This window comes from Wolbachia endosymbiont (group A) of Myopa testacea (assembly GCF_964027115.1).
Lineage (GTDB): Bacteria > Pseudomonadota > Alphaproteobacteria > Rickettsiales > Anaplasmataceae > Wolbachia.
On record NZ_OZ034729.1, the window covers coordinates 403,203 to 460,873 of the forward strand.

The 57,671-nt window shown below is 34.7% G+C and carries 50 protein-coding genes, 1 tRNA gene, 1 rRNA gene and 5 pseudogenes (2 of these 57 cut by a window edge); 39 read left to right on the top strand and 18 right to left on the bottom strand.

Annotation, left to right across the window (positions count from 1 at the left end; all coding sequences use genetic code 11):
• The 3 genes in view from AAGD91_RS01980 to AAGD91_RS01990 are tightly spaced (at most 5 nt apart) and all read left to right on the top strand, a layout consistent with a single transcriptional unit that may run on beyond the window.
• On the top strand, positions 1–1,628 hold the 3' end of the coding sequence (locus AAGD91_RS01980; RefSeq protein ID WP_341821317.1) for an NAD-glutamate dehydrogenase. The gene continues 3,079 nt to the left of window position 1, outside the view; 1,628 of the gene's 4,707 nt are visible here — the last part of the coding sequence; its start codon lies beyond the left edge, outside the window; it ends in the stop codon at positions 1,626–1,628.
• Positions 1,629–1,633: 5 nt separating this feature from the next.
• Positions 1,634–1,930, top strand: coding sequence for a hypothetical protein (locus tag AAGD91_RS01985; RefSeq protein ID WP_182183153.1), 297 nt, complete (start codon positions 1,634–1,636; stop codon positions 1,928–1,930).
• On the top strand, positions 1,902–3,284 hold the full coding sequence (locus AAGD91_RS01990) for a PleD family two-component system response regulator (protein WP_341821318.1): 1,383 nt from the start codon (positions 1,902–1,904) through the stop codon (positions 3,282–3,284). Before AAGD91_RS01985 ends, AAGD91_RS01990 begins: the two co-directional genes overlap by 29 nt.
• A gap of 144 nt (positions 3,285–3,428) precedes the next feature.
• Here the strand turns inward: AAGD91_RS01990 and recO are convergent, their stop codons facing one another.
• Complete coding sequence (gene recO, locus AAGD91_RS01995) at positions 3,429–4,151, bottom strand: DNA repair protein RecO (protein ID WP_341821319.1); 723 nt, start codon at positions 4,149–4,151, stop codon at positions 3,429–3,431.
• Between the two features lie 214 nt (positions 4,152–4,365).
• Positions 4,366–5,395 (bottom strand): annotated as a pseudogene (locus AAGD91_RS02000) (PDDEXK nuclease domain-containing protein).
• A 172-nt stretch (positions 5,396–5,567) separates the two neighbouring features.
• Between AAGD91_RS02000 and AAGD91_RS02005 the strand changes: the two are divergent.
• The 3 genes from AAGD91_RS02005 (at position 5,568) to AAGD91_RS02015 (ending at position 7,332) form a co-directional block, all read left to right on the top strand.
• A complete protein-coding gene (locus AAGD91_RS02005) occupies positions 5,568–6,194 on the top strand; it encodes a hypothetical protein (protein WP_341821320.1) in 627 nt (208 codons plus the stop codon).
• 197 nt (positions 6,195–6,391) lie between these two features.
• Positions 6,392–6,685: a transposase gene (locus AAGD91_RS02010; RefSeq protein ID WP_253309376.1), complete on the top strand. Its 294-nt coding sequence runs from the start codon at positions 6,392–6,394 to the stop codon at positions 6,683–6,685.
• 158 nt (positions 6,686–6,843) lie between these two features.
• Complete coding sequence (locus AAGD91_RS02015; RefSeq protein WP_341820774.1) at positions 6,844–7,332, top strand: transposase; 489 nt, start codon at positions 6,844–6,846, stop codon at positions 7,330–7,332.
• Between the two features lie 673 nt (positions 7,333–8,005).
• Here AAGD91_RS02015 and AAGD91_RS02020 read toward each other — a convergent pair.
• Positions 8,006–8,620 carry a hypothetical protein gene (locus AAGD91_RS02020; RefSeq protein WP_253309859.1) on the bottom strand — a complete coding sequence of 205 codons (615 nt, stop codon included), beginning with the start codon at positions 8,618–8,620 and terminating at the stop codon, positions 8,006–8,008.
• 153 nt (positions 8,621–8,773) lie between these two features.
• On the opposite strand from AAGD91_RS02020, the gene AAGD91_RS02025 reads away from it, so the two are divergent.
• The 17 genes and pseudogenes from AAGD91_RS02025 to rnc all read left to right on the top strand — a co-directional run bounded on the left by AAGD91_RS02025 (position 8,774) and on the right by rnc (position 26,810).
• Positions 8,774–10,277 (top strand): 16S ribosomal RNA (locus AAGD91_RS02025).
• Positions 10,278–10,378: 101 nt separating this feature from the next.
• Positions 10,379–10,756, top strand: a complete 378-nt coding sequence (sdhC, locus tag AAGD91_RS02030; RefSeq protein ID WP_265033417.1) for a succinate dehydrogenase, cytochrome b556 subunit — start codon at positions 10,379–10,381, stop codon at positions 10,754–10,756.
• On the top strand, positions 10,753–11,109 hold the full coding sequence (gene sdhD, locus AAGD91_RS02035) for a succinate dehydrogenase, hydrophobic membrane anchor protein (protein WP_341821321.1): 357 nt from the start codon (positions 10,753–10,755) through the stop codon (positions 11,107–11,109). The genes sdhC and sdhD overlap by 4 nt, the downstream gene beginning before the upstream one ends.
• 76 nt (positions 11,110–11,185) lie before the next feature.
• Positions 11,186–12,448 carry a hypothetical protein gene (locus tag AAGD91_RS02040; protein ID WP_341821322.1) on the top strand — a complete coding sequence of 421 codons (1,263 nt, stop codon included), beginning with the start codon at positions 11,186–11,188 and terminating at the stop codon, positions 12,446–12,448.
• 117 nt (positions 12,449–12,565) lie between these two features.
• Positions 12,566–13,855: a sugar phosphate nucleotidyltransferase gene (locus AAGD91_RS02045; protein WP_341821323.1), complete on the top strand. Its 1,290-nt coding sequence runs from the start codon at positions 12,566–12,568 to the stop codon at positions 13,853–13,855.
• 133 nt (positions 13,856–13,988) lie between these two features.
• On the top strand, positions 13,989–15,218 hold the full coding sequence (locus tag AAGD91_RS02050) for a lipoprotein-releasing ABC transporter permease subunit (RefSeq protein ID WP_341821324.1): 1,230 nt from the start codon (positions 13,989–13,991) through the stop codon (positions 15,216–15,218).
• Positions 15,211–15,942: a hypothetical protein gene (locus tag AAGD91_RS02055; protein ID WP_341821325.1), complete on the top strand. Its 732-nt coding sequence runs from the start codon at positions 15,211–15,213 to the stop codon at positions 15,940–15,942. The genes AAGD91_RS02050 and AAGD91_RS02055 overlap by 8 nt, the downstream gene beginning before the upstream one ends.
• Complete coding sequence (locus AAGD91_RS02060) at positions 15,939–17,159, top strand: heme biosynthesis protein HemY (RefSeq protein ID WP_341821326.1); 1,221 nt, start codon at positions 15,939–15,941, stop codon at positions 17,157–17,159. Before AAGD91_RS02055 ends, AAGD91_RS02060 begins: the two co-directional genes overlap by 4 nt.
• 209 nt (positions 17,160–17,368) lie before the next feature.
• Complete coding sequence (gene atpG, locus AAGD91_RS02065) at positions 17,369–18,241, top strand: ATP synthase F1 subunit gamma (protein ID WP_341821327.1); 873 nt, start codon at positions 17,369–17,371, stop codon at positions 18,239–18,241.
• Between the two features lie 18 nt (positions 18,242–18,259).
• Entirely contained in the window at positions 18,260–19,594 is a 1,335-nt protein-coding gene (locus AAGD91_RS02070) for a TldD/PmbA family protein (RefSeq protein ID WP_341821328.1), read from the top strand.
• A 174-nt stretch (positions 19,595–19,768) separates the two neighbouring features.
• Positions 19,769–20,020: a cold-shock protein gene (locus tag AAGD91_RS02075; RefSeq protein WP_064124857.1), complete on the top strand. Its 252-nt coding sequence runs from the start codon at positions 19,769–19,771 to the stop codon at positions 20,018–20,020.
• 53 nt (positions 20,021–20,073) lie between these two features.
• A pseudogene (locus AAGD91_RS02080) lies at positions 20,074–21,266 on the top strand (DEAD/DEAH box helicase).
• A 204-nt stretch (positions 21,267–21,470) separates the two neighbouring features.
• The gene (locus AAGD91_RS02085; protein WP_341821329.1) at positions 21,471–23,777 is read left to right on the top strand and encodes an AAA family ATPase; all 2,307 of its coding nucleotides are present in this window, start codon (positions 21,471–21,473) and stop codon (positions 23,775–23,777) included.
• A 64-nt stretch (positions 23,778–23,841) separates the two neighbouring features.
• Positions 23,842–24,738 carry a class I fructose-bisphosphate aldolase gene (locus AAGD91_RS02090; protein WP_341821490.1) on the top strand — a complete coding sequence of 299 codons (897 nt, stop codon included), beginning with the start codon at positions 23,842–23,844 and terminating at the stop codon, positions 24,736–24,738.
• Positions 24,739–24,743: 5 nt separating this feature from the next.
• A tRNA-Cys gene (locus AAGD91_RS02095) sits at positions 24,744–24,815 on the top strand.
• 138 nt (positions 24,816–24,953) lie between these two features.
• Entirely contained in the window at positions 24,954–26,021 is a 1,068-nt protein-coding gene (locus tag AAGD91_RS02100; protein ID WP_341821330.1) for a quinone-dependent dihydroorotate dehydrogenase, read from the top strand.
• A 90-nt stretch (positions 26,022–26,111) separates the two neighbouring features.
• A complete protein-coding gene (gene rnc, locus AAGD91_RS02105) occupies positions 26,112–26,810 on the top strand; it encodes a ribonuclease III (protein ID WP_341821331.1) in 699 nt (232 codons plus the stop codon).
• Between the two features lie 33 nt (positions 26,811–26,843).
• Here rnc and AAGD91_RS02110 read toward each other — a convergent pair.
• The 6 genes and pseudogenes from AAGD91_RS02110 to AAGD91_RS02135 all read right to left on the bottom strand — a co-directional run.
• Positions 26,844–27,171, bottom strand: a pseudogene (locus AAGD91_RS02110) (transposase family protein); the annotation flags it as partial.
• Positions 27,172–27,313: 142 nt separating this feature from the next.
• Entirely contained in the window at positions 27,314–27,856 is a 543-nt protein-coding gene (locus tag AAGD91_RS02115; RefSeq protein ID WP_341821332.1) for a hypothetical protein, read from the bottom strand.
• Between the two features lie 109 nt (positions 27,857–27,965).
• On the bottom strand, positions 27,966–28,496 hold the full coding sequence (locus tag AAGD91_RS02120; protein WP_253309843.1) for a phospholipase D family protein: 531 nt from the start codon (positions 28,494–28,496) through the stop codon (positions 27,966–27,968).
• Between the two features lie 43 nt (positions 28,497–28,539).
• Entirely contained in the window at positions 28,540–30,027 is a 1,488-nt protein-coding gene (locus AAGD91_RS02125; RefSeq protein ID WP_341821333.1) for a UbiD family decarboxylase, read from the bottom strand.
• Between the two features lie 18 nt (positions 30,028–30,045).
• Positions 30,046–31,515 carry an AAA family ATPase gene (locus tag AAGD91_RS02130; protein WP_341821334.1) on the bottom strand — a complete coding sequence of 490 codons (1,470 nt, stop codon included), beginning with the start codon at positions 31,513–31,515 and terminating at the stop codon, positions 30,046–30,048.
• Positions 31,493–31,729, bottom strand: a complete 237-nt coding sequence (locus AAGD91_RS02135) for a hypothetical protein (protein ID WP_264732495.1) — start codon at positions 31,727–31,729, stop codon at positions 31,493–31,495. The genes AAGD91_RS02130 and AAGD91_RS02135 overlap by 23 nt, the downstream gene beginning before the upstream one ends.
• A gap of 127 nt (positions 31,730–31,856) precedes the next feature.
• On the opposite strand from AAGD91_RS02135, the gene AAGD91_RS02140 reads away from it, so the two are divergent.
• Complete coding sequence (locus tag AAGD91_RS02140; protein ID WP_341816324.1) at positions 31,857–32,639, top strand: DsbA family protein; 783 nt, start codon at positions 31,857–31,859, stop codon at positions 32,637–32,639.
• A 199-nt stretch (positions 32,640–32,838) separates the two neighbouring features.
• Positions 32,839–33,438, top strand: coding sequence for a TIGR02217 family protein (locus tag AAGD91_RS02145; protein ID WP_341821335.1), 600 nt, complete (start codon positions 32,839–32,841; stop codon positions 33,436–33,438).
• Here AAGD91_RS02145 and AAGD91_RS02150 read toward each other — a convergent pair.
• From AAGD91_RS02150 to purE, 6 genes are all read right to left on the bottom strand, one after another.
• Positions 33,431–36,085 carry a 2-oxoglutarate dehydrogenase E1 component gene (locus AAGD91_RS02150; protein WP_341821336.1) on the bottom strand — a complete coding sequence of 885 codons (2,655 nt, stop codon included), beginning with the start codon at positions 36,083–36,085 and terminating at the stop codon, positions 33,431–33,433. The two genes, AAGD91_RS02145 and AAGD91_RS02150, sit on opposite strands and share 8 nt — an antisense overlap.
• Positions 36,086–36,162: 77 nt before the next feature.
• Positions 36,163–36,759, bottom strand: a complete 597-nt coding sequence (locus AAGD91_RS02155; RefSeq protein ID WP_341821337.1) for an ankyrin repeat domain-containing protein — start codon at positions 36,757–36,759, stop codon at positions 36,163–36,165.
• An 8-nt stretch (positions 36,760–36,767) separates the two neighbouring features.
• Positions 36,768–37,418, bottom strand: a complete 651-nt coding sequence (locus AAGD91_RS02160) for an ankyrin repeat domain-containing protein (RefSeq protein ID WP_341821338.1) — start codon at positions 37,416–37,418, stop codon at positions 36,768–36,770.
• Between the two features lie 538 nt (positions 37,419–37,956).
• Positions 37,957–38,691: an ankyrin repeat domain-containing protein gene (locus AAGD91_RS02165; RefSeq protein ID WP_341821339.1), complete on the bottom strand. Its 735-nt coding sequence runs from the start codon at positions 38,689–38,691 to the stop codon at positions 37,957–37,959.
• A 1,203-nt stretch (positions 38,692–39,894) separates the two neighbouring features.
• Positions 39,895–41,754 carry a DNA mismatch repair endonuclease MutL gene (gene mutL, locus AAGD91_RS02175; protein ID WP_341821342.1) on the bottom strand — a complete coding sequence of 620 codons (1,860 nt, stop codon included), beginning with the start codon at positions 41,752–41,754 and terminating at the stop codon, positions 39,895–39,897.
• 7 nt (positions 41,755–41,761) lie between these two features.
• Entirely contained in the window at positions 41,762–42,253 is a 492-nt protein-coding gene (purE, locus tag AAGD91_RS02180) for a 5-(carboxyamino)imidazole ribonucleotide mutase (protein ID WP_341821343.1), read from the bottom strand.
• A 446-nt stretch (positions 42,254–42,699) separates the two neighbouring features.
• Here purE and AAGD91_RS02185 point away from each other — a divergent pair, with 446 nt between their 5' ends.
• The 10 genes from AAGD91_RS02185 (at position 42,700) to AAGD91_RS02230 (ending at position 48,544) form a co-directional block, all read left to right on the top strand.
• The gene (locus tag AAGD91_RS02185; RefSeq protein WP_341821492.1) at positions 42,700–42,996 is read left to right on the top strand and encodes a helix-turn-helix transcriptional regulator; all 297 of its coding nucleotides are present in this window, start codon (positions 42,700–42,702) and stop codon (positions 42,994–42,996) included.
• 60 nt (positions 42,997–43,056) lie between these two features.
• Positions 43,057–43,473 carry a DNA-directed RNA polymerase subunit omega gene (rpoZ, locus tag AAGD91_RS02190; RefSeq protein ID WP_253307286.1) on the top strand — a complete coding sequence of 139 codons (417 nt, stop codon included), beginning with the start codon at positions 43,057–43,059 and terminating at the stop codon, positions 43,471–43,473.
• A 28-nt stretch (positions 43,474–43,501) separates the two neighbouring features.
• Positions 43,502–43,747, top strand: coding sequence for a monovalent cation/H+ antiporter complex subunit F (locus tag AAGD91_RS02195; RefSeq protein ID WP_164224944.1), 246 nt, complete (start codon positions 43,502–43,504; stop codon positions 43,745–43,747).
• 6 nt (positions 43,748–43,753) lie between these two features.
• Positions 43,754–44,041: a monovalent cation/H(+) antiporter subunit G gene (gene mnhG / locus AAGD91_RS02200; protein ID WP_096617042.1), complete on the top strand. Its 288-nt coding sequence runs from the start codon at positions 43,754–43,756 to the stop codon at positions 44,039–44,041.
• 1 nt (position 44,042) lies between these two features.
• Positions 44,043–44,570 carry a DUF4040 domain-containing protein gene (locus tag AAGD91_RS02205; protein ID WP_341821344.1) on the top strand — a complete coding sequence of 176 codons (528 nt, stop codon included), beginning with the start codon at positions 44,043–44,045 and terminating at the stop codon, positions 44,568–44,570.
• Positions 44,563–44,982 carry a Na(+)/H(+) antiporter subunit B gene (locus AAGD91_RS02210; protein ID WP_164224942.1) on the top strand — a complete coding sequence of 140 codons (420 nt, stop codon included), beginning with the start codon at positions 44,563–44,565 and terminating at the stop codon, positions 44,980–44,982. The genes AAGD91_RS02205 and AAGD91_RS02210 overlap by 8 nt, the downstream gene beginning before the upstream one ends.
• Positions 44,979–45,305, top strand: coding sequence for a cation:proton antiporter subunit C (locus tag AAGD91_RS02215; RefSeq protein WP_253307288.1), 327 nt, complete (start codon positions 44,979–44,981; stop codon positions 45,303–45,305). The genes AAGD91_RS02210 and AAGD91_RS02215 overlap by 4 nt, the downstream gene beginning before the upstream one ends.
• 123 nt (positions 45,306–45,428) lie before the next feature.
• The gene (gene rpoD / locus AAGD91_RS02220; protein ID WP_341821494.1) at positions 45,429–47,372 is read left to right on the top strand and encodes an RNA polymerase sigma factor RpoD; all 1,944 of its coding nucleotides are present in this window, start codon (positions 45,429–45,431) and stop codon (positions 47,370–47,372) included.
• A 206-nt stretch (positions 47,373–47,578) separates the two neighbouring features.
• Positions 47,579–47,839, top strand: a complete 261-nt coding sequence (locus tag AAGD91_RS02225; protein ID WP_341821345.1) for a hypothetical protein — start codon at positions 47,579–47,581, stop codon at positions 47,837–47,839.
• A 54-nt stretch (positions 47,840–47,893) separates the two neighbouring features.
• A complete protein-coding gene (locus tag AAGD91_RS02230; RefSeq protein ID WP_341821495.1) occupies positions 47,894–48,544 on the top strand; it encodes an SGNH/GDSL hydrolase family protein in 651 nt (216 codons plus the stop codon).
• A gap of 295 nt (positions 48,545–48,839) precedes the next feature.
• On the opposite strand, the gene AAGD91_RS02235 is transcribed toward AAGD91_RS02230, so the two are convergent.
• On the bottom strand, positions 48,840–50,240 hold the full coding sequence (locus AAGD91_RS02235; RefSeq protein ID WP_341821346.1) for a hypothetical protein: 1,401 nt from the start codon (positions 50,238–50,240) through the stop codon (positions 48,840–48,842).
• Positions 50,241–51,034: 794 nt separating this feature from the next.
• Between AAGD91_RS02235 and AAGD91_RS02240 the strand changes: the two genes are divergently transcribed.
• The 3 genes and pseudogenes from AAGD91_RS02240 to AAGD91_RS02250 form a co-directional block, all read left to right on the top strand.
• Positions 51,035–52,060 carry an extracellular solute-binding protein gene (locus AAGD91_RS02240; RefSeq protein WP_341821347.1) on the top strand — a complete coding sequence of 342 codons (1,026 nt, stop codon included), beginning with the start codon at positions 51,035–51,037 and terminating at the stop codon, positions 52,058–52,060.
• Positions 52,061–52,263: 203 nt separating this feature from the next.
• Positions 52,264–53,160 (top strand): aspartate carbamoyltransferase catalytic subunit, encoded by an 897-nt coding sequence (locus AAGD91_RS02245; protein WP_341821348.1) that lies wholly within the window; start codon positions 52,264–52,266, stop codon positions 53,158–53,160.
• Between the two features lie 332 nt (positions 53,161–53,492).
• Positions 53,493–53,645, top strand: a pseudogene (locus AAGD91_RS02250) (IS4 family transposase); the annotation flags it as partial.
• 129 nt (positions 53,646–53,774) lie between these two features.
• On the opposite strand, the gene rho reads toward AAGD91_RS02250, so the two are convergent.
• Positions 53,775–55,178 (bottom strand): transcription termination factor Rho, encoded by a 1,404-nt coding sequence (rho, locus tag AAGD91_RS02255; RefSeq protein ID WP_341821350.1) that lies wholly within the window; start codon positions 55,176–55,178, stop codon positions 53,775–53,777.
• A 199-nt stretch (positions 55,179–55,377) separates the two neighbouring features.
• On the bottom strand, positions 55,378–55,980 hold the full coding sequence (locus AAGD91_RS02260; RefSeq protein WP_341821351.1) for a cell cycle transcriptional regulator TrcR: 603 nt from the start codon (positions 55,978–55,980) through the stop codon (positions 55,378–55,380).
• Between the two features lie 334 nt (positions 55,981–56,314).
• Here AAGD91_RS02260 and AAGD91_RS02265 point away from each other — a divergent pair.
• Positions 56,315–57,671: pseudogene (locus AAGD91_RS02265) on the top strand (SurA N-terminal domain-containing protein) (its annotated part continues 455 nt past the right edge of the window); the annotation flags it as partial.

The following is a 57,671-nucleotide window of genomic DNA, read 5'->3' on the forward strand; positions in this document are numbered from 1 at the left end:
AAAAATGCTTTGATATAACAGAAGATATGCTACCTCCAAGTGATTTGATTAGATATCTACTCAAAGCAGAAGTGGACTTCATATGGAATGGAGGAATTGGCACGTTTGTTAAGGCAAAGAGTGAAAATCATAGCATGGTCGGTGACAAAGCAAACGATGAGTTAAGAGTAAATGGTAAAGATATTAGAGCTTCTATGTTTATAGAAGGCGGAAATTTGGGATGCACACAGCTTGGAAGAATAGAATATGCTGAAAGAGGTGGATATATAAATGCAGATTTTGTTGATAATTCAGCCGGAGTGATATGTTCGGACCTTGAAGTTAACATCAAGATTGCATTTGTTTCAGCTATGAAAGCAGGGGGTGTTTCTTTAGAAAAAAGGAATGAAATACTGGCAAGTATGGTGGACGAAGTTGCATCCAAAGTGCTTGAGAACCACAACAGAATTGAAACAAAAGCATTACTTCTTGAGTGTTTGCAAGCTAAAGAGAGATTGGAGCAGCACCACAGGTTACTGCTCAGTTTAGAAAAATCTGGGCTGTTAAACCGAAGCGTAGAATTTCTTCCAACTGAAGAAGAGATAGCAAGGATGTTAACTGGTGCAGAAGGTTTCAGTTCTCCTCAGCTTTCTATTCTAATGTCTTATGCTAGAACGGCAATAAAAAATGAAATTATACATTCCGATCTGCCTGAAAAAGATCTTATATCTAATGACTACTTGCTAGGTTATTTTCCTAAAAAGATGATAACAAAGTTTAAGGATTTCATATTAAAACACCAACTTCGTAGAGAAATTATCTCTACTTGCATTGCAAATGATGTAGTGAATAGAATGGGCTGTATATTCATCAATAATTTGGCTGAGAACACTGGAATTAAGGTACAAGAAGCGGTTAACATATATATTGTTGTTAACCACCTGTATGATTTAAACAGCCTGTGGCAGAAAATTGATGAATTGGATGGAAAAATTGATGTTAACTCATACTTACAAATAGTGAGGAACGTGCAGAAATTTATTGGCAGAGTATCGTTTTGGTTAGTGAAAAATCTTGGCAAGCTTAGCTTTGTAGAGTTGGATGATGTTACAAAATTTAAAGATGCAATTGAAACTTTAGGCCAGAACTTAAGTGATGTTTTAGATGAACACCTATTAAAGGTCTATAGCCATGGATCAACTTCTTTAGTAGAACTTAATATAAATAAAGATCTAGCAAAAAAAGTTGCTGATCTATACGTTCTTGCTTATGCACTGGACATTATATCTGTTGCTGAACAGACATCTTTGTCCATTCTTGATGCTGGTAAAATATACTTTGAGTTAAAGTCGCTGTTAAGATTCGATCTGATTAGAACAATTGCCATCAAGATGAAAAGCTGCTCTTCTTATTGGGATCGCAGCTTAGTTAATGATTTATTGGACGATTTAAGCAATTACCATCACAAGCTAGCTGTTAAAGTCATAAAAGCTACTGATAACCCCGAAGATAAGGTTCAAACCTGGGCTTGTAATGATAAGGACTACATAGAACGTTATAATAGTTTTTTAGATGAGATAGTTGCTTCTAAACTTGATTTAAGCAAATTAATATTTATAATCAGGAGGATTAAAGTACTTGCTTCATAGGAAAAATGTTTAATATAGGTCTTTCAGAAATTTTGGTCGTTGCTTTAGTGAGCATAATTGTGCTTGATAGAAATAAGGTGCCTGTATTTATTGATCTTATTAGGAATACATATAAGTATCTTATGATTATAAAATCAAAAGCTAGGAGGTTATTGAAAGACGCAGGAATTGAAGACTTATATAAAGAGTGTAATACTGAGAAAGTAAATTACATAGTTGGTAAAAATGGTAAGCTTTATCCTACTTACGACATAGATAATACATCTAAAGATAATGACAGCAAAGATCCTAGTAGTAGATGATGTACTATGTAATGTTAAGCTTTTAGAAGCTCGACTAAAAGCAGAGTACTATACGGTTATCGTGGCCTATGATGGTGAGGAAGCCATGGAGTTAGTAGCAAAACAGCAGCCCGATATTATATTACTCGATATTATGATGCCAAAAATGAATGGCTTTGAAGTTTGTAAGGAGCTAAAGAATGATCCCTTGACAACCCATATTCCAATAATTATGGTAACTGCGCTGCATGACGCTCATGATAGAGTACAGGGCATTAATGCTGGTGCAGATGATTTTCTGACTAAACCAATAGACGAAACTGCTTTATCTGCAAGGATCAAGTCTCTCACGCGCTTAAAAATGATTATAGATGAATTGCGTTTAAGAGGAGAAACCAACGCTGAGATTGGCGGAGTAGCAGGAAACAGTATTATGGATTATTCTAATCAGATTTTTGATGCTAACATACTTGTTGTAGATGAAGATGTCTTTCAAACAGAGCAGATATATAATGTACTAAAGCACCGCTTTAGGTCAATTAAAATACTGAGTGATCCAGTGGAGGCATTAAAGGTTGGTATTAAGAATAATTATGACCTGATCATTTCTGATATGCAGTTTTCAAAAACTGACGGCCTGCGTTTGTGTTCTGAGTTTCGTAGTAAAGTAGAAACACGCTATACACCAATTCTGATTCTTTCTGAGGATTATGATAAAAACAATTTAGTAAAAGCACTTGATGTAGGTGCTAATGATTATTTAACAGTACCTTTGGATGAGGGTGAGTTAATAGCAAGGGTTAATTCGCAAGTAAAACGCAAAAGATATCAAGATGCCTTGAGAATGAATTTATTTAATAATGCGGAAATGTCTATAAAGGACCCATTAACTAACTGTTATAATAGAAGATATTTTGATGCACACTTAAGAAACATTGTTAAGGACTCTATGGAAAAGGATAGAAGGTTGTCTCTTATGATACTTGATATAGACTATTTTAAGATGGTGAATGACAGTTTTGGGCATAGTGCTGGAGATGAACTTTTAAAGCAAGTACAGAAAAGAATTTCTGAAAATATCAGAGTGACAGATTTACTAGCTAGGTTTGGTGGTGAGGAGTTTGTTGTTGTAATGCCAGATACCAATGTATCAGATGCGTACACTATTGCGGAGAGAATACGAAAAATTATTGCTAAAGAACCTTTTATACTTGCGGACAAAAATACAACCCATAACATAACTGTGAGCATTGGAATTGCAGAAATGCAAGGATCTGACCTTGACGATATTAAAAAATTTATAGTACGTGCTGACAAATATTTATATAAGGCAAAAAACAGCGGTAGAAATAGAGTGGTTACTGGCTATAGCTAAAGTGGCTTAAGTTTACTGACAACCGTCATTCCGCTACTCGTTAGCGGAATCTATGCTGAGATACCACGAATGAATCGCGGTATGACGTGTTGCTTGGGTTAGCTATAGATTTCTGAAATGATTTCAAAAAAATGATAACTAAGGTTAAAGCGACAACATGAGGTTTCTCAGCTCTGGAAATTTCATGTTTAACTGCAAAAATAGATACTTATTTAAAAAATATCCTGTGACTTTCAGTCCTAACTGAAATTCTTGGAATGAGTAGCTGTTTTGTAGGTTATTATTGTATACATCATGCAACATTTGTGGAAAAGGTAGGAGTTTATCTACATAATAATCTCCTGCTTTTTTTGACACTGCTCTACCAGTTTTTGGAGAAATAAATTGTAAGTTTTCCTTAACACCTGTTACAGCACATTTGGATAAGTCTAACTTGAATCCCAATTGCGTAAGAAGCAGAAGCTCTAAGTTAAGATAATGGCTTTGCCAAGACTGATTGTTGTGTTTAATTACATCGATGAAATATCGAAAATTGTCATACAGCACGGCACAGGGTTCACTTTCTGGAAGCACTTTTTCTAAAATAGAGGAGAAAGAGACAATAGTAATGCTTTTTAACCTATCTTGAAAGAAATGATGGAATGGAGATTCGATTAATTCGCACTTTAAAAAACCCAGATTTTCAGGTAACTTAGCACTCCATTCTGCATGTAAGAGATTACTTATCTGAAACTTATAATTGCTATTGTTTGTTAGCTTAGTTAATCCCCTGCGCTTTCCATGATTTTTTGTAAACAGAGAAAGAATTAAGTTTTTATCGCCGTATTTTTTAGCAGCTATAATGATGCCTTCATCTTTCCATCTCATTTAGAGTATATTGACCGTATGATATTATAGGATAGTACACCTAGAGCTTGTAATCCATAAAAATCACTTACTCTGTTACTGTTTGCTTCCAAAGTTTCAAGGCTATGAGAGAGTAAGTTATTGGCTGCCACTCTTCTTCCTGAGCCTGATGCATTTCATACTGAGCTTTTGGTTTTTGGTTTGCTAAATAATTGTTTGAATGATTTTAGTAACATTACTTTTCCTCATCTGAAATTTTGGATAATTCAGCTTCTAATTCTTCCATCGTCGGTAAAGCTGTTTTTATGTTCTCTGGTAGATTTTCAGTTATTCGGTATTCTGCAAGACCTATTGGCTTTGTCATGTCTCGCAGTGTATATTCCGCCAGTACATTATTTTTTGATTTATATAAAATTAATCCTATAGATGGCTGGTCTGTTGAGTGTTTTAGCAAATTATCCACTGCAGAAAGATAAAAATTCATTTTTCCAGCGTATTCTGGTTTGAATTTATTATCTTTCAACTCAATCACTATAAAGCAACGTAATTTTAAATGGTAGAATAATAAATCAATATAAAAGTCTTCATCTCTAACATCTAAATGAAATTATCTTCCAACAAAAGCAAATCCTTCACCGAGTTCTAACAGAAATTTTTCCATATGTCCTACGAGTCCTTTTTCTACTTCTCTTTCATGAGCATTCTTACCTATACTTAAAAAATCAAAAATATACGGATCTTTTAATGTATAATGTGCTAAATCTGATTGAGAGGATGGTAATTTTTCTTTAAAGTGAGTAATAGCTTTCCCTTGACGTTTATGTAGTCCAAGCTCTATCTGCATAACCATAATGTTACGTGACCAGCCATGTTCAATAGCTTTTTTTACATAAAATAATCTTATTTCATGACTTTCTATTTTTTCCAAAAGAGTGATATTGTGATACCAAGTTAATTGTGCAAGAGACTCCTGCACAAATTCAACATCAGGATATTCTTCGGCAAACTTACGCATATACTTCAGATTTCTCGTGCTAAAGCCTTTCATTTCTGGAAATGTACTTCTCAAATCCTTACTTAATTGATCAATTACCTTAGCTCCCCAGGCATGTTCTTTTTGGCGTTTTAGGATCTCTGTACCAATATGGTTAAAGCAAAATAAGCTTACTATTTACTGCAAGTGCTGCTTTATAACGACTAGTAGCGATATGTTCTTTCAACTGCTCTAAAAATTCTGTATATTCTTTTGCTATAATTTTTGTCATACGGTTCCTTTTAATCCATTATACAATTCCTTTGTCTGTCGAGAAGACAATCTTTCGCTTGCCTGCAACTTTGAAGGGATTCCTTATTTACTTCAAACTCGTCCATCAACTAAAATATATTGACTTTATGTGCAATATTAGCTTTAAACCAGTAAAACAAACTGCTTAACATATGCGTTTTTTCTATTCTAATTACATTCTTTTTTTATCTTTATGTTGTTTTCTGCTTTTTTCGTTACCTTCAACAAAAGCCCAAACGAATGATACGTCAGTTGTTCCTATACCACAAAGGAAAAAAGAAAAAGTTGAGCACACTGTTGTAGCACAACCGAGGCAAATTATCGAAATGCAAGAAGAAGTCATTATTAACGAGGGTAAAGAATTCATTCCAGTTCTAAAAAGAAAAAAAAGTGTAGGGAAGAAACTAAGAAGGGATGTTAGAGAGGCAAAAAATGAAATAGGAAACGAAAAAAGCGTTGAGAATAAAAAGGATGAATTAGTTGTAACAGAAATTATTAACTCTATAAGAGACAAACTTACAAAATGCTGGAGCATTCCTGAAAGCATAGCTTACAAAGAAAATTTTAATATAAAAATTAACTTATTATTATCCAGTCAAGGCGAGATAATTATGGCCGATGTAGCAGACAGTGATTCCTATCGAAATAATCCACTTTTCAGGTCGATAGCAGATAATGCAATGCGTGCAGTATATAAATGTAGCCCATTGACTGGCTTGCCTACTCAGCACCACCACATTTGGCGTGAAGTAACACTAGACTTTATTCTAAATGGGTAAAATCTTACAATAGAACTCTTATATTACCTTCTGTCATCCAATTAGTCAGGCTACTTGGATGACAGAAGTAGACACTTCACATTATCATTCCAGTGCCCAGACACTGGGATGGCTTTGTTGCATCGCTCAAGTAAAAAGAACTGGCAGTTACTGACAAAATTCATTATAAATAGCCATTTAGCTGTTGAAGAAAAAATATGCCACAAAAAATGAGAGTCAGTAACTGCCATGAATATAACAAATTTCTCCAAGAAAGAGGAAGCATTTTTTGTTATATCAATGATGCCATAGAAAATTGGTACGAGAATTGTCCAAAAATGCAGGGCGGCAACTATATTTATAGTGATAAAGTTGTGATTTTGGTGCATATAATCGTCAGTTTCTTTAGAATTGGTTTAAGACAAACAGTCGGGTTTATAAAAGGGTATTTGCAACAAATAGGAAGAGATTTGGCAGTTATCAGCTATTCACAAGCATCAAAAGAAACTTAATATTAAGATAAATGATTGCAGAATTGATAAAAATAATATGGAAGATATCGAAATTGCTATAGACAGTACAGGAATTAGTATATACAACAACACACAGCAAGGAAAATAGCACTGACAGAAAATATCGTGACTATGAGAAAACGAGAAAATTGCACGTAATGTTGAATATAAACAACAAAAAAGCCATAGCTGTAAAATACAGTAACGGTGTCTACTCTGATCACTATGGAGCTTGTGATTTGCTAAAAGAAGTTGATTTTCAGCATGCCATAAAAGCACTATATGCAGATAGAGCATGTGATAGGCACAAGTTTTATAAGTTGTGTAACGAATATGATATAAAGACAAAAATTCCACCAATAAACAATGCGGCAGAACATCCAGAAATAGATTATATGTCTGACAGGAATGCTGCTATTACGTTAATAAAATTATACGGTGAAGATGGCATGAAAGAATGGAAAAAAGAAGTAAATTATGGGAAAAGATCTTATATTGAAGGGTTTTTCTCAAGATTAAAGCAAATATTCGGATTTAGTTTTAGGAATAAATCTGAGATAAATCGAGAAAAAGAACTGCTAATCAAATGCTATTTGCTTAATAAATTCACTGATATTGGTATGGCTAAATTTGAGATAGTTACATGAATTTACCATAAATCACCATCTCATAAAGTGTGATGCAACAAAGCCCACTGGCATCCAGAAAACTTAATTTCAACCAAATAATAAAGGCTAGATCCCAGTTTTACGCACTGGGATGACACCCTACTAGCGGAAGTTACTCTCAAATGTTTGTTCATGTTAGCTATAAATATTAAGGAATTTACCAAACAAAAAAAAGGCAAAAGAAGCCCTGGGGTTATTATCCGCTTTAAAATATTGGCGTTTTTTATGTTTTAAACGCTTGACAAGCGAGATTAAGCTGCTTTTAATTGCAACTAACCTACGCTGCAAATGTTTAAGAAATTTACCAAGCAGAAAAAAAGATAAAGAATCCCCGAGTTAGCTAGTCTTTTACTATCTTTGTCGAGTATTGGCATTTTTTGATGTCTTGTAACGCTTTGTAAGCGCGTTCAGCTTATTTAGATAAAAATCTAGATATAGATGAAGTTTTGTAAAGACATACAGTATCTATATACTGCAAAAAATTGAACATAAGACGCCGATACATTAAGTAATCCTTACCTTTTAATCTACAGATTGGTGAAAGCAAATACAATAGCTTCACTGTCATGATAAGGGGGCTGGCGGAGTTTATCAAGTAGGTTTTTTCGTTTCTAACGGTTGTTGCCAAAAACTATACAAAAAGTCTAATGAGTTAACTTCCATATATCCTGAGTAGTTCTTGTGCATTAGCTTTGATTAGGATAGGGCATTTTCTGTCATTTAATAGGGAACGCAATATTTCAGTTGCACCTTTAATGTCGTTATTATGTATCTTTACTACAGCGATAGCTTCTTGGCTTGAATAAGGATACACTGCACTTGATTCTAAATTATCAATTTTATCTTTATTTATTTTTTCACCGTTGGAGTGAAGTAAGCTCATTACCTCTAAGTATTGTGCTAACTCACGCAAAACATTAGGAGCATCTTTATCATCTGCCAAATCATTATAAATAGATGCTGTGTTTGTTGGCATTGAATCTGAGATATGATTGAATGCGTGTTCAAAATTTGCTAAATACCCCCAATTTGAATCTATTTCTTCTAGCAGCGGCTTATTATCTTTTTTAAAGAATAATACTTCGTAAAACTTGTCACCCGCAGTTATAGATTGTTTTGTGTTATCAATGTTGCGCAATAAGTATAATGTGATGCCAACTAACATTGGTGCGAGTGCAAGCAGAAAGATGTATTTTTTCATGGTAATATTCCAAATAGTTATATATTTATACATTAATGCTTTTGATTTGCAAAAACATATTGACATAGTGATTATATCACATAATAATATTCTCAAAGTTGTTTGAATAGTTGGAGATTAAAATATTTCTAAAGTAGAAATAAAGACAGCAGTATTAAGCTAAATTATTTTTTGTCGGATTTATCCGATGTACCCTCAACCTTTTATAGGTTGAAGTCTAAATTTGAGAGTTTGATCCTGGCTCAGAATGAACGCTGGCGGCAGGCCTAACACATGCAAGTCGAACGGAGTTATATTGTAGCTTGCTATGGTATAACTTAGTGGCAGACGGGTGAGTAATATATAGGAATCTACCTAGTAGTACGGAATAATTGTTGGAAACGGCAACTAATACCGTATACGCCCTACGGGGGAAAAATTTATTGCTATTAGATGAGCCTATATTAGATTAGCTAGTTGGTGGGGTAATAGCCTACCAAGGCAATGATCTATAGCTGATCTGAGAGGATGATCAGCCACACTGGAACTGAGATACGGTCCAGACTCCTACGGGAGGCAGCAGTGGGGAATATTGGACAATGGGCGAAAGCCTGATCCAGCCATGCCGCATGAGTGAAGAAGGCCTTTGGGTTGTAAAGCTCTTTTAGTGAGGAAGATAATGACGGTACTCACAGAAGAAGTCCTGGCTAACTCCGTGCCAGCAGCCGCGGTAATACGGAGAGGGCTAGCGTTATTCGGAATTATTGGGCGTAAAGGGCGCGTAGGCTGGTTAGTAAGTTAAAAGTGAAATCCCGAGGCTTAACCTTGGAACTGCTTTTAAAACTGCTAACCTAGAGATTGAAAGAGGATAGAGGAATTCCTAGTGTAGAGGTGAAATTCGTAAATATTAGGAGGAACACCAGTGGCGAAGGCGTCTATCTGGTTCAAATCTGACGCTGAGGCGCGAAGGCGTGGGGAGCAAACAGGATTAGATACCCTGGTAGTCCACGCTGTAAACGATGAATGTTAAATATGGGAAGTTTACTTTCTGTATTACAGCTAACGCGTTAAACATTCCGCCTGGGGACTACGGTCGCAAGATTAAAACTCAAAGGAATTGACGGGGACCCGCACAAGCGGTGGAGCATGTGGTTTAATTCGATGCAACGCGAAAAACCTTACCACTCCTTGACATGGAAATTATACCTATTCGAAGGGATAGGGTCGGTTCGGCCGGATTTCACACAGGTGTTGCATGGCTGTCGTCAGCTCGTGTCGTGAGATGTTGGGTTAAGTCCCGCAACGAGCGCAACCCTCATCCTTAGTTACCATCAGGTAATGCTGGGGACTTTAAGGAAACTGCCAGTGATAAACTGGAGGAAGGTGGGGATGATGTCAAGTCATCATGGCCCTTATGGAGTGGGCTACACACGTGCTACAATGGTGGCTACAATGGGCTGCAAAGTCGCGAGGCTAAGCTAATCCCTTAAAAGCCATCTCAGTTCGGATTGTACTCTGCAACTCGAGTACATGAAGTTGGAATCGCTAGTAATCGTGGATCAGCATGCCACGGTGAATACGTTCTCGGGTCTTGTACACACTGCCCGTCACGCCATGGGAATTGGTTTCACTCGAAGCTAACGACCTAACCGCAAGGAGGGAGTTATTTAAAGTGGGATCGGTGACTGGGGTGAAGTCGTAACAAGGTAGCAGTAGGGGAATCTGCAGCTGGATTACCTCCTTGGGCTTTGCGCATAACTTACCATTTTTTAATGATGGTGTTGTTATGTGCTATACTGCTGTCTTTACTTCTACTTTATTTTAATTTCCCGATAACGGAATTTTATGAGTGATAGGCCTCTTTCTCCACATTTACAAATATATAAAGTACAAGTTACTAGTTTTTTCTCTATTATGCACAGATTGACTGGTATCTTGCTATTCCTTTTATTAATGATACTTTCTTGGTATTTCATATTACATGTTTACTTTCCTGAGTTACTTATAGTAAGGTACTTAAATGCATTATTATTCACTCCTGTTGCTAAATTAGCTTATGTCTTATGTTTTATAAGTTTTGTATATCATTTTCTTAATGGTATTCGTCATTTATTGTGGGATGTTGGGCTTAATTTAGAAATTACTGGCGTTTCAAGGAGTGCTATACTGCTGACAGTAACGCTACTTCTTTCTACTATTGCTTTTTTATTTATGTTTATATGAGTCAATCTGGAAATTCAGTACATCATTGGTGGGTCCAGCGTGTTTCTGCGGTAATTTTACTGCTCCTGTTTCCTTGGTTTATCTATTCATTTTCTTGTACATTTTATACTGATAGCTCTTTGTCTTTTAGTGAAAAATTTATTAATCACCCTCTAGAGCTTTTATTTTTTGTTGTATTGTTATTTTGCATTTTTTGGCACGCAGTTCTTGGAATGCAGGTAGTGTGTGAAGATTATATACACAGCGTATCTCTAAGGATTTTCACAATTACATGCATAAAGTACTTATCAAGCATTACTTATATAACCCTCGCTTTTACAATCTTTGTCTTCTACAGGCATATTTTCTTGTAAAATTGCCAATTCTGTGTTAATATATTATTAGTGTACTAGTTTTATCATTGAACTATAACGATTTTGGTTTAGTAATATGTTAGAGACATTGAAAAAGTGGGGAATAGACCTTACGCTAAAGGTGAAAGATCTATTTAGTTCATCTGAGTCTCAAGTTTATGTCAAAGACCTTAGAAAGGTAATGATATATGAGGATGGACGAAAGTGTCAATATCCAAAAAATTATGATCAGATTGTAGATTCTGGGAGAGTTGTAAAAAAAAATGACAAGCTTGTAAAAGATAAAGACGGAAATCCAGAGTACCAGCTTATATATAATGAATACAAATTTGATCTAGCCTTGGTTAAGGAAATTGATAAAAAATCTTACTTTACTATTGACTTTTTAGTTAGTAAAGGTAGGTGTGAGGTTAATGATTATAGTAAATTTTATAAGCCATTTAAGTTTTCAAAAATAGATCTTGAAAAACACTTGCCGGTCTTTGAGGTTGATACTAAGTTACTTAGATTAACTAATTCTTCTTTTCTTGCTAAAAAAGGTTGCTTCATCAATGATGACACGGGAGAAGTTGATGAGAAAGATAGAGATGAAAAAGGAAGAAATGGAAAATTACTATACGCTAGTGATTACAAGAAGCTAAGCACCCATTTTTCAGAAATTAGAGATCAGGATGGTAATCTAGAGCTAGATAAAAGTCTTATATCTGTTCCTGTCGTTTTTGCTACAAGCTTGGCTAAAGTTTGTACTAAATTGTTGACCTTTCTTCCTATAAAGTTAGGGGAGTATTTAATAAGCGAACAAAACCCAATTGCAAAGTCTTTTGGCTATCTTTTGTTCACCCCTGCAATGGCAGTAAAAAATTTAGTGAATATGGGAGCTACCATACTTAAGGCTCCAATTTTATTATTTGTAGCAGATAAGAAGAAGTATGGTGATGCTTACTTCACTATGTGGAAACACCAATTGAAAGGATGTTGGGAAGAAGCAAAAAGTGACTTTAATGTTATTAAAGGTGGAGAAAGGCTAAAGCCAGGGCAAAAGGATCATAAGCCACTTAGTATAGTGGGCACATGGGATGAGCTTAACGCTAGAAGGCCAGGTGTTGAAAAAGACTTAGAGAAGCCGTCAAATAAAAGTAGTGAAAGTATAGATAAATCTAGAGAACCAGATATTGGAAAAAGCTTAAAGAAGGAGAAGTTGCAAAACAAAAGTAATGAGAAAATAGCTGCGTCTAAAAAAGCAGATGTTGAAAAAGTGAATGATACTCTTCATGTTAATGAAGTACTAAGCAGACGGAGTTCATTGCAAGACGAAAAATTTCAATTACCTCCTCGCTAACCGGCCACTACTTTAAATTAACATTTACTTTCTTTATTAACTATTCCACAACAAAAACTTGCATGCATTTTACTATTAGTATAAGATGTTAATTATTTAATTAATTTTCTTAACTATATGCGCCCTGTAATACTATGTGGTGGTAGTGGCAGCAGACTTTGGCCTTTATCGAAGCCAAAGCAATTTCAAAAAATATTTAGCCATAACACTATGTTTCAGAACACTTTATTGAGGCTAAAAAGTGGTTATATGCCACCCATAATTGCCACAAATATACAGTACGAGTCGTTAGTGAAGAAGGAGTTGCATGCGCTGCGAGAATATAAAGTGATTTTCGAACCAGTGAAAATTGGAACAGCAGCAGCGATATTAATTGCTGCGCTTCTCTGCAATGAAAACGAGATAATGTTAATTCTGCCTTCAGACCATTTTATAGGTGATTTGAATAATTTTTATGCTTCTGCTCACAAAGCATCTCAGCTAGCTTCTGAAACTAACTCTATAGTTACGTTTGGAGTTAAGCCTCATGAATTCAATTCTGAATACGGCTATATAAATGCAGTTTATGATCATAAGGAAAAGTATTATATAGTAAAGGATTTCATAGAGAAACCTGAGCATGTATTAAGTAATGATTATTATTGGAATTCTGGAGTATTTGTGTTCAAAGCAAAACGCTATATAGATGAGATCAAAAAATCTGCCCCGACTCTTTATAATTTATGTTTTGCAAGTGTGAAACATTTCACACCGCAAGAGAGATTTCTGTATTTAAAACAACGAGATTTTGCAGGAATTGAAGGCGTCTCTATTGATTACTTGGTAATGGAAAAAGCAAAAAACGTTGCAATGATAGAAGCTAATTTCGATTGGCTGGATGTTGGAACTTGGAATTCAGTTTTAGAATTGAGTGAGAAGTTTACGTCGTCATTCCGACATGTAACAAAAAAAAGAGAGCCAGTTTCAACGACAGGAAGTAATAAAAATTTATTGGGTGGAGCTTATAAGCAACCAAACAAAAGCCTAATATCGTTTATTAATAAGGTTAAGAAAGCAAAAGCGATAAGAAGAGAAATCAAGCCATGGGGATTTTATAGTATAATTTTAATGAGCGAAAATTTTCTTATAAAATATCTTTTTATAAATCCATTAAGCTGCACTTCTAAGCAATTCCATCACTATAGAGATGAATACCATATAGTACTATCGGGAGTTGGGTATGTTAGTTTAGGCGACAAAGAATATGCTATAGTAAAAGACCATATGATAGAAATCCCAAGGGAAGTTTCCCATAGGATTGAAAATAGAAGCACAAGCTCTCCACTTGAAATAGTTGAATTTCAGATAGGAGAGCATTTATCTGATAATGATATAGTGAGATTGGATGATGTATATGGAAGATTTTGAAATTCTAATGTTAAAGATACTCTATAAGTCTGCTAAATTTAAAGGAGTAAAAATATCTAGTTTTCAAATAAAGAAAAGTCTACAATTATACGAAGTTTCAAGAATATAATGTTTAACCTCAAAATATTTTGTAATGTCCATTGCCTTTGAAATTACTATGGCTGCTTGCTATTTGCGAGCGAAAAATGCCAGATTTTGCTCTATAACGACTTTGTTCTCTATTATCGGCATTGCCCTTGGAGTTGCAACACTAATAGTGGTGATGTCTGTGATGAACGGATTCAGAGCAAAGTTGCTTTACTCAATACTTGGCATTGATGGCCATATTAATGTTTATTTTGATAGGAACATAAATTCAGATTACTGCACAGTTTCGAAATCTATTGAGAAAATTCCTGGTATATTAAAAGCTACTCCTATGACCAATGATCAAGTTATTATTGTAGCAAATGGTAAAATTGCAGGTAGCGTAGTGCGAGGTGTGTCAACTAAAGATTTGCTTGATAGTACTACCATTACAAATAATGTAATTATAGGTGATGTAAAAAAATTTGATGAAGGGATAATAATAGGAGCACGATTGGCAGAAGCTTTGAACGTTGACTATGGCGACAAAATTACGTTTATATCATCTGAAGAATTTGATGCATTACTTGGTGAAATGCCGCGAATGAAAAAATATAAAGTTATAGCAATATTTGATATGGGTATGTTTGAGTATGATAATACCTTGATATATATGCCTCTAAAATCAGCACAAGCCTTTTTTAATTATGAAAATAGCATAAAAAATATAGAAGTACTTGTAGACGACGTTACTAGAGCTGGTAAGCTGGCAAATGCTATAGAAAAAGGAATAGGAATGAAAGCTGAAAGTTGGCAATCACAGCAAAGCCATTATTTTAGTGCTTTAAAAACTGAAAGAAATGTGATGTTTTTAATTCTTACTTTGATTATAGTTGTAGCAGCGTTTAATATTATCTCAAATTTAATGATGATAGTGCAAGAAAAGAAATCCGCGATTGCAATTATGCGTACATTTGGTGCAACAAGTGGAAGCATTATGCGCATATTTTGCGCTTGTGGTCTATTAATCGGTTTTACGGGAACTTGTCTTGGCTGTATTATAGGTGTCGTTTTTTCTCTCAATATCGAAAGTATTAGAGTGTTTTTAGAAAACATGACTAACGTCAAGCTGTTTGATCCTATGGTATACTTTTTTTCAAGTTTACCGGTGATATTAGTCCCTCAAGATGTAGTAAGTATTTCTGCACTTGCGTTACTCTTATCATTTTTAGCGACAATTGCTCCTGCATTGCAGGCATCTGCACAAGATCCTGCGGAGATACTACGTTATGAATGATACTCAGCAAAAGTACATAGGCTGGTTCTTAATTGTATTGTTATTTACCGGTTACATCACAATAAATAACATAATCTTTTTAAAAATAAGTCAGCAAGAAAGCGAAGACAATATAAATGTTTTAACGGAAAAAATAGATGAATTCAGAATGTCACTTGAAGTTAATCAATCTAGGGTAGAAAAAAAGATATTTGACTTAAAGAGAGGTCTGCACACTCAATGTGAGCAAGGTGATGGTAGCTCAAGGTATAAGAACCTCGCAAGATTGCTACTACTTGTAGTTAAAATGAAGAATTCGTTATTGCGAGAAGCAAAATTTGATAATCATATAAATTCAATAAAGCCTTTGATATCAGAGCTTGATGATCCAGAGATAGAAAATGCAGTAAATGAATTGGAAAGTTTGAAAGAGGTAGATACTTTACGTGAGTTGAAGTTATCTTTTGAGAAGACCATTGCTGTTATTAACTACAATAAAAGTACATTGTCTAAAAAAATCATTTCAAACTGGATTAGAATACAAGATAAAAATGACCCATTAAGGGCAAAATTCGCAGAAATTGAGGAGTCAATAAACGATAATGATTGGCAAAATATAACTGTTACAGTAAGCAATTTAACGCATTCAGAATTCAAGCCATGGCTGAATAAATTGAATGGTTTTATTGTAGCTTCTAAGAATATTTCAACAATATATCATCACTTATTACAATATATCTCATGATTTATTTTATAATTTTCGCTCTTTCGTTTTTATTTGGCATATGGGTCAAGGTAAGTGGTGAAGTAATAAAATTGGAATTAGGCAATTACACTATAAGTATTGATCTATATTTCATTATTTTTACTTGTGTAGTTTTATTATTTTTATTAATTACACTTGTACGCTTTTTTTCCTCCATTTTATCAACATTTGCCAACATAAGAAATAGAAGAAGGGATAGGGAAGAATTGCTTCTCTTTGAAGCTTTCTTTAGCATAGACTTAAACAATATAGAGAATGCCCAAAAGGTAGTTAAAAGTCTAAATGAGAAGAGCGATAGGTTGTCTTTAATAAAGCTCTTTAACTCAGGTAAGACGGGAAATTACAGCTTTTTCAGTAACGGTTTAACAAATATTGCAAATAAAAATCGTAACTTAGCTCTACTTCTGGCCAATAAGCTGATTGTTCACCTCAAACAAGAAAAAGTAGTCTTTCAAAAATTTATAGAATATTGCTCTAGTTCAATTAATGATAAAATGCTATCTATTCCCTTTCAAATAGAGCATTGCATATTGAAAGAAGATTGGATTAATGCAATTTTGAAGTTGAGGGAAGCAGTTAAGTTCAATATTTTTCTTCCCTTTGACCATAAAGAAATGTTTGCAGTTTTTTATTGTGCTTTGGCAAAACAATATGAAAGTAAAGGGGATTTTAAAGGGGCTATAAAGTCTTTACTCAGAGCACAAAGTTATTATGCAACTTTTCGGCCCATTAATTATTTAAAGGCAGAATTATATATTAAACTTGGAAAAATCAGAAAAGCTTCTGCAGTGCTAGAGGCAGAATATGCAGTAAATCCTACTCCTCAGTCAGCTAAAATGTACATCAATTTAAATAGTAAAGGTGCTGAAAGACTATACAACTTACGCCCTGATTATTATTTTAGTTACTGTTTACTTGCTTTGTCCTCAATGAGTTCAGGTAAATATGATCTTGCAAGTCAATATTTAGACACTGCTATGAAAAAGGCTAATTGCATGTCAATCTACTTTATTGTAATACAACTTAAGGTTACATTGCAAGAACACGACAAGGTAATTTATTGGCTAAACAAGATGGGCTCAGAAGCTTTGCCTGATCCGGGCTGGAAGTGTAAAAATTGTAACAGAGAACTAAAGCAATGGGATCATAAATGTTCAAATTGCAATAGTTTTAATTGCGTTTATTATATATTATAAGGTTCCACAGAGTGTGATGATAATAATATATGGGAAATTACCATCAAAGACCTCTATTGAACAATTTTTGGAGTAGATCTCTTAATATAACCCTTATTTCAAAATAATAAACCTGCAAGTTTTTTAGTTAGACTTGGTTCTAATGTCAAAAAAACTTGCTTTTAGACACTAACAATTATATATTTTAATAAATCAGGGTTGTATATAAAATGAAGAGCTTAAAGGAATTATCCTTAAGAATTAAGAATATTAGGTCTGTACAGAAAACCACGAAAATAATGCAAATGGTTTCTGCAGCAAAGTTATTACAAAGCCAAAAGAAATTATCAAATTCAAAATTATATATATCTAAGCTGCATAGCATTATTTCTTCATTAATGCTATCAGTTGATCAAAAATTACTGGCAAAAATTCTAAATATCAGTAATGAAGGTTCTTACCTAGTATTCATTGTTGCGTCTGATCGTGGCTTGTGCGGCAACTTTAACTCTTCTATTGTCAAATTTAGTCAAGAGCGTGTAAATAAGTCAATCGCAAATGGCAAAAAAGTAGATATTGTATTTCTTGGTAAAAAAGCTTTTGATGTAGGTAAAAATAGGTTTGACTCTAAAAGTATCTTAAAAATTGAAAATAGTAAGGGGATTACGTTAAAGCACGTAGAAGCTTTGGTTGATGGTATAGATTTAAGTAAATACGATAAAGTTAAAGTTTTTTATAGTAAATTCTATAATACCTTCACGCAAAAACCAATGTTGGAAACAATAAAACCATGGAGTGAAGATTCATCCTTGATTGACAACTCTCTGGCTGGTCCAACAACAGATTACGGCTATGAGTATGAACCACAAAATATTGAATTTATTTTAAAATCTTTGGTTCAAGATTACATTGTAATTGCTCTTTACTCTGCTTTGCTTGAAAGTGCAACAAGTGAGAATAGTGCTAGGATGGTTGCTATGGAATCAGCAAACAGAAACACTAAAGAGATGCTGAACAAACTAGCATTGCTTTATAATCGTTCTCGTCAAGCAGCAATTACAACTGATTTAATTGAAGTTATAGGTGGTGCAGAGTCTTTATAAAAATCTAAGGAATAGAAAATGAATATATTAAATATTGCAGCAGATATCACTAAATTAATAAAAAAACAGAATCAAGATGCGGAAGTTACAATATATGAAACTAATAAGACTTCAGTTTCTCAGCGTCTATCAAAAATTGAGCAAATATCACAATCTAAAAATTGCACTGTAGGAATCAGAGCTATAGCAGGTAAAAACAAAGCTGCGTATATTTCTACAAACGATTTGAATAATCTTAGTGATACGGTAAGCCAAGTGGTAGAAATGGCAAAGAATGCGCCAGAAGATCCTTGCATTAATTTTGCTGTAAATGGTAGTAATTATATCTCTTCTGCAGATTTAAGTATCTCAGATAATAATGTTGTAACCGTTGATAACCTAAAAGAAATTGCTGAAGCTGCAGAAAATTCAGCCCTTGCACATAAGAGTATCACTAATTCTGAAGGAGCCTCTTCTTCATACGCTTTAGTGAATACAGTATTATCGACTGTTTCTGGTTTTATTGGCTCGTTTAGTAAATCAACCTTTGCTAATCAGGTCTCTGTTGTTGCTGGAAGAGAAAGTGAAATGAAGGTTGGTTACGATTATGATATAGCATGTAATTTTAGTGATTTAAAGTTGCCAGAGTTAATGGGAAAAGAAGCAGCAAAAAGAGCAGTTGATCAATTGAATTCACGTACAATTAAAACTGGTAAATTTCCAGTTATTTTTGAAAAAAGAGCAGCAAAAGGGCTAGTAAAAAGTTTTGCTTCTGCTATAAATGGGAGCAGTATTATAAGCAACAGTTCTTTCTTGAGGGGTAGTTTAAACGCTCAGATTTTCAACGATAGAATTAATATTATCGATGATCCATTGTTGCCAAGAGGCATAGCATCGAGACCATTTGATGGAGAAGGGATAACTAGCAAGAAAAATATATTTGTAAAAAACGGAATATTACAAAATTGGATTTTAGACTTATACTCGGCTAGAAAATTAGACTCAGAAACAACCGGAAGTGCAACTCGTGCAAGTAATGCTGCAGTTATTCCTGCAGCTAGTAACCTCTACATTGAGAATGGTAATGTATCGTTTGAAGAATTAATTCAGGAAGTGAAAGAGGGAATATATGTAACTGATTTATTTGGTTTTGGTGTTAATTTAATCAATGGCGATTACAGCCAAGGCGCTTCCGGATTTTTTATAGAAAATGGAAAAATAACGTATCCAATACATGAGATTACCATTGCTAGCAATTTAAAGGATATGTTTAGCAATTTAGTCGTTGCAGATGATCTAACTTTTTGTGGGCAATTTAATTCACCAACGATTAAAGTTAGCGAAATGACAGTTGCAGGTTCGCTTAACGATTAAAAAATTTATTTGCATTAAGTACAACAATTGTGTATTATTGTCATGTAATGTTAAGAATAGACTATGGAGTATAAAGGTTTAGTTTCAATAGCTAAGCTTAAAGCATTCTCAATCGTAATTTCAAAGTTTTTCATCACATTAGTAATGTTAATTAATAATTTAGGAGTTGTTTAAATGGAATTTGGTAATGTAAAATGGTTTAATGCCGAAAAAGGCTATGGTTTCATCAAGCCAGAAGGTAAAGGGGGTGACGTTTTTGTACATATTAGCACGTTGGAACGTTCAGGAATAAGGCCTGAGACACTTAAAGGAGAGAATAAAGAGAAGGGGATAAAAGGAGAAAGGGTGAGTTATGAGGTTAAAGAGGAGCGCGGTAGAAACGGAGAAGATAAAAAATCTGCAATAAATTTAAGATTGGAAGATTAATCTATTATGAAGTCTTTTAATAGGGTTAACGTATTGTGAATAATTTTTATGAGATGGGTCTCCCAGCTTTGCTTACACAAGCTCTAGATAAAAATAATCTTTTCGTCCCAACTCCGATTCAAATACAAGCGATTCCCTTAGCGCTACAAGGTAAAGATATTCTTGGGTCTGCTCAAACGGGAACTGGAAAAACTTTGGCATTTGCTATTCCGTTGGTTGCTAAGTTGCTGAATGAGCCTAACACTGGTTCAGCTTTAGTCATCGTGCCAACCAGGGAGCTTGCGCATCAGGTAACAAATGAGATAAGAAAACTCTTATTTCAAAATTCTGCACTAAGGGTCGCTTTATTGATTGGTGGTGAGCCTATTTTTAGGCAGCTAAATCAGCTTCAGAAAAAACCACAAATTGTAATAGGTACTCCTGGTCGTATTATAGACCATATTGAGCGTAAAACTTTGATTACTCGCAATGTTAGCGTTCTTGTGCTTGATGAAACGGATCGTATGTTTGATATGGGCTTTGGAATTCAAATTGAAGGGATCATGAAATATCTGCCAAAAATACTGCAGACTCTTATGTTTTCTGCAACTCTTCCTAGTGATATAGTTAAACTTACTGAGAAGTACCTTAATCGACCAGAACGTATTTCTGTTGATTGTGAGACTACAACTTCTGTAAAAATTAAGCAAGAGATTGTTTATGCATCAGAATCAGAAAAATATGAAAAGCTTGTTACACAACTATGTCAGCGCGAAGGATCAATCATTATCTTTGTCAAAACAAAGCAAGGAGCGGATCAGCTAGCTAGCAGATTGCACAAAGATGACTATAGCGCTTTAGCAATTCATGGTGATTTAAGGCAGCACAAGCGCGAAAGGGTCATTAATTCTTTTCGTCGTGGCCGCAATCAAATCATGGTTGCAACAGATATTGCTTCTCGCGGCCTTGATATTCCCCACATTCAACATGTTATCAATTATGATGCACCACAATCGCAAGCTGACTATATTCATCGTATAGGCAGAACTGCACGTGCTGGAGCTGAAGGGCATGCGCTATCTTTTGTTACACCTCAAGATAAGAGAAGACTGCCTGCATTGGCAGACAAAGAAGGAGAGCCGAATTTTGATTGTAGTGTGCAATTTAAAAAACGTAATAGCAAAAAGGTCTTTAAAAGGCTAAGTACGGTAGAAAAAAGATCAATGCATTTAAGAAGAAAAGCATAGTACTAGAAAAAGCGTATTAAATAGGATTTACCTACAACTTGATAAGCGTAAAACTCGTCATTCCGCTACTCATTAGCGGAATCTATGTTGAGATATCGCGGTGCTATGACGTAGATCCAGAGTGGGGATTAAAATTGGCTACAGCGAACTGCTGGATTTCAATTTTTTTAATAATTGTGTGCTATTCATTATATATGAGTTTCCACTTTTAAAGAGAATAGGAGATGATTTCCAAAAACTTAGAGGCAAGTTTGAATAGAGCGCTACTCATTGCTTCTAATTTTAATCTAAAATATGCGAAAGTAGAACATTTATTGCTGGCGTTAACTAAAGATGTGGATGTAAATTACGTTTTATCAAGATGTAATATCAGAGCCGATGAAATCATCAATATGGATAACATTCTATCAAGATGCAATATTAAGGCTAATGATTATAATAATAATATAAAAGGGTTTTTACAAAGCAGTTCTGAATTGATTATCAGTGGAGTTAAACCTAGCTCAATGTTTCAATGCATAATACACAGAGCAATAATACGGGCTCATAGCTTGGGGAAAAAAGAAATAAATGGAGCAAGTGTTCTAGTAGAAATTTTGTCTGGGCAAGATTTATACGTTGAAGATCTATTGCAGAAACAAAGTGTGAAAGATTCCAATTTGATTTACCATATATCTAATATGAAATACTCTAACGATATAGATGAATACACCACCAATCATAAAGTAAAACTTGATAAAAATAATGACCCTCCTACTACAGTAAATAAAGGTGAGCTACTAAAAGATGAGGAAATTCTACAAAGTTATTGTAAAAATTTAAATGACTATGCAAGAAGCAAAAAAATAGATTATGTTATTGGTCGTGATTATGAATTAAATCGCACTATAGAAATATTATTGAGGCGTAGAAAAAACAACCTTTTATATGTTGGAGACCCAGGTGTTGGCAAAACAACAATAGTTGAGGGTTTGGTACTCAAGATCATTGAAGGCAGTGTTCCGAGTGCGCTCAGGTCCAGTATAATTTATGCTTTGGATTTAGGATCACTCCTTGCAGGGACACGCTACAGAGGTGATTTTGAAGAGAGAATAAAATCTATAATAAAAGCGATTGAGGTAAAACCAGGTGCTATCCTTTTTATTGACGAAATACACACTATCATTGGAGCAGGTTCTACAAGTGGTAGCTTTCTTGATGCAGGTAACCTACTCAAACCTGCGCTTGCAAGAGGTACACTACGTTGTATAGGTGCAACTACATATAGAGAATACAGCACTAGTTTTGAAAAAGATAAAGCACTAGCAAGAAGGTTTCAAAAAATTAATGTTAAAGAATCTTCTGTTAATGAAACGATAAATATACTAGATGGCATAAAGCACTACTATGAAGGGTATCATGGAGTATATTATACAAAGAATGCCATTAGGTCTGCGGCTGAACTTTCGCATAAGTATATTACTGGGCGAATATTACCTGATAAAGCGGTTGATGTTATTGATGAAGCAGGGGCATATTGTAAATTGCTAAAAAACAGGGGTAAAATTGTAAATAGTAGAGATATTAAGAATACCATTACTAGAATTACAAATGTGCCTTGCGGATCTGAATCTGATGATTTGCAGAAAGTAAAGTCTTTAAAAGCTAATCTAGAAAAGGTGATTTTTGGCCAAGAGCAGGCAATAGAATCTCTTGTTAATTCTATTAAAATTGCTAAATCTGGGTTGAGAAATTACAATAAGCCTTTAGCAAATTATCTTTTTGCAGGGCCAACCGGTGTTGGTAAAACCGAGCTAGCAAAACAATTAGCAGAAAGCATGGGCATGAATCTTATACGCTTTGATATGTCCGAATATATTGAATCTCATACGATATCAAGGATGATTGGTTCTCCTCCTGGATATGTAGGTTATGATCAGGGTGGATTACTCACAGAGTCTGTATCTAACAATCAATATAGTGTTGTGCTGCTTGATGAAATTGAAAAGGCCCATAGCGATATCTATAATATATTGCTACAAATTATGGATTATGGTTGTGTTACAGACACTTACGGACGTAAAGTTAACTTTTCCAATATAATTTTAATTATGACAACTAATGCAGGAGCAGTTGAACGCAGCAAAAGTTTTGTTGGCTTTGGGCATAAAAATTTTAACATTGGTGATAGCGAAAAAGCAATAGAACAGGTTTTTAGCCCTGAATTTCGTAATCGTCTTGATGCGATTATTTCTTTTTCTGACTTAAGTACGGATGTGATTTTGCATATTGTGGATAAATTTGTCCTAGAACTGAAAAAGCAACTGACGCAAAAAGGCATAAACTGCTTGGTAGAGGATGAAGTGAAATCTTATCTTGTACAAATGGGTTATAGTAAGGAAATGGGAGCACGTCCGATAGAGAGACTTATTGAAAAAGAGATAAAAAGTTACTTAGCGGAAGAAATACTGAATCGTAAATTAATAAAAGGAAAGAAATTAAGAATCTATATGAATAAAGTAGAAAATAAAATTGCTTTTGATATAGTTTAAAATCCTTGTATTGAACTTCATCTTTGTTACAATTTATAACTTAAATTTAATTTGAATTATAGTGATAAGTGATAAAGTAAAACAAGTCCTAAGCTACTACGAAAGTGAAAACCCCGGGGTAAAAGCAAATCTTACTCGTATTCTCATGCATGGAAAGCTTGGCGGTACTGGCAAGTTAGTGATTCTGCCAGTAGATCAAGGATTTGAGCACGGGCCAATAAAAAGCTTTGAAGTTAACCCTGATGCTTATGACCCACATTATCATTTTCAGCTTGCAGTTGATTCGGGAGTAAGTGCATATGCTGCTCCACTTGGTATAATTGAAGCTGGTGCTTCAACTTATGCTGGAATGCTCCCACTTATTTTGAAACTTAATAGTTCCAACTCCTTACATTCAAAAAATCTGACTTCTGATCAAGCAATAACCTCCTCTGTGAAAGATGCACTGCGTTTGGGCTGCTTGGCTGTTGGATTTACTATATATCCTGGTTCTGCTAAGTGTTTTGATATGATGGAAGAAGCCCGTGAAATCTTAGCTGAAGCCAAATCTTATGGGCTTGCAGTAGTGCTATGGTCTTATCCACGTGGTGAAGGAATTTCCAAAGAAGGTGAAACAGCAGTTGATGTTATTGCCTATGCTGCGCACATAGCAGCTTTACTTGGCGCTAATATAATCAAAGTAAAACTTCCAACTAAATATTTGGAAAGGGAGAAAATAGAAACAGAAAATATTGAATCATTATCTAAAAGGATTGAATATGTTAAAAGATCTTGTTTTGCAGGGAAAAGAATAGTAGTTTTTTCTGGTGGCGAATCGAAATCAGTGAATGACATATGCAATGAAGCGAAAGAAATTAAGCAGGGTGGTGGTAATGGTTCAATCATTGGACGTAACACTTTTCAACGCAAAAGGGAGGAAGCTTTATCTATGCTAAAAGATATAATGGATATCTACACATAAAAAATGGCTGGGTGGCAGAATGGCTTATGCGGAGGACTGCAAATCCTTTTATACCGGTTCAATTCCGGTCCCGGCCTCTTTCATTTTCTATATATTGTAAAAGTTGCTCAATTCAACGTTAGCTTTAAGTGTGTAACCTATAGAGAAAGCTTATCCATTATTCATAAGTAAAATCAATTTCTTTTCAAGTTATGGTTATACTCTTATAGTGTTGCATGTTAAAAAATAAACTAAAAATAAGCAAAGTGTTTTACAAAATGATATTACGTAATTTATTGTTTTTACTGCCGCCTGAAGTTGCTCACTCTTTGGCAATCATGGCATTAAAGAAAATACCTTATAAGAATCCTATAGAGCTACCAGAATCTTTGAGTGTGAATTTTTTTGGTAATAAGCTCAGAAGCCCCGTGGGCCTGGCTGCAGGTTTTGACAAGAATGCAGAAGTTATAAGGCCTATGCTTTCATTTGGTTTTGGGTTTATTGAAACTGGTACTGTAACTCGTAATCCACAATATGGAAACAAAAAACCAAGAATTTTTCGGTTAATTAAAAATCAAGGGGTAATTAACAGATTGGGATTTAACAATAAAGGAATAGACTATTTTCTTAAACAAATAGATGAAACCAAGCTTGATGACTGCATTTTTGGCATAAATATAGGAAAAAATAGTGCATCGAAAGACCAAATTAGTGATTATGTTGATTTAATAAAGATGGTATATGGAAAAAGCAATTATATAGTGCTGAACATCTCGTCTCCAAACACGCCTAATTTACGCAATCTGCACAATAAGCAAGAATTATCGAAATTGTTGAAATCCATAACTCTAACCCGGAAATCAATTGATAATTCCGCAATAATATTAAAAATCTCACCAGATATAGATCAGCAAACGAAAGAAAATATCGCTGAGCTTGCGTTGGAATATAAGATTGACGGATTAACAGTAAGCAACACTACGGTAAGTAGAGATAATCTGCATTCCCACCACAACGAAAGTGGCGGATTGAGTGGCAAACCACTTTTCAAACTTTCAACCGAGTTATTGGGCGATATGTACAAATTTACTAAGGGCAAAATATTATTGATAGGGTGCGGAGGAATCTCAAGTGGTGCTGATGCATATAAAAAAATAAAGGCAGGAGCCTCTTTGGTGCAGTTGTACACTGCTCTCATATACCACGGACCTCAAGTTGTAAACAAAATTAATCTAGAACTTGCAGAACTAATAAGGAGAGATGGATTTAGTAACATTAGTGAGGTGGTGGGTTGTATACATTAATTTTGGAAGTTGGTGGTATTATTTTAATAAAATAAGACTAATTCTCTGGTATAAAGGTGGTAGAAAGTGCTTTTCTTTTAAATAATGGGTATGAAGAGTTTGAATGATGCAATATCTAAGATCATTGATTATAAATTTACAAATTATGCAATATTAGAAGAGGCACTAACTCACCCAAGCGTAAATAAAAGGAATAGCAAAAACCAGATTGTAAGCTACGAAAGACTAGAGTTTTTGGGCGATAGTGTTTTGAATATGGTCGTATCTTCCATACTGTTTAAACTATTTCCTGAAGAAAAAGAAGGAGCATTGGCAAAAAGAAAGACGGATTTAGTTTGTGGCAACACCATTGCTAATGTTGCTAAAGAAATAAAATTAGGCAGCTTTATCATCATGAATAATAGTGAACACTGCAATGGAGGGAGATGTAATCTAAAAAATTTAGAAAACTCGCTTGAAGCACTAATAGGTGCAATTTATATTGATGGCGGACTTGAAAATGTTGAAAAATTTATTACCCAATATTGGGAAAAGCTAGCTAAAAGCATGCTTGACCCCCCTCAAGATCCTAAAACCTCACTGCAAGAGTGGACTCAGAAAAACAAATTGCCTTTACCAGAGTATGAGCTTGTAAAACAAACTGGACCAGCGCACAATCCTGAATTTACTATATCAGTTTGCATAGAAGATTATGGTAAAGTTTCTGCATGCGCTTCTAGTAAAAAGATTGCTGAACAAAAAGCTGCTGAGTTGATGCTAGAAAAAATTGGAAAAGACGCTTCAGTTTAGGCAAAATAGGCATTAATAGACTTCTTTCAAAATTCATATAAGGAGCTCAAAATTGTGGATAGCAGCAATCAAATTAAATCTTAAACCAAAACGTTTTCGTCGGTTTCTATGTCTATCGGAAATGATTTTAAACCTTTTCAATTACGTTTTCAACTATTGCCCTTTGGATCATAAGTGTTCTGTTCTCTTTTTTTTGTTCTTTGCTTAACGGATTCTTTTTCGTTTTCCTGTGCGGTAATACAACATTTTTGTGTATCTTCTGCATTTCCCTGTAGCCGGCATCAGCTAAGATTTTAGTTTGTGGCAATACTGCTACCTTTGATTTTCTAAACATCCGAAAATCATGTTTTCTACCATTCGCTCAAATGTTGCTTTTTTTACCCCTGTTAAACGTCAAAACTTTTCTCCTTCTAACTTTTCTATTTCCTTATATTTCATGCTTTCAAATACTTGATCTTACACTCCCTCTAACAATTTTGAAAGAAGTCTAGTGAATGGTCACGTTAAAACATGTTTTTAAATTTTTGCCAAAATCCTGGTTTATTATCGTTAACCTTTGTAAATGTTATATTTAAACTGTATTTCGGATCATTTGGCACGTCGTATTTTATGCTAAATGTTGAAACTTTATCGTTATTGTAAATATGTACATCATCATATGATAGCTTTGTTGTGTAACACTTTACATGCTTTTGCTTATCATATACTAAATCACCTGACTCCCTTTCTAGTTCCACAAATTTCGTTTTTTTCTGACATTCCTTCATTTTTATTAAATCCTTATCTAGTGATATTGAAACTGGCCACGTATTTCCAGCATATTCTTTAGCTAAAAGTTCACTTTGAGGATACATTTTTATTTCCTTGCCAAAATGTGAGTCTATGAAATTATTACTCCAAAATTTATCGCCAGAATGCACATACTCATCAGTAGCATACGGCACCCCACCATAACTGCATTGAACTTTGTAATCTCCAACACCGTTGTTTTGAAAAAAATCATGAATGGCAGTGTAGCTACCGGCAGCATCATTTATATAATCCATTACTTTATTCCTTAAACTTTTAGTTCATTATATCATAATCATTATGCCAATCAATCAAAAAAGCTCTCTCTTGCTATTTTTAGAACTTATTTTATGCAAGCGCTCTCGATTAGTTGGGAGCGTATTTATAAGATTGTGACATTCGTGCCTCCCAGTTTTTCACATACTGCTGAATCAATTCAGGATAATCTGTAATAATTAATAAATTTTCAGCATTTCCTTTTTTAGCTGTCTTACTAAGGTTAAATGACCCTGTGATGACTTTTTGATTGTCAACAATCATTATCTTATTATGAGCAATCTTTGGCTTATCATCGATCCAAATTGGTACTCCACCTGAAAATAATTCATTTATAACACTATATTTTGAGTAGAGTTGCGATTTATCTAAGATGACTTTAACATCAACACCGCGTTCTTTAGCATTAATCAAAGATTTTGCAACTGTTCCAAGAGTAAATGTATATTCTTGAACTAAGATAGATTTTTTAGACTGATCTATTACGCTGATTATCGGTACAGCACAATCTTCTCCAGGTGAAAAGCAAACCGTAGCTTTTGGGCAGGGCGAAAATATAAAACCCGCATAGTAATACAGAGAAAAACACATTAACAAGAATAAAAAGTGAAAAAGCCTCACAACAACCCACCCCCGGATATACGGCGATAGGCTACATCATAATTTAATCACCTGTCAATCCATATTCTTCCCACTTCTCCGTGACTTTTCTTACTATTTCCTCACTCATTTTAATTTTCTCTCCCCATTCTCGTTTGGTTTCAGACGGGATTTTATTTGTTGCATCAAATCCCATCTTACCTCCCAGGCCACTTTCAGGGGAAGCAAAATCTAAATAATCAATAGGTGCGTTCTCTATTGTGATTGTGTCACGCACAGGGTCCATTCTCGTTGATATTGCCCACATCACTTCCTTCCAATCACGTACATTTATATCATCATCAACAACGATAATAAACTTCGTGTATAAAAATTGCTTTAGAAAGGAAAGTATGCCCATAACAATTCTTTTTGCCTGCCCTGGATAAGACTTTTTTATCGATATCACCACTATTCTATATGAACAACCTTCTGGTGGTAGATAAAAATCCACTATCTCTGGAAATTGATTGATAAGAATGGGCACAAAGATTTCGTTGAGCGCTTCACCAAGAATTGATGGTTCATCAGGTGGCTTGCCAGTGAAAGTGCTGAGATAAATTGGATTTTTGCGCATAGTAATTGCAGTAATATTAAATTCTGGAAATTGCTCAACAGAATTATAGTAGCCGGTGTGATCTCCATATGGCCCTTCATCTTGATATCTATCCAAACTTACATAGCCTTCCAGAACAATCTCTGCATGAGCTGGCACTTGAAGCGGAATAGTCTTACAATTTACAAGCTCAAGCGGTTTTTTGCGCAGCAACCCAGCAAATTGGTATTCTGACAATGTTTCTGGCACTGGAGTTACCGCAGCAATAATTGTTGCAGGATCACTACCGATCACAGCAGCAGCAGGAAATTTCATATTTTGTTCCTTCTCTTTCCATCGTTTGTGGTGACCTGCACCACCACGATGTGCAAGCCAGCGCATTAGAGTCGTTTTTTTATCTATAACCTGCATACGATATATTCCAAGATTGAAATTATCTTGCTTGTCTTCCGTTGGGCCTTTTGTCACCACAATTGGCCAGGTGATAAGTGGTGCAGGTTCATTTGGCCAGCATGTTTGAATAGGTAGCAAACTAAGATCCACCTCATCCCCAGTTAGCACCACTTCTTGACATGGAGCCTTGCTCACAACTTTACTTCGCATCGACAATACAACTTTTAGTAAAGGAAACATTTTCACGGCATCTTTGAAGTTTTTTGGTGGCTCAGGTGATCGCAAAAATGCTAAAAGTTTACCAAGATCTCTTAGTTCACCAGGGTTTATGTTCAATCCCAATGCAATCCTCTTAATAGTACCAAATAAATTCACCAAAACAGGGATCGAGCTTTTACCATTCTCTTTAACAACATTCTCAAAAATTATAGCTGGCCCTTTGTTTGACAAAACCCTACGGTGAATTTCTGTCATTTCAAGAACTGTTGAAACTTCCTCCTTAATCCTAATCAGATCTTTTTTTTCTTCTAAGGCTTTAATGAAGTCGCGTAAGTTGGTGTACATATTAAAATTTAAAATAACTTAAAACAAGTCTTCTAGTGTAATCACATGATGTATCGTATCTTTTAGATATTGGTTCTCAGAAACTCCATTTGCAGCAATTAACACCCAGAATATTTGCTTTTTTGATTTCGTTTTTTCTCTATAAATTGCTTCTTTTCTTTTTAATTGTTCGACAAATTCCTTTGTTACTGTATAAGGTTTATCACTATATTTTATCTCACAGAGCATTACACATCCATCTTCTCGATCGAAAACTAGATCTATTTGAGCACCAGACTCTTTACTGTATTTTTCTGGTTGATATTGCCAATCTCCACATATAACTGCTATATGCTCTATATCTAATTTTTTTCTAATTACATTGGCATGTTTAAAACACACTGCTTCAAATGTTTGCCCTGTCCATGTTTGCCAAGCTGGTTTCTTTATTGCTAACTCCCAATAGTGAGCATCACTTATTATTGCCCTTTTTGTTACTTCCTTAAACGGCTCAATCCACGTTAGATAAAATAATACATATTCATCCATTACCCTGTAATATACTCCTCTCTTTCCCTTGTTCAATGGTAAAAAACCACCAATAAATCCTGCTTCTTCTAAACTCCTTAATTTAGCAGTTAAGCGACCACCCTCAGTGATTTTAGTCGCTTTTATAAGTTCTTTTCTGCTTATCCCTTTTGGCTTTTTTGCAATCGCACGAATGATATTTAGATATGTCTCTGGCTCTTCATACAAGGAGTGAAACAACATATCAAATTCATCAAATAACAAACCACCCTTCTGAAAACAGATCATATTAATGTTTTGTGCTGCTGATAATCCTTTACTTACTTCCTTAAGGTAATGTGGTATTCCTCCAATAGCCATATAGATCTGTAATATCTGCTGGTGATTAAGGTTGATTCCTAAATATCTTAGATACTCTTTAGTTTCACGTAAGTTAAAAGGCTGCAAAGGTATCCTTGCGGTAATGCGGTTATGCAACCCCCCTTTGGTATAAATTATATTTTCCAACATCCAAGAAGCTGCTGAACCACATACAACCAAGATAAGCTTCTTTCGGTTTGTCCAATATATATTCCAAAAATATTCTAACGTTTCTAGAAAACGAGACTTTCTTGTAGCTAACCATGGAAGTTCATCAAAAAATAAGACAATGTGTTCATTCTCATGTGTGTTATCAATAGCAAGTGTTAATTGTTTTAATGCATCCAGCCACACTTCAGGCAAAGCCATTTTTGCACCTTTATAAAAAGTATTTAATAACGACTGTGTAAAAATTGCAAGTTGTTCCTGCATAGTACCATTATTAAGACCTGTTTGTTCAAATAAAACATCGGCATGTTTACTGAAAAATTGTTTTATTAGGTACGTCTTACCCACATGACGCCGACCATACACTGCAATAAACTCAGCAAATGGGGAAAAGAGAAGCTTACTTTCTAGAATGGCTATTTCCTTTTCTCTACCAATTATTGGTTCGCTCATATAATTTACCGCCGCATTTGTTAGCATTATACACGGCGGTTATAAGATGATCAACTTTTTTTACCGCCATGTTTACAGTTGTTATACGCGGCGGTAAAAGATAGAGCATCTCATAATTGGCTATTCTGGCGATGGTTTGGTCATTTGCATCACCAAGTCTTCTGATGAGCTTTTCAGTAATGTGCTTGAGTTCCATTGTACGTAAAGTTTGCATTTGAGGCAAAACTGGTTATAAAATACACTTGATATAAATGTTTTCATATATTAATATTAGATGCTTCTTTTAATATACAGATAAATGTGTACTAAAGTTTTATGTTGTAGGTTTTTAAATAAATTGTATGTCTAGAATATCGTTTTTATTGATCCTTATACTGGCAGTAGCAAGTTTACCAGTAATAAACAATTGGCTTTCAAATCGCAGCCAAATGCTAAGCGATGATTATATAGGTGAGAAATTAGATAATTATATAAGTAGAAATTTTGATAAGATCGTAAAAACTCTCAAAGAGGAGTCGATTAAAAGTAGTTACGCTGCTCGAGATAATGTGACCAAAAGTAAAATTTCACAATATAAGGATCAAATATTTGACCTTACTTATCCTTACTCCGGAAATGAAAATAGTAGTGTTATAGCTGTAGGTTTCTTTGACTATTCTTGTGGATATTGCAAGACTATAAAAGACGATATAAAACAGTTAATTAACGACGGTAAAATTAAGTATATCTTTAGGGATGCTCCAATACTTGGTAATGACTCTTTAAGGGCAGCAAAAAGCGCTTTAGCTGTTTACTTTATTGATAAAGAAAAATATTTCGACTTTCACTATTCTGCTTTAAGTCACAAAGGAGGATTTTCAGACGAAAGCATATTGGATATAGTGAAAAGCATAGGGATTAATGAAGACGACTTTAATAATTCCATGAAAAATAACGCGGACAAAATTGAGCAAATGATAAATGGCAGTAAGCTCCTAGTAAGAGATTTGGGAGTAGGTGGCACACCTTTTTTAATAATGGGGGATAGTCTGTTTGTAGGAGCAACTGATTTGAATGTATTACGCAAAAAAGTAGATGAATTAAGTCGCAAGCAAAAACTAGCTTCAGCGATTAATTTGCTATAAAATTTTATTTTTTTACTTGACAACGTAAACAAACCTGAGTACAATGTACCGTAGGCGTGGTGCTTAAATTACACTTAAGATACCATTCAATTAGCAAGTTTTCTCTCAAGCACAGACATCAATAATTGTACTTTTTAATCAGGATGACCTGGTGTTATTTAGCTTAAATTACTTTAATTTTACTTTCATAGGAGGACATATGTCATTCACAGAAATTAGATTTCCAGAAAATATATCTTATGGTTCCACTGGAGGACCGGAATTTTCCACTGAAGTTGTAACAACTCATAACGGTTGTGAACAGCGCAACATCAATTGGTCTCATGCATGCACTAGATACAACATAGCTTACGGGGTCAGATCAAACGAGCAGCTAACAGAACTCATAACATTTTTTCATGCACGAAAAGGTAAAGCAATAGGGTTTCGTTTTAAGGATTGGTCAGATTTTATAGCCATTAATCAAAAGATTGGTATAGGAGATAACAAAAAAACGACTTTTCAGCTAATCAAAACTTATGTAAGTGGGGAAGATAAGCATATACGCATGATCAAAAAGCCAGTACATGGGACAGTAAAGATTTATTTAAATGGTAAAGAAGAGAGTGAATATTCAGTAAATTATTCAACGGGAGAAATAACATTTATGAAGCCACCAGTAAAAGATGCGATAATCACTGCGAGCTTCGAATTTGATGTGCCCGTGCGCTTTGATACAGATTACTTAAACGCTTCTATTGATGACTATGGAAGCAATAGCTGGAATAACATTCCACTAGTAGAGGTGAAGTTTAATTAAGCTGCTTTAAAATTTCCTCCTGTTGCTGAGTGTGAACACTAGCATAACCACATGCAGGAGATGCAGCAGCAGGTCTTGCGATACACTTAGGTCTTTTTGCTTGAATATTGAGGTCAGATAACACCTCGTCTATCAATAGGTTGACAAAAAACCATCCCCCCATATTTTTTGGTTCTTCTTGACACCATATAATTTCAGCGTTCTTGTACTTTTCAAGTTCGCTGCTTAATTTATCGGCCGGAAAAGGATAGAATTGTTCTAAACGTATCACTGCTATATCGTTTATTTTTTGTGTTTCAAGCATTTCAATTATATCGTAATAAACTTTACCACTGCATATTACAACTTTACGTATTTCATTATTTGAAACTAAACCTGTTCTACATTCTGGAATTACCGTGAGGAATTTTCCTTCAAAGTCAGATAGGTTAGAAACTGCTCTTTTATGACGCAATAGTGATTTAGGTGTAAACACTACTAAAGGCTTACGAAAGTCTCTATGCATTTGTCTGCGTAAGACATGGAAGTAATTTGCCGGAGTGGAACAATTAACTACCTGCATATTATCCTCTGCGCAGAGTTGCAAAAATCTCTCTATACGTGCGGAGCTATGCTCAGGTCCTTGCCCTTCATAACCGTGGGGCAACAATAGAACTAGACCGCTTGATCGCAACCACTTTGTTTCTGCAGATGCGATAAACTGGTCGATCATAATTTGTGCACCATTTGCAAAATCACCAAATTGTCCTTCCCAGAGCACCAGTGAATACGGAGAATCAAGACTATATCCATATTCAAAGCCCATTACAGCATACTCTGATAAAGCGCTATCTATGACCTCAAAGTGAGCTTGCTTTTCATTTATATTGTTTAGCGGAATAAACGCTTCTTCTGTTGCCTGATCAACAAGCCTTGAATGACGGTGCGAGAAAGTCCCACGACCAGAATCTTGTCCTGATAAACGCACTCCTATTCCTTCTGTAAGCAGTGACGCAAATGCAAGACTTTCGGCAGTTGCCCAGTCTATATTGCTACCAGAATTTATGCTGTCTATTCTTCCATCGAGTATTTTTCTAACCTTATTGTTAATGTTAAAGCTACTTGGAATATTGCTATTTATATGCACACCCAATTTTTTCAACTCATCTGGCGGAACACCAGAATCCGTGTAGTATTCGCTCAAATCGTTCAGCTTTGCTCTTCTTAATTTTGACCACACTCCACCGAACCAGTCAGCTTTTTTTGGAGTGTACGTCACTGATTCAGCAAGACTTTTATCTAATTTTGCCCTGAACTCACTGCGCAATTTATTTACTTCATCGCCATCTAATACTTTCTCTGCAGTCAATTTTTCTTCATACAATGTTCCAGGAGTTTTATGTTTTGATATCAGCTTATACATAAGTGGCTGAGTGAAATTCGGTTCATCGCCTTCATTATGGCCGTATTTGCGGTAGCATATTATATCAATCACTACGTCCTTTTTGAATTTCTGCCTATATTTCATCGCCAGACTTGCAGCAAAACTCACAGCTTCCGGGTTATCTCCATTCACATGGAAAACCGGAGCTTCTATTGATTTTGCTATGTCAGTGCAATAAAAAGAGGATCGTGCGCAGCATGGGTTAGCAGTAAAACCAACTTGATTGTTTATAACAATGTGCACAATACCACCCACTTTATAACCTTCAATGTTGCTTAGGCTCAAGGTCTCGGCAACGACACCTTGACCGATGAAAGCCGCATCACCATGAATTGATATGCCAAGCACAGACCTTATATTCTGTTTTGCTCTTATTCTTCCAGCCAAAACCGGATTCACCGCTTCAAGGTGAGATGGGTTAGGGCATAAACTTAAATGTATTTTTTTGCCACCTGTAAGTGCTCGATCAGAAGAATAACCAAGGTGATATTTAACATCGCCAGACACCTCAAGACCACTTGGGTATGCAAGGTTGCCTTGAAATTCAGATAGCATTGCCGCATATTCTTTGCCCATAACTTTGGTCAGAACATTAAGTCGTCCGCGGTGAGCCATGCCAAGAACTACTTCTTCAATGCTAAAAGCCGCAGAATCACTAATAATTCTCTCAATCGCAACAATAGCTAACTCTCCACCTTCGATAGAAAAACGCTTATATCCAGGAAATTTCATATGGAGAAATTGCTCGAACATCTCAGATTCGATCAAGTGCCTCAGGATTTCCTTTTTATCTTGTGAACTCAGCGTATAGGTTTGATTTTCGATCTTTTCCTGCAGCCATATTATCTCCTCATAAGAGGAGATATGCATAAATTCAAAACCGATATTCTTGCAGTAAATATTTCTGTAGATTCTAGTGTCACCCGTAGGAGAGAGATTCGAATATTTCTGATAATCTATTAATTGATTCTCATTTGGCGATAATGGATCAAGGTCTGCAAAAAAATGACCGTAAGACCTGAAAAAATTTGCCAAATCCGAAGCCGAATCATCCACCTTGGCTGCATGCTGCGGACTGCAGGGCTCCGCTTTATTAACTTCTAAATTGCTTGAAAAAATTCTATACCAATCTTCCCCGATTGATTTATCGCCCTGCAGATAACGGCTATACATTTCTTCTACAAATTCTGCATTATCACCATGAAGGCAGCTTAAACTCGACATAATCACTATATAAGATATCAAACACTTATAAGTATAACTTAAGTTTTTTAAAAAAGAACTTTTTTAGTTTCTAGTTATTAAGCTCCATTTGCTAGATCTGGCAATTTTTGGCTTTTAAGAAACTCCTCCCTAGCTTCGGTGAATTCAGACAATGGTCCTGGTGGAAAAAGCACAGTTTTTACTGCACAGCACGCACAACATAATGCAGCAGTGGCCATAATTGCTGCAAGAGTAAAACACGGAACTTGAATTCTGTTGATACTAACGTTCATAGCCAAACAAACCAAAGCGGTACTGCATGTCGTAGCTAATAGTGCAGCAATCCCGAGTATAGCTGCTTTCTCATAGTTAATAGCACCAAATAGTTCTCCAACATCATTGTTAGGGTTAACATGATCTATTGGTTTTTTGCCACTCTTATCCTTCAAACCTGGATCAGCACCTCTCCTTAAAAGCAATTTCGCAATTTCAACACCACCATCGCGATAACCGTGTTTACACAAATAATGCAGCGATGCCCTACCTCGATCATTCTGTATATTAGGATCAACACCTTTATCTAAAAGTAGTTCTACAGCTTTACAACGAGCAGTATTATCATAACTATCAATAATATAATAGAATAGTGACTTGCCTTCTTGACCTTTTATATTAGGATCGGCATCATGCTCCAAGAGCAAACTTATAACTTTAACTTCCCTTTTATCCCAGAATCTCTTTTAAGAACAAAGCTTAATGGTGGCTTGCCTTCCCGATCTTTTATGTTAGGGTCAGCACCATCTTCCAAGAGTAGTTCTACAATTCTATCATACCCTTTGAAACACGCTTCATGTAATGGAGATTCACCATATTTACTGCGTATATCATGGTCTGCACCATTCTCCAAGAGCAAACGTACAAGATCAACATTACCGGAAGAAATGGCAGAAAATAATGGGAAATCACTTCCAAAGTGTATTTCATTAATGTAATCACCAAATCTTCCATCTTTATTGCTCTTGAACTTAGAAAAGAGCTTTTTGAGAAAGGCTATATCTTGCCTTAAAAGAGCTGCATATAAATAAAATTTTAAATCTTCAGCAGAATTAATATCCAAATCTTCATTAGTTGGTTTTGTAGATTTTTTTGTATTTTTCCCAGTGAGAAATTTATACGCAGCACCTAATTCTTTAAATTTCTCCTCATTTTGTTTTTGCATATCCTTACTCGCACCTGAATGTTTATCAGGATGATATTCAAGAGCTAATTTTCTATATGCTATTGTAATTTCTCGTTCACTGGGGTTATCACCCTCACTAAAACCCAATATTTCTAAAGCTTCCTTTCTATTCACAATAAATCCCCTACCAAAATATCTTAAGTTAAGTATAACCCAAAATTTCAAAAAGCAAAGCTTTTTATGTCAAACTGTGCCTGTTGCACAATTCCATAACTGTACGAACATTGTAATTTATCTCCATCTAGGAAAGGGTGTCATCCCAGCGCCCTGACTACTTGGATCCAGATTGGATACCGAGTTGGTGAGTATAAAAGTATAGCTTCTACGTCATACCGCCGCGAACCGTCATTTATTCACGGTATCTCATCCGCTAACAAGTAGCGGAATGACGGTAAACCTAGATTACTTTAGCTATAATTATTAAGCTGCACCTGCTGGATTTGGTGATTGACTATTAAGAAATTCTGCTCTAGCTTCGGTAAAATCTGGTGAGGGTTTTGAAAAAAACGCAGTTTTTATTGCACAGTATGCGCAATATAATGCAACAGCAGCAGTACCTACTGCAAAAATGGCAAACCCAATTTATCTGCTTTTCTGAAATCTCCAACTGCAGCCTCAAGTGCGCAGCAGATACTAAAAAGCGAAAAAATCACTATACCACCAGAGTATAGTAACACCTTACCACGATCAACTGCACCAAATAGCTGCCCAACTTTACTGTCGTGTTAGCATAATCTACTGGTCTTTTATTGTAATGATCTTTTAAGTCTGGGTTAGCGCCTTTCCTCAAAAGCAATTTCGCGATTTCAACATGACCACGTGCATCATCATTAAGGTAACTATGATCATCACATAAGTAATGTAACAGTGTTTTATCTTGCCTATCTATTGCATCAGGATTAGCTTTATAGTCTAATAGTAATTCAGTAACTTTGTGGCAAAAAACGCCATTACTATTATTAATAACACAGTGTAATGATGATTTACCTTCTCGGTTTTTTGTATTAGGATCAGCACCATGCTTCAAAAGTAATGTTATGGCCTTAACCCTTAACTCATGCTTATAACCTGTATATCCTAATGCAAAGTTCAATGGCATACTGCCACTAGTGCTTTCTGTATTTAAATAATCAAATTTATCATCATTTTTTACTGTCTCTAGTAATAATCCCAAAAAATCTAGCTCATTACTGTCAATAGCTGATATTACAAGATCCGAAAAAGCTTCTGCTTGACTATCGGTAAGCGATTTATATGCCTCGATCTGCGTTTTTAATACATCTGAGTTTTTTTTACTATCAAATAATTTCTTTCTGGCTTTAGAGATAACGTCATGGCTATCTGTTAGTTCCAAAATTTTTAAAGCTTCTTCTTTATTCATGATCATTACCCCTGCTAATAGTGTTGAAGTTAAGTATAACCCAAAATTTCAAAAAGCAAAGCTTTTTATGTTAAACTGCATCCACTGCGCAATCCCATAACTGTACAAACATTGTAATTTATCTCCATCTAGGAAAGGGTGTCATCCCAGTGCCCTGACTACTTGGACCCAGATTGGATACTGAGTTGGTGAGTATAAAAGTATAGCTTCTACGTCATACCGCCGCGAACCGTCATACCGCGATTCATTCGCGGTATCTCATCCGCTAACACGTAGCAGGATGACAAGGTTGTCGTCATGCCACCGCGAACCGTCATACCACCACGAACCGTCATCCCGCCGCGGTATCTCTAGATCCCGCTAACAAGCAGCAGGCTGACGAGGTTATCGGCCATGCCACCGCGAACCGTCATCCCGCCGCAGACCGTTATACCGCGATTCATTCGCAGTATCTCATCCGCTAGCACGTAGCGGGATGACGATTCTTCAAATCGTCAAGGTGTCATCCCAGTGCCCAGACACTGGGATCCAGAAGACTTAATTTTAACCAAGTGGCTGCATGATAAAAGTTGGATTCCAGCGTCACGCGCTGGAATGACAGCAGTCCTACATCATACCGTCACGGTATCTCTAGATCCCGCTAACAAGTAGCGGGATGACGGTTGTCGGTAAGCCTAAATTACTTTAGCCATAAACATTAAGAAATTTACCAAATAAAAAAAAAGGCAAAAGAAACCCCGTGGTTGGCTAGTTACTTACATTATACTTTCAAGTATGGCGTTTTTTTATTCTAAACGTTTAATAAACGCGATTCAGTTGCTTTTAAGCCGCAACTAATCTAAATTATAAACATTAAGAAATTTACTAAACAGAAAAAAAGGCAAAGAAACCCTAGGGTAGCTAGTTATTCACTATCCATTTTTTAAGTTGGCGTTTTTTGATGTTTTAAATGTTTTATAAGCGCATTTCAGCTTGTGTAGCTAGAAATTTGATAAAGACATAAGGTGCACATAGTGCAAAAAATTAAACATGATACGCCAGATACGTGAGTTTTTTTGTCATTTAATCTGTACAGAGAAGATAAATAAATAGCTTCATTCTTATGATAAGGGAGCTGGCGGAGTTTGTCAAGTCGTTTTTCGTTTAATCCGTTTCTATGAGCTACTTGGATGACGAGGAAAGAGCACTTACATATTTATGGCAACCTCATTATCTGCGCTCAAAAAGTTTTTCAATATCACTCAATTTCATTTCTATATAAGTTGGTCTTCCGTGGTTGCATTGCCCGGAATATGGAGTTTTTTCCATTTGTCTTAACAACTCATTCATCTCCTCTAACCTCATTTTCCTGCCTGCTCTAATTGATCCATGACAAGCGATAGTAGCCAATATCTTGTTCACTTTGTCTTCTACTGGCAATGTATCTTCTATTTCCGTTAATCTACCCACTATATTAATTAGTATCTCTTTCACATCTATTGCTCCCAAAATTGCAGGGATTTCTTTTACTATCACTTTATTCTCTGATTTGATTTCAATATCAAAACCCATTTCAAATAACTTATCTTTATAGATTTCAATCATCTCCATTCCAGCTTGATTTTTGATTTCAACCGTTTCAGGAAGAAGTAGTTTTTGTCTTTTTATACTTGATTTTTGTTTTAGGCATTCATATACTAATCTCTCATGAGCTGCATGCTGATCAACTATAATCAATTTGTCTCTTACCTCGGCAATAATGTAAGTATTATAGACCTGACAGCGTGCAAACCCGAGCGGGTGGCTCTCTATCAAATCAACTTGCTCTAACACCTTTTTTTCTAGAACCATAATTTCCGCTTGTGATGGGGATTTCTGTATGCCGGTATAATTAAACGATTTTGACTGTTCTGATAAGCCTTTTGCTTTTTCATTTGGAGAAGCAAATTCTTTTATTAGTTGATTTTCAAAAGGACTTGGCCTTCTTTCATAAAATTCATTTTGAACATCAGATTTATCAAAAGAATCTGATAATGAACCTTTCAAAGAACCCTCTATTGTATTAGTAGTTTTCTGGTCACTAGCTGAAATGAAATCAAAGGTGCCTATCCTTCTTGACAACGCTTTGATTAATCCTCTTGTCACTATCTCATATATGAGCTTCTTATTCTGAAACCTTACTTCTGACTTATTTGGATGCACATTTACATCTACTTGATCATAAGGTATCTCTAAATGTAACGCTGCAAAAGGATACCTATCGCTTGGAATAAAATCATGATATGCATACCTAACCGCACCAATAAGTAAATTATCTTTAATTGGCCTTCTATTAACAAATGTATAGATCTGAGTTGACTTACCACGATTGACGGTTGGCTTACAGATGTGTCCCGTAAGTTTGATGCCGTCTTCTTCTTCATTGACCTCCAAAGAATTGCCCTGAAATTCTTCTTCTACTTCACATAATCTATGAAATAACGAAGTCTGCTTAGCGTATTTTAAGAGCTTTTTATTACCTGAAGTGAGAGTAAACCCTATATGATAGTTAATCATTGCTAGGTTATTTACAATATCAACAATGCTTTGAGTTTCTGCTCTTTCGGTTTTTAGAAATTTTAGTCTATTTGGGATAGCGAAAAACAAATCTCGTACTTCAATATGTGTCCCTTGTGATAAAGAGTAAGGAGTTAGCTCCCCCATCTTTTCTCCACCCTCATAACTTATAGACCATGCTTCACTTGCTCCGCTTGCTTTAGACGATAATTTTATCCTACTTACTGCTGCTATTGAAGGCAGAGCTTCTCCTCTAAAGCCAAGATGCTTGATTTCTATCAACTCACTATCGCTCAATTTTGAAGTAGCATGGCGCATAAACGCAAGTTCTAAATCGTTTTTTTCTACTCCGTTACCATCATCTGTCACAATAATAAGGTTACGCCCACCACTTTCTATTTTGATCTCTATTTCTAAACTTCCAGCATCTATTGCATTTTCCACTAATTCCTTTACTACACTTGCAGGCCTTTCTATCACCTCCCCCGCTGCTATACGGTTTATGGTTTTTGTGTCTAAAAGAATTATTGCCATAGATTTATTATGAAACTGGTTTTTCTTTTACTTCTTTGGTCTGTCTCTCTCTCCACTTTTTTAACCTACCTGCAATTTCACTGTTGGAAATTGACAATATAGATACGGCGGTAATGGCAGCATTATATGCTCCATTTTCTCCTATAGACATGGTTGCAACTGGAACACCCTTTGGCATTTGAACTATAGAGAGTAGACTGTCCAGCCCATTTAATTGTTTACTATGCACAGGAACGCCGATAACTGGTAAACAAGTTAATGACGCAACCATACCAGGTAAATGAGCTGCACCTCCTGCACCAGCTATAATAACCTTAAAACCTTTTTCTTGTGCAGATTTAGCAAAATTGAAGAGCCTTTCTGGTGTTTTATGTGCAGATATTATGAATATGTCATGTGAAACTTCTAATGCTTTTAGCATATCGACGGTATGGACCATAGTGGTGTAATCTGACTCACTTCCCATAATAACAGCAACATCTTTTTTTATTTTTGTCATATTCAACACAATTTTACTTACTAACTAAATAGTGTTCCAGCTAAAAAGCAACAAATATTTAAGTTATATTATAAATATAATATATAGAATTCTCGTTAAAATAGAAATTTTAAAAATTTAAATAAATATCTATGTTAAGATATAGAGATATAAACTTCTTATGTAAGATAAATTTATAAAATAATTATTTTTGTATTTCAAGCTTTGTAATTTTAGCTTGTTATTTCTGTAAATGATTTTTTCAGAGAGGCTGATGATAAAATGGTAATTTAAAATTACTAGAAATTTAATTGAAATATTAATATACAATCAACTTAAAGTTTTAAATAAGTTTTAAATTTGATATCATATAATTATTGACAAGTTATATGATATTAATATCTTGGTATATTAAATATTATGCTATAATATTTAATAAAGTTAATTGATATGTGAGTGTAAGAATTATGGAAATAATATCGTTAAATAACTTAGACAGTGCAGCAATAAAAACAAAGTTGCTTTATATAATAAATAAAATTATAGAAAAAAATGCTTGGACTCAGGCTTTTGCAGCTGAGAAACTTGGTATTGATCAGCCAAAGGTATCACAAATTAAAAATGGTAAAATAGATGGTTTTTCTTTAGAGCGATTGTTAGGATTTCTAAAAAAACTTGATCATGGAATAACAATCACGATGACAGAAAGCCAAGAAATAAAATCTGAGGCAGAAAAAGTAAAACATGAAGTTGAATCGCAATAGATATAAAGTTGACAACTTGTTTTTTGTGATATAGTATAAAACTTATTAAGGTAGTATCTTATGGCTGAGTCTATTGTAGAAAAGTGTACAGAACAGGTAAGTAACCGTTTCAAATTGGTTCTATTGGCAAGTCAAAGAACACATGATTTAAATACAGGAGCAAGTAATCCAGTTCAAACAGTTCAGTTTAAAGACCATAAAAACACCATAGTTTCCTTATATGAAATAGCAGAAAAACAGGTGGATACTCATGAGCTATTTAACCTTTTGGTAGGTAGATGCAAGGAGTACATGAAAGGAAATATGAATAATGTTTACAGCAGTAATACAAGTAAGCTAGCGAATTTATTAAATTTTTCTGATGGTCAATTTAACACAGATCTTGATGCAAGTCAAGAAAGCCAAGATTATGAAGTGGATGGTGAAATAGATGATGAAATAAATGATCAAGATGGCGATGAAGAAGTATCCGTTTAGAAATCTACTGAAGTTACATAGTCTTTAAATGCTTCACATTGCTATCTATACACTGTTGTTCTGTATGAGTGTAATGTTGTGCCGCATAGTGTCTAAGTCAAGTGATGTGTACAATAAGGTTTTAGCGTTCAATAATTTCTCAACGCAAGTAGTTGTACTCATAACAGCAATATCAATCATTCTGAATAATTTTTTTTTAATTGATATAGCATTGTTGTATGCTAGCGTTAGCTTTATATCAACTATAGCACTAATGAGATTAATGTTGTTTTAATAATTTATGATAGGATCCGTTCTTATATTTTTAGGCATTTGTTCAGTAATCATTTCAAGTGTGGGAGTAATTAGATTTCCTGATTTCTATACTAGGTTACATGCAGCAGGTATTACAGATTCTAGCGGTGCAACGCTATTGTTAATTGGTTTTGCTTTGCAGAATGGATTTTCAATCAATACTGTTAAAATAATATTATTAATTCTTATAATATGGGTAGCTAGCTCAACTAATGGCTATATTTTAGCGCGCACTTATTATAAAGTTAAGAAAAAAACTGTTAAAGAAGGTTAAGGTGTTAGAAATATTAAATGTAGTGCTACTTTTGTTGTTACTAACAGTTACGGTTTTTATAGTCTTCTCGCGACATTTAGTCGTAAGTGCTGTTCTAATGTGTGTATTTAGTTCACTTATTGCGCTTATATACTTAATTATGAATGCACCTGATGTTGCAATTACTGAAGCTTCTGTTGGTGCGGGGCTCAGTACGATTTTTACGTTTGCAGCACTTTCCTTGATAAAGAATCATAAAGTAAATCTATTTCATAACCCTATAACGCTTTTTTTTATGTTATTTCTGGCTGTATGTTTGTCATATTTTATGATTCAATTGCCAGATTTTGGCAGCCACAATGCTCCGATCCACTTGCATGTTGCTCCTTATTATGTGGAAAATACCGAAAAAGCTACCGGTATTCCTAATATAGTGACAGCTGTTTTGGCAAGCTTTCGTGGTTATGACACGTTTGGAGAAACTATAGTAGTTTTTACTGCTGCGCTTTGTATAACGTTGATATTAAAAGAAGAAAAAGACAATGATTAAAGATCCGATATTAAATGCAGTAACATTTTTGATGATACCTTTTATCATTTTATTTGGTTTATACATACAATTTCACGGTGATTACACTCCGGGTGGAGGTTTTCAAGCAGGAATAATTATTGCCTCCGGGATAATATTATATTCAATGCTATTTGGTGTATCTACAACTCTAAAAGCAATACCTTATTCTGTGATTAGATTGACTAACGTGTTAGGTATTTTAATTTATGGAGGAACGGGCGTTGCAACAACTTTACTTGGCCAAAATTTTTTATCTTATGATATCTTGTCAGCCAATAATAGAACCGGTCAAAAATTGGGTATTTTTTTGGTGGAATTAGGTGTAGCATTTACTGTCTGCTCCTCTATGTTAATTATATATATGAATTTTGCTCGTAGGAAAAAACAATGACTTTGTATAATTATACGATTATTATTGTATTAATGGTGCTAGGTTTATATATTATTATAAACGATAAAAATTTAATCAAGAAAATGATAGGGGTAAGCGTCTTCCAAGCATCTGTTTTGTTGTTTTACATATCTCTAGGATATATAAAAAGTTCTTTGCCTCCTATATTGGTTTCAAATTTTTATTCATATAGCAATCCTATACCTCATGTTTTAATGCTTACTGCTATAGTGGTTGGAATTGCAACATTTTCAGTTGGATTGTCCATAGCAGTAAAAATGGAAGAAAAGTATGGAACAATTGATCAAGACAAGTGTACATAAATTAACAGTATCTTAAACTATATGAAGTAACAAATAGCCACAAGTTAAAAGTAAAATTATAGACTTGCTCGTTGTAAGTTTATTTGTTAATAAGAAATAAAATTATAAACTATAAAGGTAATGATGTCAACTATTAATGATGCAGAAGATAAGAAAAAAATTATCAGAGATCTTGTAACTAAAAGTATAAAAAAATGTGGTTTTGTCACCTTTGATGATATAAATGATAAATTATCAGATGAAAATTTTTCGTCTGATTTTATAGATGATGCTATATCTTTATTGCAGGATTCCGGAATTAATGTGCTTGAAAGTAGCGAAGATGAAGAAGATATTCCTTCCAACAGTGATGATAGTAAACTTGATGATGATGACACATCGCCAAATGTTACTGCAACTTTAGTACAAAATGATGATCCAGTGAGGATTTATTTACAAGACATGAGCTCTGTAAAGCTTTTGTCAAGGGCAGATGAAATCGAGATAGCAAAAAAAATTGAATCTGAAAAGCATAACATGTTACGTGCAATAATTGAAACATCAGTAACATTAAAGGTGATAAAAGTATGGCGTGATGATTTAAGTAGTGGAGCTCTCTTACTGAGAGAAATTATAGATCTGGATGCAATTTATAACTCTGACTTTAATGTGGTACCTAAAGAAGAGAGTGAAGAAAGTGCTGAAGATGTTGAGGATTCTGAGGATGTTTCTGAAGATGCTGAGTACTGTAGTGATGATGAGAAAGATAGTAAAAAAAGTGATGATGAGAAAGACGGTGATAATGAAGATATAAATTCAGCGAATTTAAATGTTTCTATTCTTGAAATGGAAAGTGACTTATTGCCAAAGGTCATAGTTGCATTGGATGAGATAATTACTTTAACAAATGAAGCATTGGTATTAAGAAAAAATTCTAAAGATTCCTCTGATGAACTAGAGAATTTATATAGTCAAATATGGTCTATAGCATTACAAATTAAGTTAAGTGATACTGCTGTTGCCAGAATTACACAAGAACTTTATAAGATAAATAGATCCATCACGCTTGAAGAGGCTAATCTTATTGCTGAGGCTAGAAAATACGATATCGATAGAGAAAGTTTCTATAAAGTTTATGATGACGTGCTTTTAAAGCACGAATTGAAAAAGATAAGTCTTTTAAAGATCAATGAAAATCAGTCCTCTTTTACAGGTGAATTAAAAAACAAATTTTTAAGGTTTATAGACGATAACTCTGAACATATAGCTAGTACTTTGAACGGTATTAAGCAGCATATACAGGAAGATAACGTGCAAGAATTTAAGGAGCTAATCAGGAGAATACAAAAACACGAACGAGAAGTCTCTGAAGCAAAGCAAGAGATGATTAAGGCTAACTTAAGGCTAGTAGTTTCCATTGCTAAGAAGTATTCAAAAAGAGGCCTTGATCTGCTTGATTTAATACAAGAAGGCAATATTGGTCTTATGAAGGCCGTGGATAAGTTTGATTACAAACGTGGATATAAATTTTCAACTTATGGCACTTGGTGGGTAAGACAATCAATCACTAGGGCAATACCTGAGCAGTCTAAAGTAGTTAGAGTACCAGTTCATATGGTAGAAATTATCAGTAAAATCAACAGAGCATTAAGAAAAATGACTCATGAGATGGGAAGAGAGCCGACGTTAGAGGAATTAAGTGTAGAACTGACAATGCCACTGGAAAGAATACGCAAAGTTATGAAAATAGCAAGGGACCCAGTAAGTCTTGAAGCTCCAACAGGAAAGGATGATAGTAGTACCTTCGGTGATTGTATAGAAGATAAGCGAGTCTCCAGACCAGAGGATGCTGCAATACTTGCTGACTTGCGTGGCATTACAACCAATGTTCTTGCAACTTTAACACCAAAGGAAGAAAGAATTCTAAGAATGCGTTTTGGCCTTGGTAAAGATGGGAAGGAGCATACCTTAGAAGAAGTAGGAAAAATTTTTAATGTAACACGTGAGAGAATTAGGCAAATAGAGGCAAAAGCACTGCGCAAGTTGAAACATCCAAGCCGCGCTAGAAAACTTAGAGGGTTCTTTTAAGTATACGTGTCAAGTTAAGAAGAAGCTGATTTTGCCCGGAAAAAGTGGAGAAAAAGTCAGAGCGTTTTTAAAATAAAACGTTTTTTCAAAAAGGTATGATATGAAGGAAATGCACAATAAAGTTTAAAATGGAGTTGTAAAAAAGTTGCACCGCTATTTTTTTTTATGAATCTAATGAAACAACATGCTAATCTACGGTAAATATTATGACAAACAAAAATGACAATTCTAATTCAAAGTATAGAAATTTTTATGTTCTGGGTTATAGTTTATCCGATAATGGCGCAATCATTGGAATTTTAAATAACTTATCCTTTGCAAAAAGCGTAAAGTTTGATGACCCTTTTTATCAAGGAAGATCTTTTAGCAATGGCCCTACTGCTGTTGAATATGTAGCAAAATATTTAGATTTAGACGAATTTAAACCTGGGTGGAGTTATTCATTTTTTGGTAGATGCCACGAATAGCAAGGTCAAAACTATGCAGTTTCATGTGCAACAGCGTCTGAAATTTTTGACCCTATTTTTTCTTATTTCTTCAATAAATTTCGTTTAGCTAACCAGCTAGATGCGGTAATTAAACATCATCCAGATATAGGTAAAGAAGATTTATTTTGCATCATAATCGGCGGAAATGATGTTATGGTTGCCACTGCTTATGACGATACTAAAGCGAAAGAAGTGTTGGAACAAGCAGTGAGTGAAATATGTAATGCACTTAAGGTTCTAAATGAACATGGTGTTAAGCATGTAGTTGTTGCAAACGCACCTGAAGTTGGCTCAATACCAGCTTTTAATAGAGATGAAGAAGCAAGGGAACTAGCTACGAAGCTCACAGAGAGTTTCAATGCAAAATTGGCTAATGGCTTAGATTATATGAAGAAAAGTACAAATCTTGAAATAAAAGCATTTGATCTTAACTCTAAAATGAAAAGTATGCTTAGCGAATACAAGAGCAAAGGTTTAAATTGTCAAGATGCATGCACATCGAACATTGCAGACCAAATTGGGAGATTTAAAGAAAATATAAAAATACTCTTAAAGTTGATATTTAAAGGGGAACTTGACGTTCACTATAACCCTGGGTGTAGCGAAGAAACACTAAAGGATTATTTCCATCCAACTGCAGAACTTCATCATGAAGTTGGTAGTGAAGTGTATAAGTTGATTTGACACAGTTTTTTGAACATATCCTTTTAAATAGTAACCAGACTGCATTCTGTGATTTTTAGCAAAACACGATCTTTCATTTGAGCTTTCTTCAATTTAAAATAAATACAGAAAATTGCTGCCTATAGCTAACCCAAGAAAGGTTTTCCTACGTCATACCGCCGCGGCGCTAACTAGTAGCGGAATGACGGTTTTTCAAATTGTCGGTAAATCTAAGTTAGTTTAGCTATAATTTCCTAAGTTTGCTCACAATCTCTTGACTTGACCATATGTTTTTTTTAAACATCCCCAAATGTTACTATCTTCCTCCTTTTCCTTTCTCAATTTGTGCAACCATTTCCTTAACACTTACTTGTGTGGAAGGAGGATTTTTGCTGACATGAGATTTTGGATCAGATTTTGCTGTTATGTGTTTCGTTGCAGATCTTTTATTCTCTGTTAGAAATGAATGAGATTGTTTTTTCTTCACACCGATATCCGCTTGTGCTGCTGGGGTAGTTTTGCTTTCAGCAAGCCGTACATTAGCATTTCCTTTTGCTTGATTTTGCTCAAATTTTTCTTTTAATGCCTTTACTTTACTGCCCATCTCGCGATTAGCTCCTCCTTTCATAGTAGCTGCTGCTACTTTTGGTATCGCCTTACCAGCAGCTTTTTGTGCTGATTTCCTATTGTCTTGATTTTCAGATTTTAGTGGTACTGTAGGTTTACTTTCATCTGAGTTTTTAAGAATTACTTCTACTACTTTTGGCTCTGTGCTTACTTTTTGATCAGCACGGCTTAGATTTTTAGGCTTTGGCGGTACTGCAGGTTTATCTTTGACTACCACGTTCGATTCTTGTCTAACTTCTTGACCAGTAGTAAACATTTTTTTTGGCACTTGCGGTGCTCTTGGTGGTTTTGGTAGTACGAGGGATTGAGGTTGTTGTTTCTGCTTACGTTCTCTTTTTGCTTCTATATGTTCTTTAGAAACTGTTGCATAAATTGGCTCTTCTTTGGGCGATTTTGAACTCTGCAAATTTTCTATTAAAATTTTACTCTTCTTCTCTTGATAATGTGATATGTCTTCATATTCATGCTCTTCATTTAATGAACTTCCATAGCCTAAATCTTCTCTCTGCTCATATAAAGGATTTTCCTTTTGCTTTTTCTCTTGATAATGTGATATGTCTTCATATTCATGCTCTTCATTTAATGAACTTCCATAGCCTGAATCTCCTGCTTGTAGCTCATATAAAGGATTTTCTTCTTGCTTTGACGCTGTTCTATCCTCTAAGTTCACTCCATACAATCTATGTTCCTCCTGATTTTTTTTACTTTGCTCTAAATCTGAAATTTTCTTTAAAACATTTAGGTATTCGAATGTTATTTTTTCAGCAAGACTGGGCAATTTATCATTAGCAAAATTTCTTATATCGTTATCCTGAATTGAAGCATCTTTTCCCAAGATTTTATTAAATGTTTCCTTGAATATTCCAAAAAAACCTGATGGCTTTTTGTTCACCGGTTCTATATAATTATTCAAGTCACTACATATAACAAACTTAGCTACATCTTCTGCCTTATCTGTAAAACTCTCTAATGTCTGGGATAAATCTCTCACTGTTTTATTATATTGTTCACCAATATTTTTCAGCTTTATAGCTTCTATCAAGGAGTCGAGATTTTTTTTATAGTTCTCACTTTTAAATGGATCATTCATACTAATTACAGCTCATTATTTATTAAAATATAGATCTAAAATATTAAGATCTAGTAAATATTACTTTTGTAATTCATGTAGAACTATAGCTATAATAAGTAAGATTTCCCTACGTCATACCGCCGCGGTATCTCCAGATCCCGCTAACAAGTAGCGGGATACTTGACCTTTACAGGGATGACGGTTGTCGTTTAGCCATAAATATTTAAGAAATTTACTAAACGAAAAAAAAGGCAAAAGAAGCCCCGACTAATATCTATTTTAAAACATTGGCGTTTTTTATTTTTAAACGTTTAATAACCGCCACTCAGTTGCTTTTTATTGCAACTAACCTTTAGTCATAAATATTTAAGAAATTTACTAAACAGAAAAAAAGGCAAAAGAAACCCCGTGTTAGCTAGTTGTCACTCTCTAATCCTGCAAATTGGCGTACTATACTGTCTTAAACGCTATATAAGCGCGTTTCAGCTTATATAGCTAGAAATGTTGTGAAGACATAAGGTGCACATAGTGCAAAAAATTAAAAATAAGACGCCAACCACGTTGTTTTTTTGCTGTTTAATCTGCACAGATGAAGATAACTGAATACCTTCAGTTTCATGATAAGGGGGCTGGCGAAGTTTGTCAAGTAGGTTTTATGGCCTAGCGTCACGCGCTGGAATGACAATTTCGATTATTTCATACATTGACTTCGGTAAATCCAAATTATATTAGCTACATCTAACGAATTTTACACTTGCTAAGATTGCGCTATTTGAGTATCTTTAACTGAAAGAAGTTATTTTTTATCCAATATGAAAAAAACCTTTATATTCACATCCTTAATAGCAGTTGTATTAATAGTCATTACTTTTTTGTATAAAAACAGCGGAACTGACAATTCACAAGTAGTGAATGTCTATTCATCGCGCAAAGAAGAATTAGTACGTACTTTATTTGATGAATTTACAAAAAATACAGGCATTAAAGTACGTTACATCATTGATGATTATTCTCAGCTACTTTCACGCATGGAAAATGGCGGTGAAGCTGACTTACTTTTAACTGCAGATGCAGTGAACCTGATTTTGGCAAAAAAAAGAGGGCTTCTATCTCAAGTGGATTCAGAGATTTTAAAAAGTGTTATACCTGCAAAATTTAGAGATAGTGAAGATTATTGGTTTGGCCTTACAAAAAGAACCAGAATATTGGTTTATAATAAAGAGTCAGTAAATCCTAAAAACTTAAGTACTTATGAAGATTTAGCAAATGAAAAATGGAAAGGAAAAATATTAGTGCGTTCTTCTACAAGTCCATATAACCGGTCATTGATTGCTTTTATGATTGCAAATAATGGTTTTGAAAAGACGAAAGAATGGGTAAGTGGAATTGTGAGTAATATGGCAAGAAAACCAAGTGGTGGTGATACTGACCAAATTTATGCTGTAGCTGCTGGTGAAGGAGATGTTGCAATAGTAAATAGTTATTACTTTGCAAGAATTCTTTCATCAGAAAATAAAAAGAATGTTATAGACAAGCTAGGGGCTTTTTTTCCTAATCGCAATGATCACGGCGTAATGGTAAACATCAGTGGTGCAGCAGTAACAAAAAACGCAAAAAACAGGGAAAATGCTATATTCTTATTGGAATTTTTAGTAAGCAAGCAGGCTCAAGAGTTATATGCTAAGAAAAACCAAGAATACCCTGTTATTGAAGGCGTTGAAACTTCCGATATACTAAAGTCTTGGGGAAATTATCCACAAAGTGATTTACTTCTAAGTGAACTTGAGAAGCATCTTTTTGAGGCTGTTATGATAGCGGATGAGTGTAAGTGGAAGTAATCCCCAGTGCCACTGAACACTGGGATGAAAGATTTATGCTAATGTACCTTACTCTTGACTCGCTGAACTTTTTCTTCCTTCTAACTTAATTTTGACTTTACTATCTTTTTCTGTTCTTTCACCAAAACAATTGCTGTACAAGAGGTCTATTGAAAAACAATAATAAGAAAGTAGAATAGGTTCAAGTAGTTGAAAAGGAAACTATGCACAAGAGAAGTAATTTGTTAAACATCTCAGACCTTACAGTCGATGATGTAGAAAATATAACTAAGTTGGCTAACCAGTACCTTAAAAAAGAAGCTGCAAATAGTCATATCTTGGAAAATAAGACAGTAATAAATTTATTCTTTGAAGATTCAACGCGTACACTTGCGTCTTTTGAAATAGCAGCAAAAAGCCTTGGAGCAAATGTTGTAACTTTGCCAATAAGATCTTCTTCTATTAACAAGGGAGAAGATCTAAAAGACATGATCAAAACATTAAATGCAATGAATCCTGACTATATAATAATCAGGCAAAAAAATAGCGGTATTGTTAATATGCTGGCTAAGAATGTTAGCTGCTCGCTAATCAACACAGGCGATGGAAGCAGTGAACACCCAACTCAAGCTCTTGCAGATTATCTTGTAATCAGCAGTCATAAAAAGCAAATAAAGGATCTCAAAGTTGTGATATGTGGAGATATTCTGCACAGCAGAGTTGCAAGGTCAAATATAAGATTGCTAAAAATGTTTGGAGCAGAGATAAGCTTGGTCGCACCACCAACTTTGATTTGTAAGCATTTTCCTGAAGTAGATTCAGTCCATTATTCATTAATTGAAGGTATAAAGGATGCTGATGTAATCATGCTTTTAAGACTGCAGAAAGAGCGCATGAATAATAGTTGTTTTGTTCCTTCAGAGAAAGAATATTTTCATTTGTATGGACTTGATTCACAAAAGCTATCATACGCAAAACCAGATGCGATTGTTATGCACCCAGGGCCAATAAATAGAGGGATTGAGATTAGCAGCGATGTAGCAGATTGTGTTATTTTACAGCAAGTAGAATTTGGATTGGCAATACGTAAGGCAGTGCTGCACTATTATAGGCCTTGTTAATATTAAAAGATGCTACACAACTAATGCGAAAGAAGGGTTTTTTCATGAAATGACGAGGCTTGTAAATGGTTTGAGAATGGCCATTAAGATGTTAAGGCCGAGGATATGGTGTAGAAGTTTTTACGAAAGCCTGAAGTCAATCAACAACCTTGCAGAACGGCAAATTAGACGGCTATCGTAAAAATAGCTTTTTCACCTGGTTGGAACGTGGGGAAAGGTTCGTGGAAGAATGTTGTCGATATTTTTGACATCACGTCTCAATGGCCAAAATCCCTTCCAAAAGTTACGACTGCTTAGTTCTTTATTCATTCTCACAATCCGTGAACGGTTACTTATTTTTAGCGTTAAGCAGCAAAATTAATAATTTGAGAATTTTCCTGAAAAAACTTACCACAAACTGGTCACAATTTTCTGTGAAAGACAGATATAGAAAGACTAGAGTATCCACCTTAAGTTCATTGAATTTTCTTACCTTTGCTTCTTAACTTGACGCGTATAGTTTATTTAACGCTCCCTAAGTTCGCCATTGCCTGAACGGATACAATTATTTTAACTATAAAAGCGATAAAATCTTTTACTTTTTGCTCAGCATATCCATCATAACTGGCTTACTTTTAGTGATTCATGGAGTTGAAAAAGTCAGCATTGCTCTTTGTTAAAAGTAGTTTGTCACGTAAAAATTCCATTGCTTCAACAGATCCCATAGGATTGAGTATTCTACGCAACACCCATATTTTATTTAGTATAGCCTTATCAACTAATAGCTCTTCCTTCCTTGTTCCGGATTTTGTAATGTCAATAGCTGGAAATATACGTTTATCAGAAAGTTTTCTATCAAGTATAATCTCAGCGTTTCCTGTACCTTTAAACTCTTCAAAAATAACCTCATCCATTTTTGAACCAGTGTCTATAAGAGCTGTAGCGATGATTGTCAAAGAACCACCATTTTCAATATTACGAGCCGCTCCAAAAAAACGCTTGGGTCTCTGCAGTGCATTTGAATCCACACCACCAGTTAGAACTTTCCCAGAAGAAGGAATAACAGCATTATAAGCACGTGCAAGTCTAGTAATATTGTCAAGTAGGATTACCACATCTTTTTTATGCTCAACCATTCTTTTAGCTTTTTCTATTACTATTTCAGCAAGCTGTACGTGACGGTAAGCAGGCTCATCAAACGTAGAACTTACTACCTCACCTTTTACAGAACGTATCATATCTGTTACTTCTTCAGGTCTTTCATCTATAAGTAACACTATTAATTCTATTTCAGGGTGATTTATAGCTATAGAGTTAGCCATTTGCTGAAGCAATACAGTTTTTCCTGTGCGAGGTGGAGCAACTACTAACGCTCTTTGCCCTTTTCCAAGAGGAGCTACTATATCTATAGCACGCATGCTTAAGCCTTTTTTATCATCACCACTATTACACTCAAGTACTATGCTTTCCTCAGGATAAAGAGGAAGCAAATTATCAAAATGGACGTACTTTCTTAATTCACTGACTTCAGTAGAGTTTATACTTTGAACCTTAGTTAAAGTAAAATATCTTTCTTTATCACCAGGTGGCCTTATTTCTCCACATGCCATATCTCCTGTACGTAAATTAAACTTCTTTATTTGCCCGTTAGAAATATAAACATCATCGGTACTTGGGGCATAATTTGCACTTGCTGAACGTAAGAAACCAAAACCATCAGGCAATATTTCCACTATTCCACTCCCTGTGGTTATGCCTCCTTCTTCGCTCATTTTCTTCATTAAGCTGAATATCATTTCCTGCTTTAGCATTCTACCATTGCTTTTACCGTTAGTTGAAATTTTTCTTTCTTCAGCTAACTCTAACAATTCTTCTGCTGTTTTCTCTTTTAATTCGCTCAGATCTAATGTTTTTCTGTTTTTCTCAGTACCTTCATTGACCATCTGTTTTACTGTATCGTTATTGTGAATTTGCTCACTTTTTTCAAGTTGAGCTGTAACCTTTCCTTTTGCCAAAACATCTTCATTGATTGTTGTCATAATCCTCCAAAAATTTTAATTGATGCTTACTAACCTAAAATGTGACTATAAGATAATAAATTAGGCTGAGCTAGTTTTAGTGCGTATTAAGCTTAATTATTATTAAACCCCGTACTTTACTTAAATTATACTAATAAACACTAGCAAGTCAAGTTAATTTAATGTTAACAAAGCACAAAAATTTGAGGATTTTCAATAGCTATTCTTTATATTTCTTTAACCTTTCTTGCTTCTCTTCTTCTACTTTTGCTTTTTCCACTTCTGCTTCTAAATTTTCTTGACTACATAAGCCAAGTAGTACAGGATCTTGGGGTTTTATATTTTGCATGTTATGATGAGATCCATCTCTTACCTGCTCAACTGTGTAATTTGTTGTACTAATTAATTTAACTATAACGTTATTATCCAAGATAGGAAATTTTTTTACTAAATAATAAATCGCATCAGGTTTATCTCTACGCCTTGCCGTAGAGGCAAAGCCAAGAATGCTACCAATCGCTTTACTCCTTTTTTTTATATTTTTTATAATTAAATTTGGTACACGGTTTGAATTTTTTTTGCAATCATCGATTTCTTTTTCAGTAATTACCCCAGAAATAATAGGGTTATATTTTTCAACTTCTATTTCCTCATCAGCTATGTCTTGTACTTCTTCAAGGGCCAACCTACAGCATTGTGCTATTTGATTAAAAGTTAAACCAGTGTTGTCTACTAACCAAGCAGCTATTTGCATTAGAAACTGTTTATTTCTATCGTTATTGCCCTTAGAAGATTCCATTGACATCAAAAAAGCATCTCCCATTTAAAGTATCCCTTACTGTTATACAGAGCTAAAATATAAGCTATTAAAACTAAAAAAGCATTAATTTTGTCATTCAATGACTTTTTGTTTGTCACTTCCCACCTCTTAAGTTAATTAAATGCGCTTACGTTTAAGCATATTTCAAACGATTCAAAAAAATATTTTTCCTTCTTAAGGTATAGTATAACTCAGTCAAACATATGTTTCTATTTAAGAAAAGAGTTAAATTTTAAGTTAATATATTGTAATATTATATATATTAGCTAATAAAGCAACAGGTTTACAAGAATTAAATTATCACTATTCTATAATTAACCATTAATTAACTGAGTTTAAAATGAATGTTAAAAATTTTTTCACTAAGGTAACCGTTGTCCTTTTAGCTTGCTTATTAGTCTTCATGGGAATTGGCAACCTTTTATCAGGTGATGATGAAAAAGAAGAGGTAGCTAGGGTTGGAAAAGAAGTTATAACGTCAGATGAGTATAAATCACTATATCAAAATTATGAAAAGCAAATTTCTGGATCTGATGCGAGTAGAGAACAAGTAAAAAAGCTGAAATATGATTTGCTTAATGCACTTATAGAGCAAAAACTATTGTTTAACCTAATTAGTGAGCTGGGGTTGACAATTGGAGAAGAGTCTATAAAAAACCATATTAAAAATACCAAATACTTTCAAAATGATAAAGGCGAATTTGACAAAAATAAATTCCATGAAACGCTAAATGACCTGCATATGACAGAGAAAGAGTATATAGCAAAGCTAGAGAAAGTTCTGCCTGCAATGATGTTCATGACTTCGTTATTTAAAGATAATTATCCGGTAACTTTTGGCGAGAGAGTTGATGAGCAGATATACAAAAGTCGCTACCAAACTAGAGTGGTTGATATTGTTAAAATAACTGAAGATGCAGTTACAAACATTCCTGAACCAGATGATCAAGCCTTACTTGATTTGTACGAAAGAAATAAATCCCATTTTTATTATCCTGAGTATCGAACTGCGCAATATATTTCCCTAGGCCAAAAGTATTTTGAAGATCAAATCAAGATCTCAGATGAAGAAGTTGATGGTATAATAGAACAACAGGAACTAAAAGATCAAAGAGATGTATTCAATGTAATATTTTCTACCAAAGAAGAAGCTGAGACAGCAAGAAGAGCATTCGAGGAGGGTAAAACAAGCTTTGAACAGATAGTAGGAGAGTTTGGCAAAGCAAAACTTGAGGAAACTAGAGTAAATAATATAACTAAGGATTTTTTACCAGAAGACGTGAGGGAAAAGGTATTTGCTCTCAAAGTAGGTGAAGTAAGTGAAGTTTTAGCAAGCAGTTTTGGTTGGCATATAATAAAAGTGGAAAGTGCGCATCAAATCTCTGATGAAGACTTAGTTGATTTAAAAAAAGACATAAAGTCAGTTCTAACTAACCAAAAGTCTTTTGAAAGAGTCAATGATTTCATAAACCAAGTGAACTATAAGATATACAATGGTTCAGAAATTGAAGAAATATTGAGTAAATATAATTTACCTATACAAACTATTGGTCCAGTAGATGCGAGTGGAAAAGATCAAAGCGGTAATAACGTAGGAGATTCTAGTGATTTGATTTCTTTCATTTTTTCGCGAGAAAAGGATCAGAAAGGTTATTTCAAGGGCGTTGGGGACGCTGTTGTTAGTGTAAAAATCA

Bases quoted from the DNA above. Each gene is read 5' to 3' on its own strand.
- AAGD91_RS02240 (WP_341821347.1), top strand. From the start codon at position 51,035: ATGAAAAAAACCTTTATATTCACATCCTTAATAGCAGTTGTATTAATA.
- AAGD91_RS02185 (WP_341821492.1), top strand. From the start codon at position 42,700: ATGGAAATAATATCGTTAAATAACTTAGACAGTGCAGCAATAAAAACA.
- AAGD91_RS02210 (WP_164224942.1), top strand. From the start codon at position 44,563: ATGATTAAAGATCCGATATTAAATGCAGTAACATTTTTGATGATACCT.
- AAGD91_RS02165 (WP_341821339.1), bottom strand. From the start codon at position 38,691: ATGATCATGAATAAAGAAGAAGCTTTAAAAATTTTGGAACTAACAGAT.
- AAGD91_RS02145 (WP_341821335.1), top strand. From the start codon at position 32,839: ATGTCATTCACAGAAATTAGATTTCCAGAAAATATATCTTATGGTTCC.
- AAGD91_RS02070 (WP_341821328.1), top strand. From the start codon at position 18,260: ATGAATATATTAAATATTGCAGCAGATATCACTAAATTAATAAAAAAA.
- AAGD91_RS02195 (WP_164224944.1), top strand. From the start codon at position 43,502: ATGCTTCACATTGCTATCTATACACTGTTGTTCTGTATGAGTGTAATG.
- AAGD91_RS02245 (WP_341821348.1), top strand. From the start codon at position 52,264: ATGCACAAGAGAAGTAATTTGTTAAACATCTCAGACCTTACAGTCGAT.
- AAGD91_RS02060 (WP_341821326.1), top strand. From the start codon at position 15,939: ATGATTTATTTTATAATTTTCGCTCTTTCGTTTTTATTTGGCATATGG.
- AAGD91_RS02045 (WP_341821323.1), top strand. From the start codon at position 12,566: ATGCGCCCTGTAATACTATGTGGTGGTAGTGGCAGCAGACTTTGGCCT.
- rho (WP_341821350.1), bottom strand. From the start codon at position 55,178: ATGACAACAATCAATGAAGATGTTTTGGCAAAAGGAAAGGTTACAGCT.
- AAGD91_RS01990 (WP_341821318.1), top strand. From the start codon at position 1,902: ATGACAGCAAAGATCCTAGTAGTAGATGATGTACTATGTAATGTTAAG.
- AAGD91_RS02115 (WP_341821332.1), bottom strand. From the start codon at position 27,856: ATGGATTATATAAATGATGCTGCCGGTAGCTACACTGCCATTCATGAT.
- AAGD91_RS02005 (WP_341821320.1), top strand. From the start codon at position 5,568: ATGCGTTTTTTCTATTCTAATTACATTCTTTTTTTATCTTTATGTTGT.
- AAGD91_RS02260 (WP_341821351.1), bottom strand. From the start codon at position 55,980: ATGGGAGATGCTTTTTTGATGTCAATGGAATCTTCTAAGGGCAATAAC.
- AAGD91_RS02015 (WP_341820774.1), top strand. From the start codon at position 6,844: ATGTTGAATATAAACAACAAAAAAGCCATAGCTGTAAAATACAGTAAC.
- AAGD91_RS02135 (WP_264732495.1), bottom strand. From the start codon at position 31,729: ATGCAAACTTTACGTACAATGGAACTCAAGCACATTACTGAAAAGCTC.
- sdhC (WP_265033417.1), top strand. From the start codon at position 10,379: ATGAGTGATAGGCCTCTTTCTCCACATTTACAAATATATAAAGTACAA.
- AAGD91_RS02140 (WP_341816324.1), top strand. From the start codon at position 31,857: ATGTCTAGAATATCGTTTTTATTGATCCTTATACTGGCAGTAGCAAGT.
- AAGD91_RS02010 (WP_253309376.1), top strand. From the start codon at position 6,392: ATGCCACAAAAAATGAGAGTCAGTAACTGCCATGAATATAACAAATTT.
- AAGD91_RS02235 (WP_341821346.1), bottom strand. From the start codon at position 50,240: ATGAATGATCCATTTAAAAGTGAGAACTATAAAAAAAATCTCGACTCC.
- atpG (WP_341821327.1), top strand. From the start codon at position 17,369: ATGAAGAGCTTAAAGGAATTATCCTTAAGAATTAAGAATATTAGGTCT.
- AAGD91_RS02130 (WP_341821334.1), bottom strand. From the start codon at position 31,515: ATGAGCGAACCAATAATTGGTAGAGAAAAGGAAATAGCCATTCTAGAA.
- purE (WP_341821343.1), bottom strand. From the start codon at position 42,253: ATGACAAAAATAAAAAAAGATGTTGCTGTTATTATGGGAAGTGAGTCA.
- AAGD91_RS02040 (WP_341821322.1), top strand. From the start codon at position 11,186: ATGTTAGAGACATTGAAAAAGTGGGGAATAGACCTTACGCTAAAGGTG.
- AAGD91_RS02215 (WP_253307288.1), top strand. From the start codon at position 44,979: ATGACTTTGTATAATTATACGATTATTATTGTATTAATGGTGCTAGGT.
- AAGD91_RS02150 (WP_341821336.1), bottom strand. From the start codon at position 36,085: ATGTCGAGTTTAAGCTGCCTTCATGGTGATAATGCAGAATTTGTAGAA.
- AAGD91_RS02100 (WP_341821330.1), top strand. From the start codon at position 24,954: ATGTTAAAAAATAAACTAAAAATAAGCAAAGTGTTTTACAAAATGATA.
- AAGD91_RS02225 (WP_341821345.1), top strand. From the start codon at position 47,579: ATGACAAACAAAAATGACAATTCTAATTCAAAGTATAGAAATTTTTAT.
- mnhG (WP_096617042.1), top strand. From the start codon at position 43,754: ATGATAGGATCCGTTCTTATATTTTTAGGCATTTGTTCAGTAATCATT.
- AAGD91_RS02075 (WP_064124857.1), top strand. From the start codon at position 19,769: ATGGAATTTGGTAATGTAAAATGGTTTAATGCCGAAAAAGGCTATGGT.
- recO (WP_341821319.1), bottom strand. From the start codon at position 4,151: ATGAGATGGAAAGATGAAGGCATCATTATAGCTGCTAAAAAATACGGC.
- AAGD91_RS02125 (WP_341821333.1), bottom strand. From the start codon at position 30,027: ATGTACACCAACTTACGCGACTTCATTAAAGCCTTAGAAGAAAAAAAA.
- rpoD (WP_341821494.1), top strand. From the start codon at position 45,429: ATGTCAACTATTAATGATGCAGAAGATAAGAAAAAAATTATCAGAGAT.
- rpoZ (WP_253307286.1), top strand. From the start codon at position 43,057: ATGGCTGAGTCTATTGTAGAAAAGTGTACAGAACAGGTAAGTAACCGT.
- AAGD91_RS02055 (WP_341821325.1), top strand. From the start codon at position 15,211: ATGAATGATACTCAGCAAAAGTACATAGGCTGGTTCTTAATTGTATTG.
- AAGD91_RS01985 (WP_182183153.1), top strand. From the start codon at position 1,634: ATGTTTAATATAGGTCTTTCAGAAATTTTGGTCGTTGCTTTAGTGAGC.
- AAGD91_RS02085 (WP_341821329.1), top strand. From the start codon at position 21,471: ATGATTTCCAAAAACTTAGAGGCAAGTTTGAATAGAGCGCTACTCATT.
- AAGD91_RS02050 (WP_341821324.1), top strand. From the start codon at position 13,989: ATGTCCATTGCCTTTGAAATTACTATGGCTGCTTGCTATTTGCGAGCG.
- AAGD91_RS02020 (WP_253309859.1), bottom strand. From the start codon at position 8,620: ATGTCAATATGTTTTTGCAAATCAAAAGCATTAATGTATAAATATATA.
- sdhD (WP_341821321.1), top strand. From the start codon at position 10,753: ATGAGTCAATCTGGAAATTCAGTACATCATTGGTGGGTCCAGCGTGTT.
- mutL (WP_341821342.1), bottom strand. From the start codon at position 41,754: ATGGCAATAATTCTTTTAGACACAAAAACCATAAACCGTATAGCAGCG.
- rnc (WP_341821331.1), top strand. From the start codon at position 26,112: ATGAAGAGTTTGAATGATGCAATATCTAAGATCATTGATTATAAATTT.